Source organism: Salinicola salarius, assembly GCF_003206135.1.
Classification (GTDB): Bacteria; Pseudomonadota; Gammaproteobacteria; order Pseudomonadales; family Halomonadaceae; genus Salinicola; species Salinicola salarius.
Window position 1 is genome coordinate 216,088 of record NZ_PZJT01000001.1, and the last position, 53,531, is coordinate 269,618.

46 protein-coding genes (1 of these 46 running past the window's edge) are annotated in these 53,531 nt (G+C 62.9%); 20 read left to right on the top strand and 26 right to left on the bottom strand.

The window, feature by feature from the left end:
- Positions 1-459 carry the beginning of an MFS transporter gene (locus DOM32_RS00945; protein ID WP_208625270.1) on the bottom strand. Its footprint begins 714 nt before the window's first position, so 459 of the gene's 1,173 nt are visible here — the first part of the coding sequence; it begins with the start codon at positions 457-459; its stop codon lies beyond the left edge, outside the window.
- Positions 460-1,038: 579 nt separating this feature from the next.
- Between DOM32_RS00945 and fucP the strand changes: the two genes are divergently transcribed.
- A complete protein-coding gene (gene fucP / locus DOM32_RS00950) occupies positions 1,039-2,337 on the top strand; it encodes an L-fucose:H+ symporter permease (protein WP_110630375.1) in 1,299 nt (432 codons plus the stop codon).
- Positions 2,338-2,397: 60 nt separating this feature from the next.
- Here fucP and DOM32_RS00955 read toward each other — a convergent pair whose 3' ends face one another.
- Positions 2,398-2,745 (bottom strand): RidA family protein, encoded by a 348-nt coding sequence (locus DOM32_RS00955; protein ID WP_110630376.1) that lies wholly within the window; start codon positions 2,743-2,745, stop codon positions 2,398-2,400.
- An 88-nt stretch (positions 2,746-2,833) separates the two neighbouring features.
- Entirely contained in the window at positions 2,834-3,748 is a 915-nt protein-coding gene (locus DOM32_RS00960) for a LysR family transcriptional regulator (RefSeq protein ID WP_110630378.1), read from the bottom strand.
- Between the two features lie 92 nt (positions 3,749-3,840).
- On the opposite strand from DOM32_RS00960, the gene DOM32_RS00965 reads away from it, so the two are divergent.
- Genes DOM32_RS00965 through DOM32_RS00980 form a run of 4 tightly spaced genes read left to right on the top strand, consistent with a single transcriptional unit; the run spans position 3,841 to position 7,487 of the window.
- Positions 3,841-4,959, top strand: a complete 1,119-nt coding sequence (locus tag DOM32_RS00965) for an NAD(P)/FAD-dependent oxidoreductase (RefSeq protein WP_157956995.1) — start codon at positions 3,841-3,843, stop codon at positions 4,957-4,959.
- Positions 4,940-5,257 (top strand): (2Fe-2S)-binding protein, encoded by a 318-nt coding sequence (locus DOM32_RS00970; RefSeq protein WP_110630382.1) that lies wholly within the window; start codon positions 4,940-4,942, stop codon positions 5,255-5,257. Before DOM32_RS00965 ends, DOM32_RS00970 begins: the two co-directional genes overlap by 20 nt.
- The gene (locus DOM32_RS00975) at positions 5,254-6,669 is read left to right on the top strand and encodes an NAD(P)/FAD-dependent oxidoreductase (RefSeq protein ID WP_110630384.1); all 1,416 of its coding nucleotides are present in this window, start codon (positions 5,254-5,256) and stop codon (positions 6,667-6,669) included. The genes DOM32_RS00970 and DOM32_RS00975 overlap by 4 nt, the downstream gene beginning before the upstream one ends.
- A 53-nt stretch (positions 6,670-6,722) precedes the next feature.
- Entirely contained in the window at positions 6,723-7,487 is a 765-nt protein-coding gene (locus tag DOM32_RS00980; protein WP_208625271.1) for a transporter substrate-binding domain-containing protein, read from the top strand.
- Between the two features lie 125 nt (positions 7,488-7,612).
- Here DOM32_RS00980 and DOM32_RS00985 read toward each other — a convergent pair whose 3' ends face one another.
- The gene (locus DOM32_RS00985; RefSeq protein WP_208625272.1) at positions 7,613-8,464 is read right to left on the bottom strand and encodes an oxidoreductase; all 852 of its coding nucleotides are present in this window, start codon (positions 8,462-8,464) and stop codon (positions 7,613-7,615) included.
- A 434-nt stretch (positions 8,465-8,898) separates the two neighbouring features.
- Between DOM32_RS00985 and DOM32_RS00990 the strand changes: the two genes are divergently transcribed.
- Positions 8,899-10,452 (top strand): DHA2 family efflux MFS transporter permease subunit, encoded by a 1,554-nt coding sequence (locus DOM32_RS00990; protein WP_110630386.1) that lies wholly within the window; start codon positions 8,899-8,901, stop codon positions 10,450-10,452.
- A gap of 37 nt (positions 10,453-10,489) precedes the next feature.
- On the top strand, positions 10,490-11,677 hold the full coding sequence (locus DOM32_RS00995) for an HlyD family secretion protein (protein WP_110630388.1): 1,188 nt from the start codon (positions 10,490-10,492) through the stop codon (positions 11,675-11,677).
- Here DOM32_RS00995 and DOM32_RS01000 read toward each other — a convergent pair whose 3' ends face one another.
- The 6 genes from DOM32_RS01000 to DOM32_RS01025 all read right to left on the bottom strand — a co-directional run bounded on the left by DOM32_RS01000 (position 11,678) and on the right by DOM32_RS01025 (position 19,232).
- Positions 11,678-12,493 (bottom strand): MBL fold metallo-hydrolase, encoded by an 816-nt coding sequence (locus DOM32_RS01000; RefSeq protein WP_110630390.1) that lies wholly within the window; start codon positions 12,491-12,493, stop codon positions 11,678-11,680.
- An 84-nt stretch (positions 12,494-12,577) separates the two neighbouring features.
- Complete coding sequence (locus DOM32_RS01005) at positions 12,578-13,513, bottom strand: DNA/RNA non-specific endonuclease (protein WP_208625273.1); 936 nt, start codon at positions 13,511-13,513, stop codon at positions 12,578-12,580.
- Between the two features lie 93 nt (positions 13,514-13,606).
- A complete protein-coding gene (locus DOM32_RS01010) occupies positions 13,607-15,319 on the bottom strand; it encodes a thiamine pyrophosphate-dependent enzyme (protein WP_110630395.1) in 1,713 nt (570 codons plus the stop codon).
- 824 nt (positions 15,320-16,143) lie between these two features.
- Positions 16,144-17,271, bottom strand: coding sequence for a lactonase family protein (locus tag DOM32_RS01015; protein ID WP_110630397.1), 1,128 nt, complete (start codon positions 17,269-17,271; stop codon positions 16,144-16,146).
- A 116-nt stretch (positions 17,272-17,387) separates the two neighbouring features.
- Entirely contained in the window at positions 17,388-18,803 is a 1,416-nt protein-coding gene (locus tag DOM32_RS01020) for an amidase (protein WP_110630399.1), read from the bottom strand.
- A 105-nt stretch (positions 18,804-18,908) separates the two neighbouring features.
- Positions 18,909-19,232: a YrhK family protein gene (locus DOM32_RS01025; RefSeq protein WP_110630401.1), complete on the bottom strand. Its 324-nt coding sequence runs from the start codon at positions 19,230-19,232 to the stop codon at positions 18,909-18,911.
- Between the two features lie 173 nt (positions 19,233-19,405).
- Here DOM32_RS01025 and zwf point away from each other — a divergent pair, with 173 nt between their 5' ends.
- Positions 19,406-20,992 carry a glucose-6-phosphate dehydrogenase gene (zwf, locus tag DOM32_RS01030; RefSeq protein WP_208625274.1) on the top strand — a complete coding sequence of 529 codons (1,587 nt, stop codon included), beginning with the start codon at positions 19,406-19,408 and terminating at the stop codon, positions 20,990-20,992.
- A 51-nt stretch (positions 20,993-21,043) separates the two neighbouring features.
- Here zwf and DOM32_RS01035 read toward each other — a convergent pair whose 3' ends face one another.
- The 7 genes from DOM32_RS01035 to doeA all read right to left on the bottom strand — a co-directional run bounded on the left by DOM32_RS01035 (position 21,044) and on the right by doeA (position 29,586).
- Positions 21,044-21,991, bottom strand: a complete 948-nt coding sequence (locus tag DOM32_RS01035; RefSeq protein WP_110630405.1) for a cyclodeaminase — start codon at positions 21,989-21,991, stop codon at positions 21,044-21,046.
- 50 nt (positions 21,992-22,041) lie between these two features.
- On the bottom strand, positions 22,042-23,028 hold the full coding sequence (gene eutB / locus DOM32_RS01040) for a hydroxyectoine utilization dehydratase EutB (protein WP_110630407.1): 987 nt from the start codon (positions 23,026-23,028) through the stop codon (positions 22,042-22,044).
- Between the two features lie 140 nt (positions 23,029-23,168).
- Complete coding sequence (locus tag DOM32_RS01045; RefSeq protein ID WP_110630409.1) at positions 23,169-24,569, bottom strand: aminotransferase; 1,401 nt, start codon at positions 24,567-24,569, stop codon at positions 23,169-23,171.
- A 278-nt stretch (positions 24,570-24,847) separates the two neighbouring features.
- Positions 24,848-26,311 (bottom strand): NAD-dependent succinate-semialdehyde dehydrogenase, encoded by a 1,464-nt coding sequence (locus DOM32_RS01050; RefSeq protein WP_110630411.1) that lies wholly within the window; start codon positions 26,309-26,311, stop codon positions 24,848-24,850.
- A gap of 232 nt (positions 26,312-26,543) precedes the next feature.
- On the bottom strand, positions 26,544-27,026 hold the full coding sequence (locus DOM32_RS01055; protein ID WP_110630413.1) for an Lrp/AsnC family transcriptional regulator: 483 nt from the start codon (positions 27,024-27,026) through the stop codon (positions 26,544-26,546).
- A gap of 120 nt (positions 27,027-27,146) precedes the next feature.
- Entirely contained in the window at positions 27,147-28,199 is a 1,053-nt protein-coding gene (gene doeB, locus DOM32_RS01060) for a N(2)-acetyl-L-2,4-diaminobutanoate deacetylase DoeB (RefSeq protein WP_110630415.1), read from the bottom strand.
- Between the two features lie 187 nt (positions 28,200-28,386).
- Positions 28,387-29,586: an ectoine hydrolase DoeA gene (doeA, locus tag DOM32_RS01065; RefSeq protein WP_071231394.1), complete on the bottom strand. Its 1,200-nt coding sequence runs from the start codon at positions 29,584-29,586 to the stop codon at positions 28,387-28,389.
- 196 nt (positions 29,587-29,782) lie between these two features.
- On the opposite strand from doeA, the gene ehuR reads away from it, so the two are divergent.
- From ehuR to DOM32_RS01095, 6 genes are all read left to right on the top strand, one after another.
- Positions 29,783-31,189, top strand: coding sequence for a MocR-like ectoine utilization transcription factor EhuR (ehuR, locus tag DOM32_RS01070; protein WP_110630417.1), 1,407 nt, complete (start codon positions 29,783-29,785; stop codon positions 31,187-31,189).
- Between the two features lie 80 nt (positions 31,190-31,269).
- Positions 31,270-32,211, top strand: a complete 942-nt coding sequence (locus tag DOM32_RS01075; protein WP_110630419.1) for a 2-hydroxyacid dehydrogenase — start codon at positions 31,270-31,272, stop codon at positions 32,209-32,211.
- A gap of 100 nt (positions 32,212-32,311) precedes the next feature.
- Positions 32,312-34,741: a membrane-bound PQQ-dependent dehydrogenase, glucose/quinate/shikimate family gene (locus DOM32_RS01080; RefSeq protein WP_110630421.1), complete on the top strand. Its 2,430-nt coding sequence runs from the start codon at positions 32,312-32,314 to the stop codon at positions 34,739-34,741.
- 119 nt (positions 34,742-34,860) lie between these two features.
- Positions 34,861-35,619 (top strand): hypothetical protein, encoded by a 759-nt coding sequence (locus DOM32_RS01085; RefSeq protein ID WP_110630423.1) that lies wholly within the window; start codon positions 34,861-34,863, stop codon positions 35,617-35,619.
- Positions 35,620-35,752: 133 nt separating this feature from the next.
- The gene (locus tag DOM32_RS01090; protein WP_110630425.1) at positions 35,753-36,682 is read left to right on the top strand and encodes a LysO family transporter; all 930 of its coding nucleotides are present in this window, start codon (positions 35,753-35,755) and stop codon (positions 36,680-36,682) included.
- A gap of 119 nt (positions 36,683-36,801) precedes the next feature.
- Positions 36,802-37,809: a LacI family DNA-binding transcriptional regulator gene (locus DOM32_RS01095; RefSeq protein WP_208625275.1), complete on the top strand. Its 1,008-nt coding sequence runs from the start codon at positions 36,802-36,804 to the stop codon at positions 37,807-37,809.
- 21 nt (positions 37,810-37,830) lie between these two features.
- Here DOM32_RS01095 and DOM32_RS01100 read toward each other — a convergent pair whose 3' ends face one another.
- Positions 37,831-38,388, bottom strand: a complete 558-nt coding sequence (locus tag DOM32_RS01100) for a gluconokinase (protein ID WP_244179751.1) — start codon at positions 38,386-38,388, stop codon at positions 37,831-37,833.
- 208 nt (positions 38,389-38,596) lie between these two features.
- Between DOM32_RS01100 and DOM32_RS01105 the strand changes: the two genes are divergently transcribed.
- A complete protein-coding gene (locus DOM32_RS01105; protein WP_071231388.1) occupies positions 38,597-39,943 on the top strand; it encodes a GntT/GntP/DsdX family permease in 1,347 nt (448 codons plus the stop codon).
- A gap of 107 nt (positions 39,944-40,050) precedes the next feature.
- Here the strand turns inward: DOM32_RS01105 and DOM32_RS01110 are convergent, their stop codons facing one another.
- The 8 genes from DOM32_RS01110 to DOM32_RS01145 form a co-directional block, all read right to left on the bottom strand.
- Positions 40,051-41,232 carry a tRNA nucleotidyltransferase/poly(A) polymerase-related protein gene (locus DOM32_RS01110; RefSeq protein ID WP_110630430.1) on the bottom strand — a complete coding sequence of 394 codons (1,182 nt, stop codon included), beginning with the start codon at positions 41,230-41,232 and terminating at the stop codon, positions 40,051-40,053.
- A gap of 33 nt (positions 41,233-41,265) precedes the next feature.
- Complete coding sequence (gene glpE, locus DOM32_RS01115) at positions 41,266-41,595, bottom strand: thiosulfate sulfurtransferase GlpE (protein WP_071231386.1); 330 nt, start codon at positions 41,593-41,595, stop codon at positions 41,266-41,268.
- Positions 41,596-41,764: 169 nt separating this feature from the next.
- Positions 41,765-42,613 (bottom strand): symmetrical bis(5'-nucleosyl)-tetraphosphatase, encoded by an 849-nt coding sequence (locus tag DOM32_RS01120; RefSeq protein ID WP_110630432.1) that lies wholly within the window; start codon positions 42,611-42,613, stop codon positions 41,765-41,767.
- 105 nt (positions 42,614-42,718) lie between these two features.
- The gene (apaG, locus tag DOM32_RS01125) at positions 42,719-43,102 is read right to left on the bottom strand and encodes a Co2+/Mg2+ efflux protein ApaG (RefSeq protein ID WP_071231384.1); all 384 of its coding nucleotides are present in this window, start codon (positions 43,100-43,102) and stop codon (positions 42,719-42,721) included.
- Positions 43,099-43,944, bottom strand: a complete 846-nt coding sequence (rsmA, locus tag DOM32_RS01130; RefSeq protein ID WP_110630434.1) for a 16S rRNA (adenine(1518)-N(6)/adenine(1519)-N(6))-dimethyltransferase RsmA — start codon at positions 43,942-43,944, stop codon at positions 43,099-43,101. The genes apaG and rsmA overlap by 4 nt, the downstream gene beginning before the upstream one ends.
- Before the next feature lie 15 nt (positions 43,945-43,959).
- The gene (gene pdxA, locus DOM32_RS01135) at positions 43,960-44,967 is read right to left on the bottom strand and encodes a 4-hydroxythreonine-4-phosphate dehydrogenase PdxA (RefSeq protein WP_110630436.1); all 1,008 of its coding nucleotides are present in this window, start codon (positions 44,965-44,967) and stop codon (positions 43,960-43,962) included.
- Positions 44,967-45,926 (bottom strand): peptidylprolyl isomerase, encoded by a 960-nt coding sequence (locus DOM32_RS01140; RefSeq protein WP_110630438.1) that lies wholly within the window; start codon positions 45,924-45,926, stop codon positions 44,967-44,969. Before DOM32_RS01140 ends, pdxA begins: the two co-directional genes overlap by 1 nt.
- A gap of 89 nt (positions 45,927-46,015) precedes the next feature.
- Entirely contained in the window at positions 46,016-48,481 is a 2,466-nt protein-coding gene (locus DOM32_RS01145) for an LPS-assembly protein LptD (RefSeq protein ID WP_110630440.1), read from the bottom strand.
- Positions 48,482-48,837: 356 nt separating this feature from the next.
- Here DOM32_RS01145 and DOM32_RS01150 point away from each other — a divergent pair, with 356 nt between their 5' ends.
- The 5 genes from DOM32_RS01150 to DOM32_RS01175 form a co-directional block, all read left to right on the top strand.
- Positions 48,838-49,869 carry an aminoglycoside phosphotransferase family protein gene (locus tag DOM32_RS01150; protein ID WP_110630442.1) on the top strand — a complete coding sequence of 344 codons (1,032 nt, stop codon included), beginning with the start codon at positions 48,838-48,840 and terminating at the stop codon, positions 49,867-49,869.
- Entirely contained in the window at positions 49,866-50,531 is a 666-nt protein-coding gene (gene murU / locus DOM32_RS01155; RefSeq protein ID WP_110630444.1) for an N-acetylmuramate alpha-1-phosphate uridylyltransferase MurU, read from the top strand. Before DOM32_RS01150 ends, murU begins: the two co-directional genes overlap by 4 nt.
- Positions 50,532-50,627: 96 nt before the next feature.
- Positions 50,628-51,047, top strand: coding sequence for an OsmC family protein (locus tag DOM32_RS01160; RefSeq protein ID WP_110630446.1), 420 nt, complete (start codon positions 50,628-50,630; stop codon positions 51,045-51,047).
- A gap of 291 nt (positions 51,048-51,338) precedes the next feature.
- Positions 51,339-52,364: a helix-turn-helix transcriptional regulator gene (locus DOM32_RS01165; RefSeq protein ID WP_110630448.1), complete on the top strand. Its 1,026-nt coding sequence runs from the start codon at positions 51,339-51,341 to the stop codon at positions 52,362-52,364.
- A partial coding sequence (locus DOM32_RS01175; RefSeq protein WP_157956996.1) for a dynamin family protein occupies positions 52,361-53,531 on the top strand: 1,171 nt, incomplete at its 3' end. The genes DOM32_RS01165 and DOM32_RS01175, both read left to right, overlap by 4 nt.

Consider the following 53,531-nt stretch of genomic DNA (forward strand, 5'->3'; position numbering starts at 1 on the left):
GCTCCCCCCGGCCAGCGCCAGCACGACGGGCCGCGTGCCCCCGGCGCCGATCAGCTCGCCGACCGTCATGCCGTTGAGATAGACCGAACTGCCCAGGGCCAGATGGGCCGGTGTCCAGTCCCGCAGCAGCGCCGGTATCGTCACCTGCATGACCGCCAGCCCGAGCCCCATGACCACCGAGGCGCCGAACAGCAAGGGCGCGGAAAGCGTGATCCCGCGCGCGCCGGAGCCAATTGCCACGACCGCCAGCGCCAACGCCAGGGCGCGCAGCATGCCGATACGCCGGGCGAATCGCACCGCCAGCATCATGCTCAACGCCAGTACCACGTACGGCACTGTCGTCAGGGCGCCGACGGCGGCACTGCCCAACGACAGCGATTCGGCAATCTCCCCGGCCAGCGGCGGCGCGATCAAAATCGGCAACCGCATGTAGAGACCGACCAGCCACAGTAGCGTCAAGGCGCCCCAAGGCAGGTTCGAAGAAAAAATCGATGAGAGAAAAGAAGATTGCACATGCGAGCGCTGGGCCATGACGCCACCTGATGAACGAGCGCCACCGAGAGACTGGCGCCGTGAAATGAGCGCCACGACTAGCGCAATGAACAAGCGCTTGAAAATAACAGAACCGCGCCCTCCGTTCAGTCTTTCAGCCCGCTTCCGGCGACAGCCAGGCCGAGCGTCTCTCATGAGCGACGCACGGCACAAAGATCGCGCAAACGCGCCCGTCTAAAAAGCCCATATTGCAACGAAACGATGTGGTTAATTTACGACAAGAATCACGCCATCCGCGATTTTTGGCCAACGGACGCCAGTAGAAGAAAAAACAATACGAAACTCGACCTCTCGATGCCGTTATTGGCATTCGTCATCGCCGATAAGTCACCGACTGGCGTTCTCCATATTAACGTCCTAATAGTGAACGCATGCTTTATAAGCTGGCTTCCTTAATGCATCATTTCGCTCCAGCACGCGTGCTGACACGATCAACCTCAGGTCGACAGCCCGTTCTCTGGACGCCTCATCAACAGGATTTCGATCATGCCCGAAACGCAACGGCCGAACTATCGCAGTGCGCTGGTCGTCGTCACGACGATCTTTTTCATGTGGGGTTTCATCACCTGTCTCAACGATATTCTGATTCCTCACCTGAAAGCGGTCTTCTCGCTGAACTACACCCAGACCATGCTGATCCAGTTCACCTTCTTCGGTGCCTATTTCATCATGTCGCTGCCGATGGGCAAGGTGCTGGCCAAGGTCGGTTACAAGAACGCCATCAGTCTCGGACTTCTGATCGCCGCCATCGGCGCGGTGATGTTCTACCCTGCCGCCAGAGCGCCTTCCTATCCGCTGTTTCTGACCGCACTGTTCGTGCTGGCCAGCGGCGTCACCATGCTGCAGGTCGCCGCCAACCCCTACGTCAGCCTGCTGGGGCCGGAGGGCTCCGCTTCCAGCCGGCTCAATCTGGCGCAGGCGTTCAATTCGCTGGGCACGACGCTGGCCCCCTATTTCGGCGGGATGCTGATTTTGGGTGCGACGGTACTGGGCGCCAGCGAGCTGGCCGACATGTCCGCCGCTGACCGGATGGCCTACAAGGTCGAGCAGGCACAAAGCGTGCAGCTTCCTTATCTGCTGCTGGCTGCCGTGCTCGCGATCCTCGCGGTGGTGGTCTATCTGTGGAAGCTGCCCAACTTCAAGGAGCAGGCCAGCGACGACAGCCCGACCGAGAACGTCACCGCCGCCCAGGCCTTGCGTCATCCTCACGTGCTATTCGGCGTTATCGGCATCTTTGCCTATGTCGGCGCCGAGGTCTCCATCGGCAGCTTCATGATCAACTATCTGTCGCTGCCGGAAATCGGCAACATGAGTGAAAGCAGCGCGGCCAGCTATGTCGCCTACTACTGGGGCGGCGCCATGATCGGCCGTTTCATCGGCTCGGCGTTGATGCAGAGATTCCACCCCAGCCTGCTGCTGGGCCTGTTTGCGATCGTCGCGGCGCTGCTGGTGCTGACCACCATGCTGACCTCCGGCCACATCGCGATGTGGAGCATCGTCGCCATCGGGTTGTTCAACTCGATCATGTTCCCGACCATCTTCACGCTGGGGATCGCCAAGCTCGGCCCGCTGACCAGCAAGGCATCGAGCCTTTTGATCATGGCCATCGTCGGCGGCGCCATTCTCCCTGTCGCCCAGGGCGCGATCGCCGACACGGTCGGCATCCATCACGCCTTCGTGCTGCCGCTGATCTGCTACCTGTTCATCGCCTTCTATGGCTTCCGCGGCTCCCGGGTCATCAACCCGCACCCGTCGGTCCAGGCTGAAGCCAAGATCGCTTCGTAATGCTCCAACCGGAACAAGGAACGCCCCTCCATGGAGGGGCGTTTGTGGTTTACTGCTTGGCTATCTTTCCCTGACGGCAGTGACCACGATCTCGATCAGGGTGCCCGCGCCGAGATCGCCGGCGCCAATCGTCGCGCGAGCCGGTAACGCATCGCCGAACCAGTCTGTCCACACCGCATTCATCTCCTGCTTCAATGCGAGGTCGGATACGAAGACATTGGCCGACACGACCTGCGAGCGGTCGATACCGACCTCGTCCAGATAAGTGCCGAGCTTTTCCAGCACCTGACGTGTCTGCCCTGCCATATCCAGCGACATGTCGTCGGCGGCAATACCACCGAAGAACAGGATTCCGTTGGCCTCCACGATGCGATGCATGATGGGTGTCTTGAGGTGACGCATGATCATCAACAGCTCTCCTGTGAGAAAGCGCCAACGCTATCAGTCGCTTTCTATCACGGATAATGCCAATCGCCGCGCATGCTATAGCGCGTTGTTATGACCACGACGGAAGATTGAGCGTTTCCAGCTTGCGCAGGAAAGCAGCACGGAATGCCTGGGCCAGTTGCGACAACGGCTGATCGCGCGGCGTCAACAGGGAGAAATCCTCTCCCAGCTCGACTGCCAGCGGCTTGAGTGTCACCCCGCCTTGCCCCCATGAAGCTGCACTGATCGGATCGAGAATGGCTATCCCCAGGCCATGGGAGACCAAGCGAGTCGCCTGTAGCGCCAACGACACCTCGATACGGCGGCGGGGCCTGGCGCCCGCACTTTCCAGGCGGCGATCGAGTTCTATCCGTAGCGGGTCGTGGCGTTCGAAGCAGATCAATGCCTGATCGTCCAGGTCGCTGATGGCGATGGCGTCTCGCCGGGCCAGCGGGTGATCCAAGGACATGGCGCAAAGGCTCGGCAGCCGGTAACGAGTCTGATCCACGCGATCCTCGTTTTCCGCCACGATGGCAAACCCCAGATCGCAGCGTTGCGTCATGACTTCGTCGATCACCTGCTCGGAGCGGAAGGTGGTCAACTCGACATCGGCGTCCGGATGCTCGGGAACGAAATCGGCCAGGACATCTGGCAGGAACGTCATGCCCAGCAGGGGCATGGTGCTGATTCTCAATCCGCCGACTTCCCGTTCACGAATGCGAGTCGCGGTATCACGCAGATGATCGATGCCGCGCCACACACTCACGACTTCGCGATGGAATAGCCGCGCTTCCGGCGTCGGAGTCAGCCGGCCGCGTACCCGCTCGAACAACGCAAAACCAACGTCATGTTCGAGCTGCTTGAGCAAGCGCGTCACCCCGGGCTGAGCGGTACGCATTCGTTGAGCGGCGGCGGTAACGGTGCCGCACTCCATCATCCATTTGAAGGCAAGGATCTGCCGATCGCGCAGTTGAGGTGTACGCATAACATTAGGCTATAGAGCGACCATTGATTGGTATTGGATAGTATACCGACTCTGTCGCTATCGTCAGCCAAATGCCTTGGTTGGACGACAGTATGCGTCAGGACTTCTTTATCGTCGGTGGTGGCGTGGTCGGGATGGCGATCGCCTATGGCCTCGCCCGTGCCGGTCAGGGCGTGACGGTCCTGGACGCCGACGATACGGCCTTTCGGGCGTCACGCGGCAATGCCGGATTGACATGGGTCCAGGGCAAGGGCGTAGGCATGCCGAGCTATGCGGAAATAAGCCTGGATTCGGTCCAGGCCTGGCCGTCCTTCGCTCTCGAGCTGCAGCAGCGTACCGGCCTCGAGCTCGAGTATGAGCAACGCGGTGGCGTCGATTTATGTCTGGACGAAGAGGAAGCCCACGCCAGACGAACGGAATACCGCGAGCTTCAGGCACAGTCCGAACGTCTGCGTCGGGATTTTCATTGGGAATATCTGGATCGGGAGCAATTACTCCCTTTTCTGCCCGGCCTGGGCGAACGCGTCGCTGGCGGTACCTGGTCGCCCCATGACGGGCATTGCAATCCGCTGTACCTGCTCCGAGCGCTTCATGCTGCCTGCCGGCGTCTTGGCGTCGACATTCGTCAAGCGACCCCGGTCGAAAATCTGGCGCGAACCGAATCGGGCTTTCGGGCGACGTTACGCGAGAGTCATGTCGAGGCCGAACGTTGCATCGTCGCTGCCGGGCTCGGCGCCAAAAGGCTTGCACCGCAGCTCGGGCTTTCGGGTGATGTCTTTCCGTTACGAGGGCAGATGCTGATCACCGAGCGCATGCCTCGTGTCGAGCAGTTACCGACGCCCCAGATTCGCCAGACAGCGACCGGCGGCTACCTGATCGGTGACACCCATGAACGAGTCGGTCACGACAAGGGCGTTACGCTTCCGATGTTGCAAACGCTGGCCGACAAGGCAGTCCGTATCTTCCCGTTTCTGCGCTCGACCCGCCTGGTTCGTGCCTGGGCCGCTCTCAGAGTCATGACGCCGGATGGCTATCCGCTCTACGAACGCTCACTGACTCATCCCGGCGCCTATAACGTCAATTGCCACAGCGGCATCACCCTGGCTGCCTTTCATGCCGATGGCCTTGCCCAGGCAATCCTGGACGACCGGATTCACACACATTTTTCGCAATTTTCGGGAGCACGCTTCCATGTTCCGTCGACTCCCTGAAACGGCGAGCGACTCGGCCGAAGTCACCCTGTGGGTGGATGGTGAACCACAGCAGGTGGGCGCCACGCTGAGCGTCGCTGCGGCACTCCTGCAACAGCGCGGCTGGGCCGAATACCGCCTTCACCATGACGGTACGCCCCGTGCGCCGTTGTGCATGATGGGAGTTTGCCACGACTGCCTAATCACGATCGACGGCGAGCCCAATCGTCAAGGCTGCCTTGTCATCGTCAAAGATGGCATGCGTATCGAAACGCAAATGCCCGCAGCCCAGCCAACACCCGGAGCGTCGACAGGATGAGCGAGAATCCCACATCGTCCCAGGTCGCCGAAGTTGCCATCATCGGTGCGGGCCCCTCAGGCCTCACTGCCGCCACGCGCCTGACCAAGGCGGGTCTGAAGCCGGTGGTATTCGATCTCAATGCCGCCCCCGGCGGACAAGTCTACCGGCAAGTCGAATCTCCGCAGGCCGATCTTCGAGTGACAGGCATCGACTACCGCCTCGGCCAACGAGTGGTGGAAGCCTTTCGCCGCGCCCGGGTCGATTATCGACCCGACAGCCGGGTGTGGTGGGTACAGCGCGTCGATGCCGGTTTCGAGCTGGGCGTGTTACATGAAGGGCGCTCCGCTGTCTGGCGGGCCCGGCGTCTGATTCTCTGCCATGGTGCGATGGAACGTCCGTTTCCTTTTCCCGGCTGGCAACTACCAGGCGTGATGACCGCCGGTGCCGCCCAGATCCTGCTCAAACAAGGCGGCCTGCTCCCCGAGGACGCGCCGATACTCGTAGGCAGTGGGCCGCTGATCTATCTGCTCGGCTGGCAATATCTTCAGGCTGGACATCCCCCGACCTGCATACTCGATCTCACGCCGCGCCTCCAGTGGCGCCTGCCGCTTCGCCAGCCGGGGAAGGCCTGGCATGCACGCGGCTACCTGTTCAAGGGCCTGAAAATGATGCTGGCCCTGAAGCGGGCCGGCGTTGCCATCGAGCGTGATATCGAAGCCCTCGAGGCGATCGGCGACAAGGTCCTGGAGCAGATTCGCTATCGTCAGCGTGGACATTGGAAGCAGCGCCCGGCGAGTCTGTTGCTGAGCCATGTCGGCGTCATGCCAGAAACCCACCTCACGCGCTCGCTCGGCCTGACGCATCGTTGGCACGCCGAACAACAGAGCTTCTTGCCGGTACGCGACGACACCCTGAGCGCTGACGAGAATCTGTGGGTCGTGGGCGATGGTGCTGCGATAGGCGGCGCGGTGAATGCCATGCGGGAGGGAACGTTGAGCGCGCTGGAGGTCATTGCGTCCTATCACGGGCTCACGAAGAAGGAACGGCACGAACGTGATGGCTTACGCCGCGAGCGCGCCCGGGATCTCTGCGCGCGCCAGTTGCTGGACGCCATGTTTCTCCCGTCGCTGAACATCGATGCCATGCCCGAAGAAACTATCATCTGCCGTTGCGAAGCGCTGACCCGCGGCGATCTCGATCAAGCGATCTCGGATGGTGCCGAGGGCCCCAATCAACTCAAGGCCTTCACCCGCTGCGGCATGGGGCCGTGCCAGGGACGTCAGTGCAGCCTCAACGCCACGCTGCTGCTTTCCCGACGCCTGGCGCAAACACCCGATCAGATCGGGCAATGGCAGATACGCCCCCCGGTCCAGACGATCACGCTCGGCGAACTGGCCACATCGAGCATGGTCGAGAACCGCGTAACCTAGTCATAACGATGCTGAGCAAAATCCACGCACAACAACAGCAAGAGGAAATGGCAATGCAACGCAAGACTTTCATTGGCACCGTGGCGCCGACGCTGCTACTGACACTGATGCTGGGCAACAGCGCCCAGGCCGAGAACGACACTCTCAGGATCGGGGTCGACGTGCCCTACATGCCGTTCCAGTTCAAGCAGCCCGATGGCACCATTGCCGGCTTCGAGGTGGACCTGGTCAATGCGGCCTGCGAACGCATGCAGCGGCAATGCGAGTGGGTCGAACAGCCCTGGAACGGCATCATCCCGGCCCTGCAGGCGCGCAAGTTCGACCTCATCGCCTCGTCGATGAACATTACCGAAGATCGCGCCAAGACGGTGTTGTTTTCCGATCCCTACTTCCAGGTGCCGTCGGCTTGGGTAGCCCGGACCGGCAGCGACTGGCAGCCCGATGACGGCGACCTCGCGGGAGCGATGATCGGTGTCCAACAGGGCACGATCCAGGATGAATACGTGACTCAGTATTACCCCAATGCCGAGATAAATCGGTATAGCGATTCTGCCGCCATGGTCAATGACATGCTGGCCCAGCGCCTGGATCTCGCCTTCACCGCGTTTCCGCTCGCTCAGGAAACTCTGCTCGGCGACTCGCATTTCGAACGCATCGGCGAATTGGTCACTGGCCCGGAATCGATCTATGGCCCGGGTATCGGCGCGGCTTTCCGCAAGCGAGATCGCGAACTCGTCGAGGAGTTCAACCAAGCGATGCACGAGGTCAAGCAGGACGGCACCTACGATCATCTGCATCAACAGTACTTCGGCGACTGAGTTCGATTCGCTTGAACGGCGGACGGCGCCGCTCTGGCGCCGTCTTCGATCTCTCATCCGGTTTCGTCACGAGATATCGTCGATGACGTGGCCCTATATAGCCTCGTCATAGCTTCGCCGCGCCATCATTCACCTTGCGGATAATCGGTCGCTTCGCCTACCGCGCGCCACTCGCGAATTTCCGCCAGTGTCTCCTCGAGGTTTTCGATCACCTTGTCGACGCCCCAGGCGCCCAGCACCAGGTGGCGTGGCGGCTGGGGATGCGCCACCAGATCGATCATCGCCTGGGCGGCGCGCACCGGATCACCCGGCTGCTTGCCGCTATTGCCGCTGGTACCTTCCATACGCGCCTTGACCGTATCGGCGTAGTCGTCGATCCGGCTCGGCGTCTGCTGCAGGGAGCGGCCGGCCCAGTCGGTGCGAAACGGCCCCGGCTCGACACAGGTGACACGAATACCCAGCGGCTCGACCTCTGTCTTGAGCGAGTCGGACCATCCTTCCACCGCATGTTTGCTGGCGGCGTAATAGCCCGAACCCGGAAAGCCGATGAAGCCCGCCACCGAACTGATGTTGATGACGTGACCAGCGCGGCGTTCGCGCATGCCGGGCAATACCGCTCGCGTCATCGCGAACAGGCCAAAGACGTTGGCCTCGAACTGATCGCGAATGGCCGAATCCTCGCCCTCCTCGCAGGAAGCCTGATAACCGTAGCCGGCATTGTTGACCAGTACATCAATCCGCCCGAACTTGGCCTCGGCGGCATCGACGGCCTTGCGAATCTGCGCGTCGTCGGTGACATCCAATGCCTGCGCAAGTGCGCGATCTTCGACGCCTTCGACCAGATCGGCCACGCGCTCCCGGGAACGCGCCGTCACGATGACTTTTCCGCCCTGTTCGATAATCAGTTTCGCCAATTCGCGGCCGAAGCCGGTGGAACACCCGGTGATAAGCCACACGGGAGAATTGGGCATGGACATGAAACACCTCCTTTAGACACGACGCCGAAGAATGAAAACGCCACTGACAGAACGGCGTCGTCGATGAACGTGAATTCCCAGCGTAGACGATACCGCAGCGATTGGCGCCTGCGCGCTGCCATCCGCGCCGATGTCGAAGCATCAGCACGTTCCGCGACCTTAGTCGCAAGTACCTTGAAAGTCAGACAACTGAATCGGGATAATCGCTTAGCGAGCAAAAAATAGACGCGTTATCGATTCGCCTGCTTTCTTAGACGCCGGACTCCACGCCCTGTCAGGGGCTTCCGGCTCGATTTTCCTGCCCAGGTTGGATGTTCACTGCCTCGTCTACCCGCGTGGCCTTGGACGGTATCGCGTCAACGAAACGAACAAGGACAACCATTGCCTTTCACCCGCCGGACGGCCTCCACCATCGATAGCCGGGATGACGACGCATGACGCAGGTCGAGCAGTTCTTCGAGCGCTACGGCCCGCGCTACAAGCTCTGGGTCACGCTCACCGTCATGCTGGGCCTGGTAGCTCTGGGCATGTCGATCACCATCGTCAACGTGGCCATCCCTTACATCAAGGGGGCGTTCGGCATGAGCGACTCCCAGGTCCAGTGGCTTTCCACCGGATTTCTGGCGTCGACGACCGTATCGCTGCTGGTGGCGCCATGGCTGGTTGCCGCCGTCGGCCAACGAGCGACTTTCATCGGGTTGCTGCTGGCCTTCATCGCCGCCTCGATCCTGGGGGGATTGGGTCAGGGCATGGCCGCGCTGGTCGCCGCCAGGATCGTTCAAGGCGGCATGACCGGGCTGATCCGGCCGGTGGCGATGCAGGCACTGTTCGCGGCCTATCCGCCCGGAGGTCGCGGCATGGCGACCGCCATGTACGGCATGTGTCTGGGTTTGCCATTGACGCTGGCCACCGTGATCGGCGGCTGGCTGGTGGAGCATTTCACTTGGCGCTACGTCTTCTTCGTGACCCTGCCGATCTGCGCGGCGGCCATCGTGATGGGCTTCTTCTTCCTGCCATCGCGGGAACACAAAGGACCGCGCCCACCGTTCGACTGGGCCGGCGTGGTGCTGCTGTTCGTCGCCGTCTTCTCGCTGCTGGCGGCACTCTCCAACGGTCAACGCTGGGGCTGGTACGACCCGCGCGTGTCGGAACTGGTTCTGCTGGCCACGCTCTGCGGCGCCGGCTTCGTCGCCTGGCAGAAACGGATCTCTCATCCGCTTCTGGATCTCGAGATCTTCGGCCACCGCACCTTCGTCGTCGGCACGCTGGCGATGGGCCTGTTCGGCGGCACCTTCTACGGCATCATGTACCTGCTGCCCCAGTTCGTGCAGGCGGTGCTGCACTACAGTCCGATTACCGCAGGCAAGATATTCCTGCCCTCGACGCTGGTTCTCGCCGTGCTAGTGCCCCTGGTCGGCTGGTTGAGCGACCGTTATCCACCGCACTGGATCACCCTGCCGGGGCTGGCCTGCGCGCTGCTCTCGGTGTGGTTGATGGCGCAGATGGACTGGAACACCTCGTTTTTCTATCTCGCCATGGCCATGGCCGTGCTATCGGTCGGCATGGCCGCGTTCCCGCCGCCGACGTTGTCCAACGCCATCGCGGGCTTGCCCGGCCATCTCACCGGCCATGGCTCGGGTGCGATCAACTTCGCTCTGCAACTGGGCGGCGCTCTGGGCACGGCAGGCCTGGTCATTCTTCTGGATCGACAGACCGCCTTTCACGGCCAATACCTGAACGCCGGCGTCAATGCCGACAACGCCATCGCTCGGCAGCAGTTGGGCCAGTTATCCGAACTGGTCGGCCGCCTGGGAGTACCCGATACCCAGCAGCAGGCGATGGCCGGTTATCTGATGGGTCGCATCGAGTCGATCTGGGCCTCGATCCTCGCCTATCAGGATGGCTTCTGGATTCTGATCGGTAGCCTGTTTCTCGTCGTCGTGCCCTCGCTGTTGCTCAGCCGTTGGCGGGGCCTGCCTCGCACCTGATTCCGTTCACTCGATCATCGAAGGACCCGTTTGCGCCATGACCGCTGACTCAGCTCGACCCGCCAAGCGCCGCCTGCCACGCAGCGGCAAACTGTTGATACTCGCCATCGTCGTGGTGCTGTGTCTGATCTGGATCGGCCTGGCCATCGCCCATCGCCTGTCGCACGTCAGCGCCCAGGATGCGCGCGTGATGGCCGATCAGGTGACCGTCAGCAGCCGGTTGGGCGGCTGGGTAACGACGTTCGAGTTGACCGAGGGCGATACGCTGCATCGCGGTGATGCCGTGGCGACCCTCTACGACAAGCCGGATCAGCGCAAGCTCGAGGCGTTGACGGCCAACGTGGCCACGCAACAGGCGCGGCTGGATTACGAGAAAGCGCGGCTGTCGATGGCCGAGAAGCAGCTCAAAGGTGGCATGAACCTGACGCACCGCCAGCTCGAGGCCAGCAAGGCCGCCGAGAAGGCCTCTCAAGCACGGCTGACCCAGGCCGAGCGGGACTTCCGGCGTTCCGATACGCTGTATAAGAAGCACTCCGTTTCCGAACAGCGCCGTGATCAGGACTACTACGCTTACCAGGCAGCGCTCGCCGAACATGCCCAGGCCCAGCAGGAGGTTCAGGTCAGCCAGGCACTAGCCGACAATGCTCAGGTCGGCTTCATCAATGGCTCGCAGATGCCGCTGCCCAATCCGGACGTACTGCGCCAGCAGGTGCAGATTGCCCGCCAGGAGCTGGCCGAAGCCGAGGCGAAACTGGAGCAGGAGCAGCTTCGCATCGCCGATCTGCAGATCGACAGCCCGATCGACGGCGTGATCAACAAGACGCTGATCGATCAGGGCGAGTACGTCAGTGCCGGCCAGCCGATCCTGATGATGCACGACCCCTCGAAGCTGTGGGTGGAGGCCAACATCAAGGAAACCGACATCGGCGCGCTACGCGTCGGCCAGCCCGTCGCTATCACCGTCGACGCCTTTCCCGATCAGACCTTCACCGGTCATGTCGCCGTCATCGGTCGTGCCGCCACCAGCCAGTTCGCGCTGTTACCGGACCCCAACCCCTCAGGCAACTTCACCAAGATCACCCAGCGAATTCCCGTGCGCATCCGTTTCGACGATGGCCCCATCGATCTCATTGGCCCCGGCATGATGGTCGAGGTAGACATCGATATCAGCGGTGACGGCGAATCCCGGCCGACTTCTCGACCCGATACCGCTTCGGCGAGCTGATCACGTCGAGACGTTGGGTTGGCCCCGCAGCGCCCGACAGTGGCGCTGCGCCGATTCCTCGATGACATGCTTGGCATCGATCAGAATTTCGCGACCCCAGAAAGCGGAGTAAGCGCTGTCGAACGCTAGCGGCCTGAGGCGCTGTGCAATGCTCTCGACCGTTCCCGCGTCCAGCGGAATGTTGTTGGGATAGGACCACATGAACGATGCCATGCGGTCCGGCGTGATCAGTAGCGTATCGCCGGTCAGTAGTATTTCGTGCTCGGGCCAGTGCAGCACGCTGGCACCGGGGAAATGACCGCCCAGTCGATATACGTCGATACCGGGCAATATCTCGCGTGACTCCCCTTCCCAGAACTCGATGCGCGCATCCGGCACGGTGACCCAGTCTCGATCCGCCGCGTGAACGTAAACCGGGCAGTCGAACGCCTGCCCCCACTCTGCCATGGTGCTGAAATAGTGCGGGTGCGACAGCACGATGGCATCCAGCCCGCCGAGCCCTTCGATGATTTCGATGGTGGCCTCGTCGAGCAGCGTCAGGCAGTCCCACAGCACATTGCCGGCCGGTGTGCGCAACAAAAAGGCGCGCTGGCCGATGGCGAAATGGGGAACCGTGCCGATGGCGGTCAAGCCCGGCGCCATATGACGGAACAGGTTGCTGTGACCGGCCGCCAGCTCGCTCGGCGTCGTCCACTGCTGCCCCTCGATAGGCACGTACTGGCGTTCGTCCTCGCAGATCGCGCAGTGCTCCGGCGGTGACTCGCTAGAAGGATATTGCACACCGCAGGTGGCGCAGATAAAACCGTGATTACGCATTTCGACCTCCTTGATGAAAGACGCTCCCTCGTCCCTGTACAACGTGGCTGGAAGTGAACGGCACCCGCCGCTCGCCTCCGCGAATCAGATTCGGATGTCCGAAGGTCCGCGGATCTCGGCTTCGATACGCGTGCCGGTCTCTCGCTCTTCGTTGGAAAAGCCGTCGAAATTCGCCAGCTCGCCGAAATCGAGCTGCGTCAGCGTCTCGATACGTGCCACGCTGCGCTGGTAGGTCTTGTACTGCCCGAACATGAAGCCTAGCTGGTCCAGGTCATCGGCCTGTTCGATCATGTAGGCCGTGGCCGAGGGCCGCTCGTCCTCACCCATGAACGCCACCACTTTCCAGTAGGCTTCGGGGATCTGGACGCCGCGATATCGGCGGTCGCCTTCTCTAAACACCGGCCCGGTGAAGACGCTGATGCGCTGACGGTCCGCTCTGGCGTGCTCGAGCAGATAATCCTCCAGTCCCAGCCAGGTCTGCTGATTGAAGCCGGCCATCTGCGGCGTGCAGTTGGTGAAGTGGAAGGTATCGGCATTGGCCTGCTCGGCGTCGCTGCCCCAGTTGGCCGAGGTCCGGCGCACCAGATGCCCGCGATCCAGTGGATTGCGGGCATAAAGCGATTCGCCAACTTGCCGATCTTCCGCCAGCCGCGGATCGAACCGCCAGTCGTCATTCTCTCGCGGCACGTCGACCAGCTCACGTCCGTCGAGATTGAGCGCAGTGAAAATCGCCAGCCTTCGCGAGCGAGACATCACGATGGAGAAGTGGGTGTAATCGAGGCTGCCTTCCTCGCTACCGGCCACTGGCGTTACATCCTCGAAGAGATCGCCCAGGGGCGCTGGCAGAGGAACGACGATCTTGCTCAGAAAGTTTTTGTCGTAGCCCTGACGATTAGCCAATTCCTCAAGGGATGCCGCCTGCGCTCGCGGGTGGTCAAATGCCGCCGTCGGCGTGAAAGGTCGCTTATCGACCAGCCGACGCATGTCGCGCAACCGGGGACGATCATTGACTTGGCTCATTCGGGTTCTCCTGGCCAACCACAATTCATCGGGCATTGCCGTCAGCCTGTCAGCGGATCGTTACCACACGCTGACAGGCCCAGGGAACATGATCTACTTCCAGAAATTGCTCTTCATCAGATCGACCACATCGCTCATGCGACCGTTGAGCACCGCCTTGCCCGAGTAGAGCGCGGTGGAGGTCACCTGCCCCGGCTCGACCTTGGGCGGCATCACCAGCTCCATGCGATTGACCTTGACATCGAGAATGGCCGGCCCCGGATGGGCCAGCCATTCGGCAATGGCGTGCTTGAGTTCGTGCTCCTGCTCGACCCGCCGACCCCACAGACCGATGGACTGAGCCAGCAGCCCGAAGTCCGGATTCTCCAGATCGGTGTAGCTGTCGAGCAGGCCGTCGACCTTCTGCTCCAGCTCGACGAAGCCCAGCGAGCTGTTATTGAAGACGACGATCTTGAGCGGAATCTTCTCCTGCTTCAGGGTCAAAAGGTCGCCCATCAGCATGGTCATGCCGCCATCGCCGCACATGGCGATGATCTGGCGGCCGGGGAACGCTTTCTGAATGCCGATCCCCTGCGGGTAGGCATTGGCCATGGTGCCGTGGACGAGGCTCGACAGCGTGCGGCGCTTCCCGTTGGTACGAATGTGCCGAAGCATCCAAACCATCGGGCTGCCGGCATCGGCGGTGAAGATGGCATCGTCGTGGGCGGCTTCGTCGAGCGCCAGCGTCAGTTCCTGCGGATGGATCAGCCCGTCGTCGCTGGACTCGTGCGCATCGCGCTCCAGTGCCTTGTGATAGGTCTTGCGGCACCGCTCCAGCCATTTCGTGTCGCTATGCTCGTCGACGATCTGGGCGAGCGCAGCACAGGTATCGCGCACGCTGCCGAGCAGGCCGACGTCGACGGGATGTCGCTTGCCGATCTGCTGCGGATCGATATCGACCTGAATGATCGTCGCTTTCTCCGGGTAGAACTGGGTCCAGGCGAAGCTGCAGCCCAGCAGCAGCAAGGTGTCGCACTCGGCAACGGCGTGGTAACCGCCGGCCAGCCCGAAGACGCCGGTCATGCCGACCTCGAACGGGTTGTCTGGCTCGATGAAATCCTTGGCCCTCGAGGTCCACGCCACCGGCGCCTTCAGCTTGGCCGCCAGCGCCATCACCTCATTGCGCGCGTGCTGACAGCCGGAGCCCGCGAAAATGGATATCTTGCCGCCGGCGTTGAGCGCCTTGATGGCCGGCACCAGTTCCTCGGCGCTCGGACGAGCGATCGGATCGAAACGATGCACCCGATAGGGCAGATCCTGGCTCGGTTTCTGCGTGAACAGGTCCCCATGCACGATCAGCACCGCCACGCCGTTCTTCGACAACGCCGCCTGTGCTGCCAACGCTGTCATCCTACGCGCCTGGTCGGGGTTGATGATCGTCTCGCAGAAGACGCTGTACTGCTCGTAGATCGGCTTGGGGTCGACATCTTGCGGGAAGCCGATGCCGGTATCGGCGGTGCCGACCTGAGAAGCGATCAACACTACCGGCGAACCGCTGCGATGGGCTTCGAACAGCCCGTTGACGAAGTGCAGCGTGCCCGGACCGCAGGTGCCGGCGCACAGCGCCAGCTCCCGGGTCATGTAGGCTTCGCCACCGGCGGCGAAACCGCCGACCTCCTCGTGGCGGACATGCACCCATTCGAGATCGCTGCGCCGGATCGCGTCGGTAAAATGATTGATGGTGTCGCCAACCACGCCATAGCAGCGCTTGGCGCCGGCTTCGGCCAGGGTTTCGACGATGATCTCGGCAACATTCTGATGGCTCATGATGCGACTCCTTTCGCGGCAACGAAAGCCAGCAGCGCCATACTCACGGTTCGGTGCATGGTCTCCGGCAGTCGATGCCATAGCGGCCCGATGAACTGGGGATGAAAGACAACTGAACGGCGACTCACTCTCGCGGCGCTCTCCTCAAGCGTAGCTGGCCGCTCGGATTTTACCGTCCGATCGAATTGACAGGCGGATCGAGTTTGCCAATCGAGTGCGTCCGTCGCTCAAAGAGCCATCGAAGGCCTCCAGCGGTTTCTCGTCACCAGAGTCGTAGCGGACCCAGCGTCGTAGCGGACCCAGAGTCGTAGCGGACCCAGAGTCGTAGCGGACCCAGAGTCGTAGCGGACATTGCCACGCGCCTGGTCTGATCACGCACTACGTACAGAGCTCCATCGTTCCCGCGCTTGAAGGCAGGCACGATGCCTATCGAGCCATGAGGGAACAGGCGACGGCGACCTTGCGACATCCTCGCATGGCCGGACGGGGCACAGGGCTCAATGAATACAGAGCGAAGAGCGCGTCGATATGCAGATCGACACGACACAGACCGCCATGACCTTCGATGGCAAACGCAGGATATGCCCGGATTCATCCCGCTTCGAGATATTCGTCAGTGACGGAGCGCCTTTTGCCCTGTGCTATCAGTGGCACCTGACGACCAGGGCAACAAACGCAAAATCCCCGATCGAATCATTCGACCGGGGATTCCTTGGCACGAACTCTCTACTCGAGGTGGCGATGCCTGTTCGGGTCAGTAGTGTGACTTCGCCACGGGATGGCGCGGCTTCACGGAATACCGGCGTTTACGCCACAGCCTGTGCTCAGTCAAAGGTGACGATCTCGACCCAGTTGGCGTTTTTGCCGGTTGGCGCTTCGTCGACCCGGGTCAGCTCTCCTGTCTGCGGTGCAATTCGGTAGAGGCCCACCTCATCGTCGAGCTGTCCCGAGACGACCATGAAGCGTCCGCTCGGGTCGATGTTGAAACCGCGCGGCTGTTTCTCTACCTCGGTGGTGCGCAGGAACGTCAATTTGCCGCTATCCGGATCAGCCTCGAAGGCACTGATGCGGCTGCGCGTACGCTCGCTGATATAGACGAAGCGGCCGTCCGGCGTCGTGTGGATGTCCGCCGCCCAGATACGTGGCGTGTCGTCACCGGCGGGAATGTCCTCGCGGGCCATGCCGCGAATCAGCTTCGAGGACGCTGGAACGCCCGTTGCCGTGCCCAGTGCGGTGAGCTGACCGCTCTGCTCGTCGTAGGCGTAAGTCGTGACTGCACCGGAAAATTCCCCCAATACATAGACGAAGCGTCCATCGGGCGAGAACACGAAGTGACGCGGCCCGGTCTGAGACGGGGTCGACACCGCGGCCGGCGACAACGGGGACAGCTTTCCGCTTGCGCCATCGAAGCGGTACTGCACGAGCTGGTCCTCGCCCAGGTTGGTGGCGTAGGCGAAACGACCGTCAGGCGAGGCGTGCATGGCGTGCGCGCGCTGGCCCGTCGGCAGCGTCGCCTGAGCATCACCGACCACGCCTCGTGCATCGACAGGACTGACGCTGAGCAGATCATCGCTATAGGAGGCGGCAAACAGGTAGCGACCACTGGGGTCGACGTCCACGTTCGCCATGCTGGCCGGCAGAGAACCCGCGCCCTGACGGCTCAACTCGCCGTTGGTGGGGTCGAGACGAAAGCTCACTACCTGGGGAGGTTCATTGCGCAGCGTCGCATAGAGATGAAGATGATCGGGACTCAACGCCAACGGCATGACCTCGCCACCTGTCGGTGTCTTCGCCAGCGGCTCCAGCGCTCCCCGGTCGCGATCCAGGGAGTAGCTGGAGATGACGCCATCGCCCGCGTTCGAGACATAGACGTAAGTCGCCGCCTGAGCGGCAACCCCATGCAGCGTCAAACAAAATCCGGCAGTTAGTGCAGCGAGCGTCGTCCGAGTCATTGGGTTTCATCCGTTCGGGTTGAATGTTTCGTCTATTCATTCAAGCTCAATTGTCATACAAACCCTATGCACCTTTGGTCGAGACAAGCGAGTCGAGCCAACTTGCAATCGTGTCGCTACAACTTCTGCGCGGGATCGGGCACGCGCGGAAACCGCGGCGGATGGGCTTTCATGTAGGCGTGACAGGCTCGCAGGACGCGGACATCATCGTGCTTGCCACCGGCGAGCTGGAACCCCACCGGCAGGCCGGATTCGGTGAAACCGCAGGGAACGGACGCCGCCGGCTGCTGGCTCAGGTTGAACGGATAGGAGAATGGCGCCCACTCTTCCCAGTCGCGCATGCCGCTGCCGGGCGGGACTTCGTGACCCGCCTCGAACGGCTCGATCGGTACGGTCGGCGTCATCAACAGATGATAATCCTGATTGAAGCGCTCCAGGCCCTCGGTGAAATTGGCTCGGCGACCCAGCGCCTGGAACAGGTCGAGCGCGCTCCACTGCTGCGCGGTACGCGCATTGGCAACGAGGCCCGGATCGAGCTGTTCGCGCTGCCGGTCGCTGCATTTCGACCAGAAATCCAGCGACGCGGTAAACCAGAGCTTCTGGAAGATATCGATCGGCGACTCGAACCCCGGGTGAATCTCCTCGACCTCGGCGCCAAGCTGCTCGAGATTGCGAGCCGCTTCGCGCACGCGAGCGGCGACTTGGTCATCGACCTCGGCATAGCCCAAGGTCGGCGAGTAGGCGATGCGCAGCCCGCGCAGATCCTTGCCGAGATCGGCCCCCCAATCCTCCGGCTGGCCCCGCGTGGCGTAAGGGTCACGATAGTCGTAGCGCCCGATCACGTTGAGCATGCGCACCGCGTCGTCGACGCTGCGGGTCAACGGGCCGATATGAGAGAGCGAAGGTTCTGTCGCCGGCGGCCATTGTGGTGTCCAGCCGTAGGTGGGCTTGAAGCCGAAGACGCCGGTGAACGCGGCGGGAATGCGGATCGAGCCGCCGGAGTCGCCCCCCTGATGCAGCACGCCCATGTTGAGCGCGGCAGCGGCAGCGGCCCCGCCGGAAGACCCGCCCGGCGTCAGGCGCGTGTCCCATGGGTTGTAGCTCGCGCCAAATACCCGGTTGTCGGTCACCGCTTTCCAGCCGAATTCCGGCGTGTTGGTCTTGCCGAGAATCACCGCCCCGGCTTCGCGGAGCATGCGGGCCGGTGGGCAATCTTCCTTGCACGGCGCTTCCGATGTGGTCAGCGAGCCGCCGCGCGCCGGCATGCCGGCCACCTCGGCCAGATCCTTCATCGATACGGGAATGCCATCAATGGCGCTCAGGGGCTTGCCCTGCCCCCAGCGCCTGGCGGATGCCTTGGCGGCCTTTTCGGCCCCCTCGCGGTCGACATGAACGTAGGCGTTCACGGCGTCGTTGAAGCGGTCGATGCGATCGAGCGCCGCCCGAGTCGCCTCCAGCGGCGAGGCCTCGCCGGATCGATAGAGTTGCTCGAGCTTTCCCGCGTCCAGATTGCCAAGGTCAGTGTCGCTCACGATTCCTCCACGTCCTGTGGTACGAGTTTCATGCCACCAAGGTTAGTCTGCGTCCTGAAAAGCGCGCAACGTCGCTACCGGAAGGATGTAGTGACTTTCAGCACGTCAGAAATCATGCTCGGCCTCGGACGGAGAGGGCGATGCGGCGTTCATGCGCTGCAGGTGCAGGCGCCGAAGCAGGCGAATGACCGGACGAATCAACATCTCGATACTGCCGATCACGAACAGCCAGGTACCGGCATACGTCAGGGAGTCGTAGAAGAAGAAAATGCTGCCGATCACGAACCAGATACCGATCAGAATATCGTTGACGATGCTCACGACTTCATAGCGCTGGCGAATGACCAGCTCATCCCGGCCGAAGTGAAGAGTCAGTGGTTCATTGGCGCTGTTTGAATGGGCGTCACGCTGTCGTGTCCTCTCGTTCATGTCACTTTCGCTCCCTTCGAGATTGATCACGACATTCTGGTTCAGCCCACCGTGCTCCGCAAAGGCAGCGCCCGGCTCGAAGCGGATTCACTGGCTCCCGTGCGGATTGTCTTCCATGATGAAGTCGAACGAGACGACCTGCTCCGGCAACCGACATGAAGAGGTGAAAGTCCGTGTCCCATTCGATGCAAGCGCAGTACGAGCAGACGCCAGCGGCCGACAACACCACGATGTTCGTCTTCGGTGCCGGCGGCGATCTGGTGAAACGGCTGCTGATTCCTTCGCTCTACAATCTGGACCGGGATCAGCTGATCGATCCCGACATGCGGATCGTCGGCGTCGATCTCGCCGAGCATGACGACGCGGGATTTCGCGCCCATCTCAAGCAGTTCATTGCCGACAAGGCCGCCGATCACCACTCGGAAGGCCGCGGCAGCGCACTGGACGAATCGCGCTGGAGCGAATTCGAGCAGCGGCTCCATTATCTGCAGGGCGACTTCACCGACGAGGCGATTTACCGCCAGATCGAGGACGCGATTGCGTCATCCGACAGCGGCAATGCGATCTTCTATTGCGCGACCGCGTCCCGCTTCTTTGGCGAGATCGCCAGGCAACTGGGCCAGGCCGGATTACTGACGGAGCAAGGCGGAAACTACCGCCGGGTCATCGTCGAAAAGCCGTTCGGCCACGATCTCGAATCGGCCCAGGCATTGAATGCCGAGCTGCTCGACGTGATGCGGGAAGACCAGATCTACCGGATCGATCATTTTCTCGGCAAGGAGACGGTTCAGAACATCCTCGTCGCCCGCTTCGCCAACGTGCTGTTCGAACCATTCTGGAACAATCACTACATCGACCATATCCAGATCACCGCCGCGGAAACGGTCGGCGTCGAAGAGCGGGCCGCTTTCTACGACAAGGCCGGGGCCATGCGCGACATGGTGCCCAATCACCTGTTCCAGTTGCTTGCCATGGTCGCCATCGAACCCCCGGCCGCGTTCGGCGCCGATGCCCTGCGCAGCGAGAAGTCGAAGGTGCTGGGCGCCATTCGCCCCTGGACGATGGAAGAGGCCGCTCACAACTCGGCGCGCGGACGCTACGAGGCCGGCAAGCTGGGCGATCGTGAGGTGCCCGGCTACCTCGAGGAGCCAGGCGTCGACGCCGACAGCCGGACCGAAACCTTCGTCGCCATGAAAGTGATGGTCGACAACTGGCGCTGGATCGGCGTGCCGTTCTATCTGCGGACCGGCAAGCGCATGAGCGCGCGGGATACCGAGATCGCGATCTGCTTCAAGCCGGCGCCCTACGCGCAGTTTCGCAATACCGACGTGGAGCGGATGGCCTCCAACTGGCTGATCATCCAGATCCAGCCCAACGAAGGCATGTGGTTCGACTTCCAGGCCAAAAGACCGGGGCCGGAACTCGCCATGGATACGGTCAAGATGGGCTTCGCCTACAAGGATTTCTTCGACCTGCCGGCGGTCACCGGCTACGAGACCTTGATCTACGACTGCCTGACCGGCGATCAGATGCTGTTCCAGCGCGCCGACACCATCGAGAACGGCTGGCGCGCCGTGCAGCCGTTTCTGGAGGCCTGGTCCCGTGAGCCCGGGATCGAAGGCTACCCCGCCGGCACCGACGGTCCCAGCGGTGCCCACGAACTGATCCAGCGCGACGGCCGCCTATGGCACAAGGTCGGCGAACCCACCGGTCCCGGCGTGGCGCCAGTGCCGAAGCGTAGCGAAAAGCCGGCGTCATGAACTGCGGCGCTCGGCGAAGCCGCCGAGCGCTTCACACGCCTTTCGAACGTCTCAGGACACCAGCCGTCCCAGCGCAAACCCGGCGATGGCGGTGTCCTGCACGCCGGTACCGGTGAGATCGCAGACGGTAATCTGCGAGTCCGTCGTGCGCAGGCTCTTGCCGGACGCGATCACCTTGCCCAGCTCGTTGACAGTGAACGGCGGCTGGTGGCCGGCGTAGGCCTTGAGCTCACCGTTGCTCTCGCTCTGGGTGCGGGTATCGGCGACGAAATGATCGGCCCGCTCCAGCACCGAACTATCGAGTTCGCGCTTCTCCGGGCTATCGGAGCCCATGGCGGTGACATGGACGCCCGCGCGCAGATGCTCGCCGCTCAACAGCGGCTCCCGCGACGGCGTGGTAGTGACGACGATGTCCGCTTCGCGGCAGGCGTCGGCGATATCGGTATGCACCGCCACGGTCAGCCCGTACGTTTGCTGCATCCGCGCCGCGTAGGCTTCGGTCTTCTTCACGTCCCGCGCCCAGACATCCAGCGTGTCGATGTCTCGTACCAGCTTGAGCGCGGCGACCTGCAGTTCCGCCTGCAACCCGGCCCCCAGCACGGTGACGCGCTTGCTGTCGGCGCGGGAAAGATGCTTCGCGGCGATGGCCCCGGCCAGCGCGGTGCGAATATCGGTGAGATAGCCTTCGTCGAACAGCACCGCCTCGACCAGCCCGGTCTTCGCCGAGAACACAATCATCAGGCCGTTGAGGCTCGGCAGCCCCAGTTTCGGATTGTCGAAGAAGCCCGGGCTGACCTTGATCGCGAAGCGCGAGTTGCCCTTGATATGTGCAGTCTTGACGTCGACCTCGCCGTTGGCCTCCTCGATTGCCATCGACAGAATTGGCGGCTGGACGACATTGCCCTCGCCCAGCGCGCGAAAGCCGGCTTCGACGGCTTCAAGAGCGGCATGATCGAGCGTGACGACGTTCTGAATCTGTTCGCGGTTGTAGAGTTCCATCGCAGTGGCTCCTGATTCCATTCGTTCGAATTCGTTTGTTGTCCGGACCTTCAGCGTTCCGGATAGTCGATCAGTGTCCTCGCCCGCATCAACGTCTCGGCATCCACACCATTGCCCGAGACGATTAGCGCCACCTTTTCGCCACGGATATCGATGGTGTGCTCTTCGATGGCGGCGAGCCCGACCACCGCAGCGCCTTCGACCAGCATCTTCTCCTGCTCGAAGAAATGAAGCATGGCGCGGGCAATGGCCGCTTCCGAGACCTGGTGGTGATCGTCCATCACCTCGCGGACCAGCTCGAAGGTGCAGCGGTTGTCGAGACCGATCCCGCCGCCCAGCGAATCCGCCAGCGATGCCTCCTCCTCGACCTCGACGGGCTTGCCGGCGGCCAGGCTCTCGATCATCGCCGCGCCCACGAGCATGCTCACGCCGGTGACTCGTACCTTCGGATTGATGCCCTTCACCGCGCGACCGATGCCGCCCAGCAGGCCGCCGCCAGAGAGCCCGATCAGCACCCGGTCCAATTCGGGAAGATCTTCCATCAGTTCGAGGCCGATGGTGCCCTGGCCGGCCGCGATCAACGGATCGTCGAAGGGCTCGATCAGCGCCATGCCCTCCTCGCTCACCAGCCGTCGTGCCTCGACGAAAGCATCGTCCTGGGAACGGCCGATCACGCGGGCTTCGGCGCCCAGCGCCTCGATGGCGGCCACCTTGTTGGCCGGCACCAGTTCGGAGACGCAGATGATCGCGCGGGCACCGAGACGCTTCGCGGCCCACGCCACCGCGCGACCGTGATTGCCGGTGGAGGCCGTGGTCACGCCGCGCTCGAGCTGCGCGGGCGACAGCGACGCGATCTTGTTGAGCGCGCCCCTGAGCTTGAACGCCCCGCTCGGCTGCAGCGTCTCGAGTTTCAGATAGACTTCGGCATCGAATCTCGCCGACAGGCTCTGGGAGAGAATCAGCGGCGTGCGCATTGCCTGGCCGGCGATACGGCTTCGGGCCAGGTAGATGTCATGAAGCGTGACGGGGTCGGACATCGTTGGGGAATCCCGGTTGGTAAGACAAGTGCGGCAGAGTGGATCTCTCCACCCTGCCGCAGGCTTGTCGTGTCATCAAGATGATATGGCTATGGCAAGACGATGTGGCTATGGCAAGACGATGTGGCGATGGCTTCGACTTAGCCCTTGAGATCACCGCTACGCGTCAGCTCGTCGGTCACCTTGTCGATGGCACGCTTGGCGCGGGCGATCACTTCGTCAACCTGGCCGCGGTCGATCACCAGCGGCGGCGCGAAGCCGAGGATGTCGCCGTTGGGCATGGCGCGAGCGATCAGGTTCTCTTCCAGCGCTGCGGCGGCAACGCGCGCGCCGACCTTGAGCGACGGCTCGAACGGCGTGTATTCGCCCTTGGTGGGCGCGAATTCCAGCGCGGCCATCAGCCCTTCGCCGCGGACATCACCGACCAGCGGATGCTCGCCGAAGGTCTTCTTGAGCTGGGCGTTGAAGTAGGCGCCGGTTTCGGTGGCGTTGCCCACCAGGTTCTCGCGTTCGATGATGTCCAGGTTGGCCATCGCGGCGGCGGCGCCCAGCGGGTGGCCGGAGTAGGTCCAGCCGTGGCCGATCGGGCCATATTCGCCGGTGCCGTCTTCCAGCACTTTCCATACCCGTTCGCCGACGATCACGCCGGAAAGCGGCTGGTAGGCGCTGGTCAGCCCCTTGGCGATGGTCACCAGATCCGGCTGGATGCCGTAGTGCTGGAAGCCGAATTCGCTGCCCAGACGGCCGAAGCCACTGACCACTTCATCGCAGATCAGCAGGATGTCGTGGCGCTTGAGCACGGCCTGAATCTCGTCCCAGTAGCCTTCCGGCGGCGGAATGATGCCACCGGTTCCCAGCACCGGCTCGCCGATGAAGGCGCCGATGGTGTCCGGCCCTTCGCGCTGGATCATCGCTTCGAGCTGCTGGGCGCAGTAGGCGGAGAATTCGCGCTCGCTCATGTCGCCGCGCTCGCGCCGATAGTAATAAGGCGCCTTGGTATGCAGCACGCCGTCGATCGGCAGATCGAAATGCTGGTGGAACGCCGGCAGGCCGGTGAGCGAACCGGCAGCGATGCTGGAGCCGTGATAGCCACGCTGGCGCGCGATGATCTTTTTCTTCTTCGGCTGGCCGATGACGTTGTGGTAGTAGCGAACCAGCTTGATCTGGGTCTCGTTGGCGTCGCTGCCGGAGAGGCCGTAGTAGACCTTGTTCAAGCCGTTGCCGGCGAGCTTGGCGATTCGCTCTGAGAGCGCGATCAGCGGCTCGTTGGAGTGGCCGACATAGGTGTGGTAGTACGCCAGTTCCTTGGCCTGGGCGTAGATCGCCTCGGCGATCTCGGTGCGCCCGTAGCCGATGTTGACGCAATAGAGCCCGGCGAAGGCATCGATCATCTCGCGGCCATCGCGATCGACGATGGAGATTCCCTTGCCACCGGTGATGACGCGCCCCGGCGCATCGCCCTGAGCGTAATCGCGCAGATGGGTGGACGCATGGAAAACGTGGCGGCGATCGTTGTCGATCAGGGTACAAGTATCGGTCATACGATTTCCTTACCGAAAAAGGGATGCTGCCGTGCTCGCACTATCGAGCGTTGTCGGGAACGGCAACAATCCGGGCGGGCGCAGCGATCGGAGCGATCCTTGTGTCATACCCGCGTCTAACACTTTATTTCGAAGCTAGTTGATTGCACGTTGGCTGAGGAGACGAGCGAGCTAGCCTCTGACCAGGAGCGACCACCGGAGCCAGCGCAGTTGGCTTTAGCCAATGAGCATGGCGAGGGTGGTCGCGACACCGTCAGAGCGACGCGCAGCCGTCTCCCCTAGGAAGAGCTGGCCGACGGCATATTACCCAGACAGTAGTACTTCGTGTCGAGATACTCGTCGAGCCCCGCCGCACCGCCCTCACGGCCGAGGCCGGACTGCTTGACGCCGCCGAACGGGATTGGCGCGCCGGTCATCTTGACGCTGTTGACGCTGACCATGCCGTACTCGAGTCCGCGCATCAGCTTCCAGATCCGGCGCACGTCGTGGGTATAGACATAGGCGGCCAGCCCGTACTCGGTATCGTTGGCGAGCCGGAGGACCTCGTCGTCATCGTCGAACGCACAGACGCCTGCGACCGGCGAGAAGGTCTCCTCGCGGAACACGCGCATCTCCGGCGTGATGTCGGCCAGCAGCGTCGGCATGAAGAAGTTCTCGCCGGGCGCCTGGCCCTCTCCGCCCAGTTGGCGCGCCCCTTTGCTGATACCGTCCTCGACGATACCCTTGGCCATGTCCACCGCCCGCTTGTGAATCAGCGGCCCGATGTCGTTCTCCTCGAGGCCGTTGCCGACCTTCAGCGCCTGCATGTGCGCCACGAAGCGATCGACGAAGGCGTCGTAGATCTTGCGGTGAACGAAGATGCGGTTGGCGGCGAGGCAGTCCTGGCCGGCGGTCTGGAACTTGGCGGCGACCGCTTCCTTCGCCGCGGCTTCCGGGTCCATGTCGTCGCAGACGATGAACGGCGCATTGCCGCCCAGCTCCAGCGACATGCGCTTGACGCTGGACGAGCTCTGGCGCATCAGCAACTTGCCAACGCGGGTCGAGCCGGTGAACGAGATGTTGCGGATGCGATTGTCGTTGCACAGCACTTCGGACACGGTCGCCGGATCGCCGGTGACGACGTTGAACACGCCCGCCGGAATCCCGGCCCGTTCGGCCAGCTCCGCCAGTGCCAGCGCGGAGTATGGCGTCTCGTTGGCCGGCTTGACGATGACCGGGCAGCCCGCCGCCAGCGCGGCACCGGCCTTGCGGGTGATCATCGCCAGCGGGAAGTTCCACGGCGTGAACATCGCGGAGACCCCGACGGGTTCCTTGATCGTGCCCAGCGCCGCGTTGGGAATATGGCTGGGAATGGTCACGCCGTAGGCGCGCTTGGCCTCCTCGGCGAACCACTGAATGAAGCTGGCGCCGTAATCCACTTCACCGCGGGCATCGGCGAGCGGCTTGCCCTGTTCGCGGGTCATCAGCAGCGCCAGGTCCTCCTTGTGTTCGTGCAGCAGGCGATACCAGGCGTTGAGCTTCTCGGCCCGCTCGTGGACGTTGATCGCCCGCCATTCGGCGAAGGCGTTCTCGGCCGCCGTCACCGTGTCGGTGATCTGTGCCGCTTCGAGCAGGGCGCAATGGCCCAGGGTTTCTCCGGTGGCGGGATCGACGACCGCTTCCTCGCGGCCCTCGCTACCGTGGGTCCATTTGCCATCGACGTAGGCATACTGGCGGAAAAGCCGGGGATCGTTGAGTTTCATATCGCCTCCTGCTGGCTCTGGACAAAAAAGGCTATCGGCGGTGGGGCAGAACAAGTGGCCTATCCTGCGAGTACGATCATGGTATCGATTCGGCGACGCGGAATTTTTTTGTCTCGACCGATCAGCGGCACGCTTTCTTTCGAAAGCCCGGCCAGGAGTTGCGGTTTTTTTGGCGGGATATAGGGCAAGAACCAATGAGCCCGGCCAAGGCCGGGCTCATTGTCATCCGATTTCAGATAAGCGATTCATTCGATCCGGATAATGCCGGCGGCCCTTCGCGCTTGACCGTCTTGGTGACGATATAGGTGAAGTAGCGCTCGATACCCAGATCGGAGACGAGCCAGGCATCGATCAGGCGCTGATAGGCGTCGATGCTATCGGCGGCGATCTTGACCAGGTAGTCGACGCCGCCACCCACCGCGACGCACTCGGCCACGGCGTCGGTCTCCGCCACCATGCGCTCGAAGCGGGCGAAGCTCTCGGCGTTATGCTGCTTGAGCTCGATCTGCACCCACACCGGCGTACGCTTGACGATGGCGTCGGGATTGATACGAGCGCTGTAGCCCTCGATGATCCCGGCTTTCTCCAGCCGCTTGACCCGCTCCCAGCACGGGCTGACGGAGAGGCTGATCGCCTCCGCCAGCCGCGACTTGGTGATGCGGCCGTCGCGACTGAGGATCTCGAGGATTTTGAAATCGTAGCGATCAAGCTTCATACCAGACACCATCCAAACTGATTACGCTCGGCCATACATCGTTGAGCGCTGTTTCAAAATGCTCATTTACCCCTCGTAAACTCCGCTCTTTCAACAGCGCTCGCCTCGTCTGACCGTCGCTCATTGGCGTTTGGTCTGGGTCTGGTTTTGAGCACGTTCCAGTGATTCGACCACTTCCGCCACCACGGCGATGGTATCGCCCATCCCGACCTTGGCCGGGAATCGCCGGGCGATGAGAATGCCGTCGCGCTGGGCGCGGTATTCGACCGGCGCGGCGCCGGTGCGCGTCATGTCATAGACCCGGGCGATCACTTCGCCCTTCTCGACACGATCGCCCAGCGACAGCGTCAATTCCAGCAGGCCGGAGTGCTCGCTCTGGACGTAACAGCTGGCGTCCGGCATATCGACGTAGATCATCGGCTCCGTCGGCTTCTCGATCTCGCCGGCGATCAAACCGTAATGAGTCAAAAAGTTGCGCACCCCGCGCTCGGTCACGGCCAGGCTTTCCGGCGTCGAGGTGCCGCCACCGCCCAGCTCGGTGGTGACGAAGGTCTTGCCCTGGGACTCCACCGCGGTGTCATAGAGTTTGGTGGCGTCGAGTTCGAACATCATCATCGCGTAGGGCGCGCCGAAGGCGACCGCGCCGGCCAGGCTCGCGTTCTCCTGGGTGAGATCGTCGAGCCGGTGCGCGGCGGCGAACGGCACGATATCCAGCGTGCGGCCGCCGGAGTGCAGATCCAGCGCCACGTCGCACATCGGCACCAGCACCCGGTTGAAATAGTCGGCGATCTGCGAGGTGACGCCGCCGTTGGGATCGCCGGGGAAGCTGCGATTGAGGTTGCCGCCATCCAGCGGCGAGGTCCGCTTGCCCGCCTCCGCCGCCGGCGTGTTCATCATCGGCACGATGATCACGCGACCGCGCACGTCCTTCGCCTCCAGCGTGCTGGCGAGTTTGAGCAGCGAGGTGATGCCCTCGTACTCGTCGCCGTGGTTGCCGCCGGTCAGCAGCGCCGTCGGGCCTTCGCCGTTGGCGACTACGGTGATCGGGATCATTACCGCGCCCCAGGCCGACTCGTCGACCGAGATCGGCAGCTTGAGAAAACCGTGCTGAACGCCCTGGGCATCGAAGTCGACGGTGGCGCTGATCGGGCTGGGACGCAAGGTTGCGGACATGCGAAATCTCCTCAATGAAGCGGATGACGCGCCCTGGCGGATCGCTGCAGGCGCGTCATTGAAAGGTAGCAAAATAGCCGGGCGGGCCGGATTCGTGGCGGGCTCCAGACCCGCTGTTTGGCCTTGTTCCACGATCGACTTTCACGAACGCCCGGCACGTTCTTGTTTGACTAACAGCTGACGCGGCTTACTTGACGAACAGCTGGCGCGGAAAATTGCACAGCGGCTCGGCACCGTTTTCGGTGATCAGGATACTTTCGGTGATCTCGAGCCCCCAGTCGTCCATCCACATGCCGGGCATGAAGTGGAAGGTCATGCCGGGTTCGAGGATCGTCTCGTCGGAGGGACGCAGACTCATGGTGCGCTCGCCCCAGTCCGGTGGATAGCTGATCCCGATCGGATAGCCGCAGCGCGCGCCGCCCCGGTCGAAGCCGTACTTGTCCATCGCCGCGCCCAGCGCCAGCGCGATATCGGCGCAGCGGTTGCCAGGCTTGGCCACCGCCAGCCCGTTGTCGATCCCCTCGAGCAGGGCCGATTCGCCGCGTATGAAGTCCTGCGGCGGCTTGCCGAGGAAGACGGTCCGCGACAGCGGCGCGTGGTAGCGTTTGTAGCAGCCAGCGATCTCGAAGAACGTCCCTTCGCCCTTGCGGAACGGGGTATCGTCCCAGGTCAGGTGCGGCGCGGCGGCATCGCTGCCGGTCGGCAGCAACGGCACGATCGCCGGATAATCGCCGCCGTGGACCGTGCCGTGCTCGTCGGTCCAGCCCTCGGTGCCGACCCGGTAGATCTCGGAGACCAGCTTGCTCTTGGCAAGGCCGGGCTCGATCATCTCGAGGATGCGCGTATGCATGCACTCGACGATTCGCGCCGCCGTGCGCATGTAGGCGATTTCCTGCGGCGACTTGATCGCACGGCACCAGTTGACCAGCGCCGTGGCGTCGACCAGTTGGGCATGCGGCAACTCCTTGAGCAGGCTTACGTAGGCCTTGCCCGAGAAGTAGTAGTTGTCCATCTCCAGCCCGACATTGCCGGTATGCCAGCCATATTCCGGCAGCACCGACTGGGCCAGATATTCCATCGGATGCATGTCCGGGTTCTGGACGTAGTAATCCGGGTAGTAGCGCACGCGTTCGGCGTCCATCCAGCAGGTGCGCCAGGCGCCGTTGGCATCCTGACGCCGGCCGTACCAGACCGGCTCGCCTTCCAGACCCACCAGCACACACTGATGCACATAGAACGACCAACCGTCGTAACCCGTCAGCCATCCCATGTTGGAGGGATCGCTGACGACGAGAACATCGATTCCGCGGCTCGCCATGGAAACGCGCACTTTGTGCAAACGACTGGCGTACTCTTCACGCGAGAAAGGTAAAGAAACCTGAAACATGGAGCCACTCGACTAACGGGACCAAATTGTAGGGACATCGGCGGTCGAGGGGATCGTGCCGGGTGTCCTGCCGCTTGCCAACCGGGTGTGAAATTGTCATGATTTAACTATCAACATTCATGACAATTATCGGTCAATGCATCGAGGACGATAGTAGCATCGTCGCTCAGCGTGCCGTCAAAGGCTTTATTGCATCATGACAATCGATCTGACGCCCTTCCTCGGCGGCCACGGCCCCAAATATCTTTCCATCGCCCGCGCCCTCGCCGAAGCGGTCCGCCACGGCGTGCTGTCTCCCGGTATGCGCCTGCCCACGCACCGCGAGCTCGCCGAGACGCTGGGCGTCAGCGTGCAGACGGTTTCCCGCGCCTACGAGCAGGCCGAGAAGAGCGGCCTGGTGCAGGCCCGGGTCGGCAGCGGCACCTGGATTCGCGATGCCGAAGGCGATTCCGAGAACGAATACCTGCGCGCCCCGGCGGCGGTCACCGATGCGGCGCCCATCGACCTGTCGATCGCGCATCCGGTCTGCCCGCCTTCCCACCATCGGCGCTTTCGCGATGCGCTGGCGGAGCTCGCCGAGACCGCCCACGCCGACGTGATCGGCGCCTGCCGCCCGATCGCCGGCCTGCAGCATCAGCGAGAGCGCGCCAACGCCTGGCTCAAGGAGCGCCTCGGCGTGCCCGGCGAGGCCGACGATCGGCTACTCTGCAACGGCGCCGCCCACGGCCTGATGCTGGCGATCGCCACGGTCGTCCAGCACGGCGATGTCGTGCTGACGGAGACGCTGACCGACCACGGCCTGATCGCGCTCGCGCGCACGCTGGGCTTCCAGCTTCACGGCGTGGCGATCGACGAGCAGGGCGTCATCCCCGAAGCGCTGGAGGCAGCCATCGTGAAATTCCGACCGCGTGCCGTCTGCCTGACGCCGACCCAGCTCAATCCCACCGGCGCGACCATGGAGAACGCCCGTCGCGACGCCGTGGCCGAGATCCTGCTGCGTCACGACATCTGGCTGATCGAGGACGACGTTCACGCGCTGCTGGAACCGCCGGGCCTCAAGTCCCTGACCTCCCGCCTGCCCCAGCAGAGTTTCCATGTCACCAGCCTGACCAAGTCGACCGTGCCCGGGCTGCGCGCCGGTTATCTCACCGTGCCGCGCGGCCAGATGCATCACACCCTGCCGCGCCTTCGCGCCACCAGTTGGATGGCGACCCCGCTGATCTTCGAGCTGGCGGATTACTGGCTGGCCAACGGCATGGTCGACACGCTCGCCCACGAACAGCGCCAGTTGCTGGCGGAACGACAGGCGCTGGCCGCGCGCAAGCTGGCGGGCCATGCCATCGAATCGCGCCCCAGCAGCCTGCATGTGTGGCTGACGCTGCCGGAGCCGTGGCGCGCCGAGGAACTGCAGCAGCAGGCCCGCCAGGAAGGCGTCGCCATCACCACAGCCCAGCCGTTTCTGGTCGAGCAGTCCGCCATGCCGCGTCGCGTGCGCATCAGCCTGGGAGCGGAGCCGGATCTGGCCCGGCTTTCCAGCGGGTTGGACGTACTGAGCCAGTTGCTGGGCGAAGCGCCGCCGCCGATGCTGGAGATCGCGTACTGAGCTGCGAGCGGCGATTTCTTTCGCCGCCCATAACCTGCGATGATGACCGGCTCCAACAAGACAACGGCGACGGAGCCCAGATGCGAGTCCTGATCTACCACAACGACGCCGAGCAATGGCGCGACATCCTGCTCGAACGCCTGCCGAATGCCGAGTTCCACGTCGCGGCGGACAGCGGCAACCCACAGGTGGATTACCTGGTCGCCTGGAAACCGCCGGCCTCGGTGTTCGATGAACAGACGGCGCTCAAGGGCATCGTCAACCTGGGCGCCGGGGTGGACGCCTTGCTGCAGAACCCGTCGCTGCCCCGCGAGATCCCCATAGTCAAGCTGCGCGACGCCGGCATGGGCGAACTGATCGGCGACTATACTCGCTATGGCGTGCTGCATTTCCAGCGCGATTTCGATCGCTACCGGCGTCAGCAGGCGACGAGCGAATGGCGCGAGGTTCCGGTCGTCGGCAAGCCCGACTGGCCTATCGGCGTGCTGGGCCTCGGCGCGATCGGCACCCGTGTCGCGCAGATGCTCGCCGCCGATGGCTACCCCGTCCACGGCTGGAGCCGCTCACCCAAGCGGATCGACGGTATCAGCTGCCATCACGGCGACGACGGGCTCGACACCCTGCTGCGCCAGGTCAAGACGCTGGTCACCCTGCTGCCGGATACGCCGGCCACGCACCACATCGTCAACCGCGACAATCTCGCCAAGCTCCCCGCCGGCGCCAGCCTGATCAACCCGGGGCGCGGCACCCTGATCGACGAATCTGCCCTGCTCGAAGCACTGGGCTGCAAAGAGGGCTACGATGAAGTCGAAGGTCATCTACGGGGCGCACTGCTGGACGCCTTCCCCAGTGAACCGCTGGCGGCGGACAGCCCACTATGGCGACATCCTCGGATCCTGATCACCCCGCACATGGCCGGGCCGACGCCGATCGGCGCCGCCGCCGACCAGGTCGCCGACGCACTGGACGCGATGGCGAAGGGCAAGGCGGTCGAAACCATCGATCCTGAAGCGGGGTATTAGCTTAAGATCGGAAAACAATAAAAATAGCGTGCTAACAATGTGGATTGAGACTTTAGTCTTAGGTAAAATCTCCGATGCTTATTACAGAGGGGTTCGAGGGATGAGTCGAAAAAATGGGGTATCTCGGCCAGTCAGCGCTTTGCTGATACTGATCGGCGCCATTATCACCCTATTAGGGCTAGGGCTCGCGATCGGCGGCGCCATGCTGATCGGGCGAGGAGGCAGTTGGTATTACTTGTTGATGGGCCTGGCGCTGGCCGCCACGGGCATCGAAATCGTCCGCGGTGGCACCAAGGCCTTGGCCATCTATCTGCTGGCCTTCATCGCCACGGTCATCTGGGCGTTCTGGGAAGCAGGGTTGGATTTCTGGGCGCTTCACGCGCGTATATTTACCTTCCTCTGCGCGCTGTTCGTGCTGCTGCTGATTCAGCCACTGATCCTGAAGCGGGCCGGTCGTCAGACCAACAAAGGCATCAGCCTTGGTGCCGCCGGCGTCGCGCTGGTCGCTATCGTCGGCATGACATGGGGCATGTTCCAGCCCCATGGCATCCACAATAGCGTTGCCGCTACCGGCAAGACGCCGGTCACCGATGCCACGCGCCAGCAGAACTGGGATCAATATGGCAGCAACGGCGACCAGAACCGCTTCGCCGCACTGGACCAGATCAACCGAGACAACGTCGACGAGCTGGAAGTCGCCTGGACGTTCCACACCGGCGAAGTGCCGAAAAGCTCCGGCGATTCGAGCCTGGAAGACCAGAACACGCCGCTGCAGGTGGGTAATTCCCTGTACCTCTGCACCGCGTCCAATACGGTCATTTCGGTCAACGCCACCACGGGCGAGGAACAGTGGCGCCACGAATTTCCGACCGACACGAAGACTTGGGTACGTTGCCGCGGTCTGGCCTACTTCGACGCCGATCAGGCGCTGAAGCAGCCGCAAGCACCGAACTCCACACAGGTCACGTCAGTTACCGTTGCGGCCGGCGAAGCCTGCCCGCGTCGTATCTTCATGAATACCATCGACGCACAGCTGGTAGCACTGAATGCCGACACCGGCGAATTCTGCTCGAACTTCGGCGACAACGGTACCATCGATCTGAAACAGAACCTGGGTGCAGCGCAATCGCCGCTGTACTCGATGACGTCCCCGCCGCTGGTGGCAGGCAGTACCGTCGTCGTGGGCGGTCGCGTCGCCGACAACGTAGCGCTGGACATGCCCGGCGGCGTGATTCGCGGCTTCGATGTGATGACGGGTGACCTGAAATGGGCCTTCGACCCGGGCAATCCTTCAGATCGTGACGCCCCGTCCGATGGTTCGATCTATACCCGGGCGACGCCGAACGTGTGGGCGCCGATGACCTATGACGCCTGGTCCAACACCGTTTTCCTGCCGGTCGGCAACGCCGCCATTGACCTGTGGGGCGTGAAGCGAACGCCGGAAGACGAAAAGTATGGCGCATCGATCCTGGCGCTCGACGCGACTACGGGCAATGAAAAGTGGGTCTACCAGACCGTTCATCACGATCTGTGGGACTTCGACGTGCCGATGCAGCCGACGCTGATCGACTTCCCCAATGAAGATGGCTCGACCACACCGGCGCTGACCTTTGGCACCAAAGCGGGTCAGATCTTCGTGCTGGACCGCCTGACCGGCAAGCCGCTGACCAAGGTGATCGAGAAGGACGTCAAGCCCGCGACCATTCCCGGCGAGAACTATGCCCTGAAGCAGCCGCTTTCCGTGGGCATGCCGCAGATCGGCGCGCAGACACTGAAAGAAGCTGACATGTGGGGTGCGACGCCGTTCGACCAGCTGATGTGCCGCTACATCTTCAAGGGCTATCGCTACAACGGGCTCTACACGGCACCGGATACCGACTACTCGCTCTCCTTCCCGGGCTCGCTCGGCGGCATGAATTGGGGTGGCGTTTCCTACGATCCGACTTCCGACACGTTATACATCAACGACATGCGTCTCGGCCTCTACGTTCACATGCAGAAGCAGGATCCGAACGCGGCGGCATCCGACGGTAACGAATCGGTCAATGCCGGCATGGGTGCGGTACCGCTGAAAGGCACGCCCTATTCGGTGACCAAGGACCGCTTCCTGTCCCCGCTTGGCATTCCCTGCCAGGAGCCGCCGTTCGGCACGCTGACCGCTGTCGACATGAAAACGCGCAGCGTCAACTGGGAGGTGCCGCTGGGTACGGTCCAGGACACAGTGCTCTTCGGCCAAAAGATGCATCTACCGATTCCCATCGGGATGCCGACGATCGGCGGTTCGATGACCACTCAGAGTGGCCTGGTATTCTTCGCTGCGACTCAGGATAACTGGCTGCGTGCCTTCGACTCCGCGACCGGCGAACTGGTCTGGAAGGCCCGGCTACCCGTGGGGAGTCAGGGGACGCCGATGTCCTACGTCTCGCCGGAAACGGGCAAGCAGTACATCGTCATCTCAGCCGGCGGCGCTCGCCAGTCACCGGACCGCGGCGACTATGTCATCGCCTATGCGTTGCCGGATAACGATTGAGCCGCTTTATACACTCGAAGGAATGACGGATTTGCGGGAGCCTGATGGCTCCCGTTTTTTGTGGAACCTTCTCCGGCGTTACGCGTCTTGTAAGCTGAATGATTTTTCAGGAGAGACTCATGCCCGGATTGGTACGGCGTACGGTATTCCCGCACCTGCCGATACTGTTGTTTGCGCTGCTGTCAGGATGGCTCGGTAGCAACGGCGCTTTCGCTCAGACCGCGCCGACCCCGTTCACGGCGCACTACCGGCTCGATATCAGCGGCTGGCCGGATGCGACGATCACTCATACCCTGTCGCGCCAGGGCGATGTCTCCTCCCCCGGCGAGGTATGGGAGAGCGACATGCGCGCCAGCATCAAGGTCGCCAGCGGCGAGGAACGCGGCCAGTTCCAACTGGATGGCGACCGGGTGCAGGCGCTGGACTACACCAGCGCCTATTCGCTGGTCGGCATCGGTGATGACTACCATCTGGACAAGAACCAGTTGCAGGCCTTGCCGGATCGCCAGACTGCCCTGTTCGAGCTGTCGAGCGAGGCGCCCGCCGCCCGCTGTGCCAATCCTCAGGTGTCGCCCTGCGAGCTCGACTACCAGAACCACAAGGGCAAGACGGAGCGGCTTTTCTATCGCGTGACCGATCGCAGCGATATCGAGACGCCGGCCGGCACGTTTCCGGGCGTTACCGTGGACACCTGGGACCCGGAGAAGCGCGACCGCCATCTCTACTTCACCTTCCACCGCGAGATCCCGGGCCTGCTGCTGAAGATGCGCTACATCAAGAAGGATGAAGCGCGCAGCCACCTGACGTTGACCGATCTGACACTGGATCGGCCGAGCGACGCCGTGGATGATGTCGCAAGAAGCACTGCCGAGCGATAACCGTTCAGCTCTTCTTCCCTCTTCATCCCACATCCTCTAGAGTCTTTAGCCAATCACGGACGCCGATTCATCGGCGTCCGTTTTTTCGTGGCGCGTCATTGCCGATGCGCTGCAGGTTCGCTCGGGGGAAATCATGCTGCTGGGGCTGTTATGGATATTGCTGCCGTTGATCGTGGGCTATCTCATTCCCGTGCGGCAGACGGGAATTCGTCAGGCCATCGATCGCGGCGTCAGTGCCTCGGTCTACGTGATCCTGCTGCTGATGGGCATCAGCCTCGGCGGGCTCGAGGATCTGCTCGGCCAGCTGTCGCGCATCGGGACGACCGCGCTGACGCTGTTTCTGGTGATCTCGCCGATCAACCTGCTGGCGCTGGCCTGGCTTTCCCGCCGGCGGCTGGCCCGTCGAAAATCGCTGACGGACGGCGAAGGCAGCGCTGCCCCCGCCGGCAAGCTGCAGGCGATGCTGGGCTCGTTGCAGCTGGCGGGCGTGGTGCTTCTCGGCGTCTGTCTCGGCGCGGGCGCCCAGTTTCTGGACTGGCACCTGGCCTCGCTGGCGGAAACGCTGGCGACCTGGGCGCTCTACGCCCTGCTCTTCCTGATCGGCTGCCAGCTGCGCAATTCCGGGCTGGGGCTGCGCCAGATCCTGCTCAACCGGCTGGGGCTGGCCATTGCGGTGACGGTGTTCCTGAGCTCGATGCTGGCGGGGCTGATCGCGGCGCCGCTGCTGCAATTGCCGTGGAATCAGGGCATGGCGATGGCGGCCGGTTTCGGCTGGTATTCGCTGTCGGGGATTCTGATCGGCGACCAGCTCGGGCCGGTGCTCGGCGGCGCGGCCTTCTTCAATGATCTGGCCCGCGAGCTGCTTGCCTTCCTGCTGGTGCCGCTGTTCATTCGGCGCGCCGTGCCGCTGGCGATCGGCTATAGCGGGGCAACTTCGATGGATGTGAGCCTGCCGGTGATCCAGCAATATGGCGGCATCACCTGCGTACCGCTGGCGATCGTCAGCGGCTTTCTGCTGTCGCTGCTGTCGCCGCCGCTGATTCTGTTGCTGCTGTCGTTCTGACCCGCGCTGACGCCGTTCTCTACGACCATGGGCTTAGGGTACTCGCCAACTCCGGCATGATAATCTCCCCCGAAAGTTACCGGTAACACCGGAAGAATAATCGATTTGCGGGGATCGCCATGCCACGTCGTTCTTCAGGACGCGTGACGCTTCAACACATTGCCGACCGTGTCGGCGTCACCAAGATCACGGTATCGCGCGCTCTGCGCGAACCGCATCTCGTCTCCGCGGCGCTGCGACTGCGCATCGAATCCGCCATCGACGAACTCGGCTATATCCCCAATCATTCCGCTGGCGCCCTGGCCAGCGGGCGGTCGCACAGTGTGGCGCTGTTGATCCCCTCGCTCTCCAACGCCGTGTTCTCGGAAATCCAGCGCGGGATCGAGGAGGGGCTGGGCCAGGCCGGCTATCAGGTATTGATCGGCCATACCGGCTACTCGATCCTCGAGGAAGAACGGCTGATCGACACCTACTTGAGCTACGGCGTCGAGGCGCTGATTCTTCCCGGCACCCGCCATACCGACCACGCCTGCCGCCTGCTGACCCGCGCTCGCGTACCGGTGGTCGAGACGCTGGAGCTGACCGAGACGCCGCTGGATATCAATGTCGGGCTCGATCAGCACGAAGCTGGCAAGGCGATGACGCAGGCCTTCCTCGACCGGGGCCACCGGAAGATCGGCTTCCTGGGGGCGCGCATGGATTATCGGGCGCAATTGCGCATGGCAGGGTGGGAGGCGGCCATACGCCAGGCGGGGCTATCGGCCGAGCGCTGCCTGACGACGCCGCATCCGTCTTCCTATCGGCTGGGCGGAGAGATGCTGGCTTCCATGCTGGAGCGCTGGCCGGATCTGGAGGGCATCTTCTGCGGCAACGACGACCTGGCCGCGGGGGCGCTGTTCGAATGCCAGCGACGCCGCCTGAACGTGCCGGATCAGCTGGCCCTGGCCGGCTTCAACGGGCTGGACATCACCGAGGCGACCGCGCCGCCGCTGGCGACGGTCGTCACACCCCGGCGCTGCATTGGGGATACCATCGCCAGGCGCCTGCTGGCACGCCTTCAGGGCGCGCCGCTGCAACCCTCCAGCGAGAACCTGGGGTTCCGGATTCGGCGTGGCGGTAGTCTGTGACCGACGTCACGCCTCCAGACTTCAGCTCTCGGCGGCGAGAAAGCGCTTCTCGAGCCTCAATACCGCTTCGTTGACTACCTGATCGAGGGTGCCGGCGATATCGACGGTGACGGCTTCGTCATCGCCCGGGGCCTCGAGCGTCGCCAGCTGGCTGTCGAGCATCGCTTCGCCCTTGAAGAAGTGATCCTGACGCGACTGAATGCGCTGCAGCAGCAGCTCGCGGCTGCCGGCGAGGTGGACGAACGTCAACGCCTCGTCGCCCTTGCGCAGGGTATCGCGGTAGCGCTTCTTGAGCGCCGAGCAGCCGATGACCAGCGTTTCGCCCTGCGCCCTGGCTTCGGCCAGAAATTCTGCCAATCGCTGCAACCAGCCTGCACGATCACTGTCATCGAGAGGTTCGCCGCGAGACATCTTGGCGACGCTTTCCGGCGAATGATAATCGTCCCCGTCCAGGAACCGCCCGCCCAGTGCGGTCGCCAGCCGCTGCCCGACTTCGGTCTTGCCGCAGCTCGATACGCCCATCACGACGATGCGCTGACTCATCTTTGCGTCCATGACGTTGCCTTCCGATTGATGCATGTATGATTCGTGCCGTTTCGTTTTGCTGACTCGCCTACCGGCCTAAACCGATTCGGCTGCGGTTGTCTCTACACCTTTAGGCGCATTGTTGAGATCCAGCTGTTACCGGTAACATCCATTTTCGCCAACTCCACCGCGAAGCACAACGCCACCAAGGGCGTATATCCCGCCTTGGCGCCGTGTGCTCTGACCAAGGAATTCGTTTGACATGGATAGCCCAACATCCCTGATCCTTGCCGCGCTGGGCAGCATCATCGTGCTGCTCTATCTGGTCATGAAGCTGCGCCTGCATGCCTTCGTCGCCCTGCTCGTCGTCAGTGGCCTGGTCGGGCTGGCCACCGGCATGAATGTCGAGGAACTGCTGGATACCGTCGAGAAAGGCATGGGCGGCACGCTGGGGTTCGTCGCGACCGTCGTCGGCCTGGGTGCCATGTTCGGCAAGATGCTGGAGGTTTCCGGCGGCGTCGATCGGCTGGCCAATACGCTGCTCGACAAGTTCGGCGAGAACCGTTCGCAGTGGGCGATGGGCGTCACCGGCTTTCTGGTGGCGATTCCCGTGTTTCTGGATGTCGCCTTCATCATCCTGGTGCCGCTGATCTACGCCCTGACGCGCCGCACCGGCCGCTCGCTACTCTACTACGGCATTCCGCTGCTGGCGGGTCTCGCCGTGACCCACTCGTTCATTCCCCCGACGCCGGGCCCCATCGCCGTCGCCAAGCTGATCGGTGCCGATCTCGGCTACGTGATCCTGTTCGGCGCCATCGCCGGCCTGCCGGCCATGATCATCGCCGGGCCGCTGTTCGGACGCTGGATCGGCAAGCGCATCGATGCGCAGATCCCCGACTACATGGAGCTGCCGAAGAACGATGTCGATACCACCGGTCTGCCCAGCTTCAAGCTGATCCTGTCGATCATCCTGCTGCCGCTGGCGCTGATCGTGCTCAATACCGTTTCCGGCGTGATCCTGGCGGAAGATAGCCCGGTCCTGGCCGCCCTGACCTTCCTCGGCCACCCGTTCGTGGCGCTGACGCTGGCCACGCTGCTTGCCTTCACGCTGCTGGGCACCCGCCGCGGCATGAAGCGGGAGCAGGTCATGGAAGTCGCCACCAAGGCGCTGGAGCCGGCCGGCATCATCATTCTGGTCACCGGTGCCGGCGGCGTCTTCAAGCAGGTACTGATCGATTCCGGCGTGGGCGAAGTGATGGGCAACATCATGGCCGAAAGCGCCCTGCCCCCGATCCTGCTGGCGTTCCTGATCTCCACGGCGGTGCGCGTGATCCAGGGTTCGGCCACGGTCGCGATGATCACCGCTGCAGGCCTGATGGCACCGGTCATCACCACGCTCAACCTCGATGGCCCGATACTCGGCCTGCTGGTGATCTCGATCGCCTCCGGCGCCACGGTGCTGAGCCACGTCAACGACTCCGGGTTCTGGCTGGTCAACCGCTACTTCGGCCTCACCGAAGCGCAGACCCTGAGAAGCTGGACGGTGATGGAGACCATCATCGGGCTGGTCGGGCTGGTCATGTCGCTGATCATCGGGCTGTTCATCTGACTCGACCCGCCATGCAATACAAGACGCCCGCTGTGGAGAATTTTCCAGCGGGCGTTTTTCATGGCTCGGACGTTTTCATGGACCGAACCGACCTTGGGCCAATGATCTTATGACGTTCCCAGCGCTTCCCGCACCGTTTCCTTCCGCCGTCTGGATAGCTCTTCGCCCAGCGCCGGCCCGCGAAAGCCTTCGTCGAGCAGCGCCTTCGGCACGATCTGCGAGGCGAGTCGCCAGGCCAGCGCCAGATCGTCCGCCAGGCTGCCGTCGTCGTGGGCGACCAGGGCCAGCAAGGGTGCGACCCGTTCGGGGCGGCGCCAGGCGTCGATGGCGTCGAGCCAGGCCATGATCGTGTCGGCACGGTCCGTGTCGACACCGGGCCGCTGCCCGCCGATCTGCTGGCGCAACCGGTAGGATAGCGCCGCCAGCCGCATGGCATCACGGAACGCATTGGGCGCCTTGACGGCGTCGTTGAGCCGGGACTGCTCGTCGTCCTGCAGGTGCTCGCCGAGCCGCGCCCAGCGCCAGAGCGTCAGCGGGTAGGCAGCCGATTCGTCGGGGACGTGCTCGAGTCGCGCCAGCACGTGATCCAACGCTGGCGTCGACAGGGGCGGCATCAGCTCCGCCAGGGCGCCGCAGGATTCCAGCGTCTGGAAATAGGCCGCAGGATCGGCTTCCCCCAGCGCCTTGTGCGTCTCGGTCCAGACGCGCTCGGCAACCAGGTACGACATCTCGCCGCTGTCGGTGAGCTGGCGCATCAGGGTCATCGTTTCCGCGGCGATGGTGAAGCCCAGCTTGCGGTAGCGGGCCAGAAACCGGGCCGCTCGCAGCACCCGCAGCGGGTCCTCGACGAAGGCGGCCGATACATGCCGGAGCTGTCTGGCCTCGAGATCCGCAGCGCCGCCGTAGGGGTCGACCAGTTCACCGGCGGGCGTCTCGGCCATCGCGTTGATGGTGAAATCGCGCCGCGCCAGATCGGCCTCCAGCGTCACGTCGGGGCTGGCGTGGACCTCGAATCCGGTATAGCCACGTCCCTGCTTGCGCTCGGTTCGGGCCAGCGCGTATTCCTCGTGGGTGGCGGGATGCAGAAAGACCGGAAAGTCCCGGCCGACCGACTTGAACCCGCGCTGGCGCATCGCTTCCGGCGTCGCGCCGACCACGACCCAGTCCCGGTCGCCGATCGGCCAGCCCAGGCGGGCATCGCGGACGGCGCCGCCCACGAGATAGACCTCCAGCCCGTCGAGCCTCGGATCGGTTTGAGGGTCGAGACGGGAATCGGATTGCGAGCTCATCGTCCGGCTCCGGGTTGGGTTCGATAAGACAGTCTAGCGCTCGACGCTTTCGGGTCGACGATGCGCCCAGTCCACGAAGCCGCCATCCAGGCTGTAGACCTCGTCGAAGCCCTGGCCCGCCAGCCAGCTCGCGGCCTGCTGGCTGGAGTGACCGTGATAGCAGACCACCACCAGCGGCGTTTCGCTGGGCGTGTTGTCCACCAGTTCCGCCACCGTGGTGTTGTCGAGGTGGCGGCTGCCGGGAATGTGCCCCTGCGAGAAGCTCAGCGGATCGCGGATGTCGACCAGTTGCAATGAGCGCCCCTCGCTCAGCCACTGCGCCAGCGTCGCCGGGTCGAGATGTTGGAAAGACGGGGTTGTCATGGATCGCTCCTTGGGAATCGCTGCGTTGCGCGGTGCTGGAGCGCCAGCCCGGTCGGAATCCTCACCTATACCCCATAGGCTCCGGCTCCTGCGCTCCGTACGTCTTGCGCTTCATCCTGCTCGCCGATTTATTCAGCGTTTCCCTAACATTCAGTGTCGGGATTGGTCTTTAGGGCTGACGCGACGGTTCACTAATGCGCTCGCCACTGTCGAGATCGAGTGCGGTCAATGATCCGCCCCATACGCAACCGGTGTCCAACGCTTGCGCGTTGATTCGCGCTCCCGGCGTCTGCCCTTCCAGCGCCGCCCAGTGGCCGAACAGCAGCGTGAGCCTGCCACCGCCGGCAAGTTCATCGTGACGCGGATAAGTGAACCAGGGCGCGAACCCGGCCGGGGCGCTGTCCAGCCCCTCCTTGGCAGCGAAGTCCAGCGTGCCGTCGTCGGCGATGAAGCGCATGCGGGTAAAGACGTTGACGATGGCTCGAATCCGATCCTCGCCGGTCAGCTCGGGCGTGAACCGGGCAGGACGATTGCCGTACATCACGCTCAGGAACGCATCCACGTCGTCGCCGCGCAGGACCGCTTCCGCTTCGGCGGCGAGTTCGATGGCTTCGGCAAGCGACCACTGCGGCAGCAGGCCGGCGTGGGTCATCACATAGCCATTTTTGACAGGGCTACGCTCGCGATCGGCGACCAGCAGCGGCTGGCCGCGCAGCCATTCGAGCATCTCCGAGCGGTCCGGGGCTTCGAGAATGTCCGTCAGGGTGTCGTTGCGCTTGAGCTTGCCGTGACCACGTCCCACCGCCAGCAGGTGAAGATCGTGATTGCCCAATACCACGCTGGCGGCGCCATCCAGGGCGACGCTCCTGCGCAGGCAGCCGAGCGAGTCCGGGCCGCGGTTGACCAGGTCGCCCGCCAGCCACAGATGATCCCGTGAGGGCGAAAAGTCGAGACGTTCGAGCAGGGTCTCGAATTCGGCGTAACAGCCCTGCAGATCGCCAATTGCGTAGGTCGCCATGCGCTTCCTCGTGTTGATGATGCGATCTCGTATTGATGGCGCGATCGGATTGGCGATTCGATGCCGTTCCAGACGCGGCCGCGAGGGTCGATTCGCCCGCGTCGATCAGTGGATCTGGTTGGGGCCGGCCAGCCGAAACGGCGCGATGGCGACGTCGAAGGAAGCCTGGGTGGACAGATCGATGCAGGTATAGCTGCCCTGCATGACGCCAACGGGGCACTCGATGACCGCGCGACTTGTGTAGCGGAAACTGTGCCCGGCGGTGATCGTCGGCTGCTTGCCGACCACGCCGTTGCCACGCACTTCCTGCACCTTGCCGTGGCCCTGGGTGATCTTCCAGTAGCGCGACAGCAACTGCACGCTGCGGTCGGAATGGTTGTGAACGGTCACCGTGTAGCTGAACACGAAGCGCTTGTCGTTGGGCGACGATTCGTCCTCGCGAAACGCCGGCTCGACGTCGACCGTGATGTCTGGTGTCGCCTCGCTCATGAGGTCTTCTCCGTCACTGGGTGGCTCGTCGCGCTGCCCGTCAGGTGATTGCTGATGGCGACCAGTTCCTCGACGCGCAGCGTCTGTGGGCGTCGGCCGGGGTCGATGCCCAGCGACTCCAGCGCCTCGGCGTCGATCACCCCCTTGAGATTGTTGCGCAGCGTCTTGCGACGCTGGCCGAAGGCCACCCGCACCACGTCGGCGAAATGGGCCTCGTCGTGAGCGGGCGACGGCAGCTCGGCATAGGGCGTCAATCGCACGATCGCCGAGTCCACCTTGGGCTGGGGCACGAAGGCGCCGGGCGGCACGACGAACAGCGATTCGACCGCGCAGTGATACTGGGTCATCACCGACAACCGCCCCCAGTCCGGCCCGCCGGGTTCGGCGGCGAGGCGCTCGACGACCTCCTTCTGCAGCATGAAGTGCATGTCCTGAATGGCGCCGCGCGCAGCCAGCAGGTGGAAGATCAGCGGCGTGGAGATGTTGTAGGGCAGATTGCCCACCACCCGCAACGGTCTGCCATCCTGCTGCGACAGCTCGTGGAAATCGAACTTGAGCGCGTCGCCTTCGTGGATCCTGAAATCGGGGTAGTCGTAGAACTGTACCCGCAGCCCGGGAATCAGGTCGCGGTCGAGCTCGATCACTTCCAGCGCGCCGGCCGCTTCGAGGATCGGGCCGGTCAACGCGCCCTGGCCGGGGCCGATTTCGATCAGGCGATCGCCGCCACGCGGACCAATGGCACGCACGATGCGGGAGATCACCCCCGCATCGCGGAGAAAGTTCTGACCGAAACGCTTCCGGGCACGCGGCATCGGAGAACGGTCGGAGGAGCGTGTAGACATGAAAAGCGAATTCCTTCAGTGAACGCGGGCCGTCATCTGGCGGGCCACCTGCAATGCCACCCGGAGGCTACCCGCGTCGGCCAGGCCGGTGCCGGCAAGGTCGAGCGCAGTGCCGTGATCGACGGAGGTCCGTACCATGCCCAGCCCCAGCGTGATATTGGCGGCCTGTCCGAACCCGGCATACTTGAGCACCGGCAGGCCCTGGTCGTGATACATCGCCAGCACCGCATCGGCGTGATCGAGATGGCGCGGCGTGAACAGCGTATCCGCCGGCAACGGCCCGATCAGGTCGAGCCCTTCTTCGCGCAGCCGGTTCAGTGCGGGCGTGATGACCTCGATCTCCTCGCGGCCCAGATGGCCATCCTCGCCGGCGTGGGGGTTGAGCCCGCAGACCAGGATTCGCGGCGACGCAATGCCGAAGCGCTGTACCAGCTCAGCCGCCAGGATCCGGACGACACGCATCAGGCCGGGGCCGGTGATCGCGCTCGCGACCCGGGAGAGCGGCAGATGCGTGGTGGCCAGGGCGACCCGCAGCGGCCTGGCGGTGCGTTCGGTGGCCAGCATCATCACCACCTCCTCGACACCGCAGGCGTCACGCAGATACTCGGTATGCCCGGTGAAGCCGACATGACCGCCTTCGATGATCGCGCCCTTGTGCAGCGGCGCCGTCACCATGGCATCGGCGATGCCCCGCTGGCAGGCCTCGATGGCGACATCCAGCGTCTTCAGCACGTAGCCGGCGTTGGCGGGATCGAGCTGCCCTGGCGTCGAGGGCGTTGCCAGCGACACCGGCCAGACCGGCAGCCGGCCATTGATCGACGCCGGCAATGCATCGCCGGGGGCGAGAATATCGAGCTCCACCGACCAGCCCAAAAGCCTTGCCCGCTCGGCCAGCAGATCCGGATCACCGACGGCGACCACTGTCGCGTCCAGCTGCTGCCAGTCCCGCGCCGCCGCCAGGGCGAGCTCGGGGCCGATACCGGCCGGTTCGCCGGTGGTCAATGCCAGTACCGGCAACGTCATCAGTTCCGGTCGAGACGGTTGTCTATGTAGGCGCTGGCACGGATTTCCTGCGTCCACGCCTCGAGCTCGTCATTCACCTTGCGCTGGAAGATCGCCTGGCTGGCCTGCTCCCGGCTCATCTGGCCGCTGTCGCCGCCACGGGTCTCGATCAGCTTGACCAGATGGAAACCGCTGGGGCTGCGGATCGGCTCGCTGACCTCTCCCGGAGAGAGATCGGGAATGACGTCGGAGAAAATGGTGGGGATCTGCGCCGACTGACGCCAGCCGAGATCGCCACCCTGCAACGCCTGGGCGTCGTCGGACTCGGCCACGGCGAGCTGCTGGAAGTCGGCGCCATCCTGCAGTTGCTGATAAAGCTTCTGCGCCTCGGCCTGCGCCTGGGTGACCTGATCCGGCGTCGGCGACTGGGGCACGGCGACCAGGATCTGGGCCAGATGATAGGCGATGTTGCTGTTCTCGCTGCGCTGGCTCAGGAACCGATCGACTTCACGGTCCGACACCGTGACCCTGCTCGCGACCCGGCTCTGCTGTACCTGGCGGATCAGCAGCTCGCGCCGAACCTGCTCGCGCACTTCGGCCAAGCTCTGCCCCTGCTGTTCCAGCGTATTGGCGAACTCGTCGAGGCTCATGCCGTTGTTTTCGGCAATGCCGCGCATGGTGCTGTTGAGCTGGGTTTCATCGATGCTCAGGTTGGCATCTTCGGCCATCTGCAGCTCGATCTGCTCGACGATCATGCGATCCAGCACCTGACGCTCAAGCGCCTGCTCCGGCGGCATCGGGATATTGTTGGACTGCAACTGGTCGCGCGTCTGGACGACACGCCTTTCGAGCTGACTGTGCATGATGGCATCGTCGTTGACCACGGCAACGATACGATCCAGCGGCACCACCTCCGCCATCGCGGACAACGGCGACAGCAGCATTACCAGCGCCAGGGGGATCCATACTCTAGGACGCATGCCTACCTCTCTTGCTTTGATGGAGCGGCGAGCCGCCTGGGCTCGCCGTAAACATTGATTGACTGCGATCTCTCGCCGGCCCGGTTTCGTCAGAACTGCGTCGCTTCGTAACCCGGCACGGCCTGCGCGAAGTAGCTGTCGGCTTCCTGACCGACGCCGCCCAGCCCCTTGAACACGAAGCGCAGGAACAGGCCGCGGTCGGTGTAGTCGTCTTCGATAGTGTTGGCAGTGTCATTGTCCTCGACCCACTCGCGCCAGACCACCTGCACCGCGCTGCAGCAGCTGTTGAACTGGACACCGGCCAGGGTTTCCAGATCGCGGCTGTTGGTATTGTCGTAGAGGTAGCGGCCGATCAGATCCAGGGACGACGTCGCCTTGTAGGCGAACGACACGTCGAAATCCTCCCGGTCGTAGCCCAGACGATCCTCCGCATCACCCGAGGGATCGAACCCTTGGAGTTGCCAACGGTAGCCCAGGTTCACTACATGTCCGACCGGACTCAGATACTGGAGGTAAGCCGAGGTTCGTTCGGTGGTGGAACGATCGGGATCGTAGAACCACTCGTAACGCGAGCGCCACTGATCGTTGATGCGCCAATCGAGCTGGGTAATGACCGGCGAACGATCACGGGTGGCGCGATACCAGTCCTCGTAGTTGGTTTCCTTGTCCGGCAAGGTATCCGGATCGCCCTCGATATCGATGTTGCGATCGGAGAAATAGGCACTCTGCCCCACGGAGAGCGACAGCCGCTCACGACCGGTATCGTCCTCGAGGAACCGGGTCGACGCGCCGTAGGAGAGCTTGTTGACGTCGCCCACGCGATCGGCGCCCGTGAACCGGTAAGGCGACCACAGCTGACTCCAGGAGATCGCCCGCTCATCGGTATCGAATTCCGGGAACTCCGACTGGTCGCGCTCGGGCACGTAGGCGTAGTAGAGACGCGGCTCGAAGGTCTGTTTCCAGTCGCTATCGAACAGCGACACGTCGCGCTGGAAGATCAGACCGGAGTCGATCGAGTAGACCGGCACGGTGCGCGACAGGCTCTCGTCGCGGTCGGTATCCCGGTTGCCGTAGTCGAGCTCGTAATTGGTCTGCCAGAGCTGGAAGCGCGGCTCGAGGAAGCCCCAACTGGGCTGGGCACGCCAGCCGATGGCCGGTGTCAGGTTGACGCGCGTACCGTTGGCCGCTTCGCGCAGCAGTATGCGACGCGTGTTGCCGGTTTCCTCGTCTTCCCAGAAGCCGTCGCTGTCGACGCCGTGCAGATCGCGCCAGAAGTAGGTCGCGTTGGAATTCCACTCCTGATAGAAGCCGTTGTCCTGATCCCAGCGCGCATTCGCGGTCAGGCTCGGCAACTGGTAATAGGGCCGGTCATCCTCGTCCAGCGGGTAATCCATCCGCTGGTAGCCCTGCGCCCGCGCATCGAGGTTCCAGGTCGTGCCCTGGTAACTCAGCCGCGCCAGGCGTTCGAGATACTCGGTATCCTGCTCGCCGAAGTCGCGCCCGAAGTCATCGAAGTAGCGCCCGTCGCTCGCGGCGCCGTAGCGCATGGCGTAATCCAGCCGCTCGGTGAACTGCCCGTAGTGGCTGTAATCGACATACCAGCGATCCTCTCCCTCGAATGCATCGTGGGGGTCGTTGGGATTGTCGCTCTCGCCACCGTTGTCGTTGGGCAGGTAGGAACCTTCGATCGAGCCCTGATCGCTGCCGAACAGGTAGCGGAATTCGCCGCCCAGCATGAAGCCGTGATCGGAGATGACCCGCGGCGTGATCGTGGCGTCGTAATTGGGTGCCAGGTTGAGATAGTAGGGCTGGCTGTAATCGAGACCGTCGCTGGAGATCCCCATCGTCGGCCACAGAAAACCGCTTTGACGCCGATCGTCGATGGGAAAACGCACCCACGGCCAGTAGAAGACGGGGACGTCTCCCATTTCCAGCCGCGCGTTGGACGCCGTGCCGAAACCCTGCTCGCGATCGATGGTGACGTCGCTGCCTACCAGGCGCCATAGCCGGCTATCCGGTGCGCAGGTGGTGAAGCTGGCTTCGGTCATGCGATAGCGGCCATCGGCGAGACGCTGCATCGACTGCGCGTCGCCTCGAACCCGTTGATCGTGAACCACGTAGTGCGCGTCATCGATACGCGCGGCATCGCTATCGAGCGATACCTGGCCTTCTTCGCCACGTACCAGCATGCCCGGATAGCGAATGGCCAGCGGCCCGTCGGCGAATGCCGTGTCGCGCGCGGCATTGACGCGAACCCGCGGCGATTCCAGCTGGCTCTCGCCGCGCCGCAGCACGACGTTCCCGCCCAGGATGGTTTCACCGTCGTTGCCGTACAGAGCCGATCCCGAGTCGGACAGCACCTCTTCGGGGGTCTTGCCTTCGGGCAGCAAATAGCCCGGTTCGATATAGCGGCCACCACACAGGGCGCCGGCCGGCGCTTGATCGCCCCATGGCGCCCAATCCAGTTGATCCGCGGGTAACGGTGCGGGGGGCGCCGCCTGGGCCGTCGATGAAATCAGGCCAGTCAGGGCAGTCCAGACCAGTCGCTTGCCCATGTCCTCTGTGTCCTTGCCGAGTGGAGTCGGTATTATACAGACCTCGACGGGAGTTGCCGCGAAGCCATTCCTTGTTGAACCGTCCGAGTGTCTACCGCGTCCATTACATCGAATTCGACGGCACCTTTCGATTTGGCGATGCGGGCCAAACGCGGCACACTGCTCGCCAGCCGTTCGATGTCTCGCCGTCGCGCTCGAAAACGTATCGCCCTGCACCCGATCGATGCATCGACGACTCGCACGGCGCACCCAGATTAGGGCCCAGCATGCGGTGCCATCTCCGGCCCGTCAACTCGCCACGCGAGCTGGCCGCGGCGACGCATCGACACGCCCTATCATCACGACCGGAAGCCTGCATGACCTTGCGCCTCGACTCCCTTCGTCACTGGATCGCCACCCAGCACCATCTTTCACCCGATGAATGCCGATGGGAAGCGGTCGCCGGCGATGCCAGCCTGCGCGGCTACTGCCGTGTCACCTTTCCCGACGCCACCACCCGGATCGTCATGGATGCGCCGCCGGCATTGGAAGATAGCGGCCCCTTCGTGGCCATCGGCCGGGAATGGCACGCCGCAGGGCTGCCGGTGCCAACGATCCATGCCGTCGACCTCGAACAGGGATTCATCGAGCTCGACGATCTCGGCAATGATAGCCTGCATCACCATTTTGATACCGATGCCGGCGCGCGGGCGGGCACCGCGCAGGCGCTCGACCTGCTCGACGCCATCGAACAGCGCGCACCGTTCTCCTCGTTGCCGCGCTACGAGCCCGCGTTTCTCGAGGAAGAGATGGACCGCTTCCCCGACTGGGGCCTGACGCGCTGGCTCGGGATCGAAACGCCGCCACAGTGGCCGGAGGTCAAGCGCCATCTGCTCGACAGCATCGCCAGACTCCCCACCGTCGCCGTGCACCGCGACTTCGACGCCATGAACCTGATGATCCGTGAGGACCGGCTGTGGATCATCGATTTCCAGGGCGCGCTGGCCGGGCCGCTCGGCTACGATCTGATTTCGCTGCTGCGGGGGCGCTACCATCGCTGGTCGCGCCAGCAGATGGACGACTGGATCGAAGGCTTCCGCCAGCGCTGCCTCGCCGCGGGGCGCATCGCACCTGACATCGACGCCCGAGCGTTCCGCACGAGCGTCGAGGCGATCGGCGCCCAGCGCCAGTTCAAGATCCTCGGCCAGTTCTGCCGGCTCTGCCTGCGCGACGGCAAGCCGCGCTATCTCGAATGGCTGCCCCACTTCTACGCGCATCTCGACGACGGACTGGAAGCACTGCCCGCCCTCGGCGACTTCCACGCCTGGCTACGTGAAAGCTATCGCCCGGCCATGGAAGCGCGCCTGGCCGAGCACCGCGCGGCCAACGGCGGCGGAGGCGACTCATGAAGGCGATGATTCTCGCCGCCGGCCTCGGCACCCGCATGCGCCCGCTCACCGACCACTGCCCCAAGCCGCTGCTGCCGGTCGCCGGCAAGCCACTGATCGTCCATCATCTCGAACGCCTGGCAGCGGCGGGGATTCACGACATCGTGATCAACGTCAGCTACCGAGCGCAGCAGATCATCGATGCGCTCGGCGACGGCGACCGTTATGGGGTCTCGCTCACCTTCAGCGTCGAAGAGACCCCGCTGGAAACCGCCGGCGGCCTGCGCAAGGCGCTGCCCGCGCTCGGCGAAGCGCCTTTCGCACTGGTCAACGGCGACGTCTGGACGGACTTCCCCCTCGAGCGGCTGGCATTGGCCGAAGGCGACCTGGCCTCGCTGGTGATGGTGGACACCACCGATTTCCACCGTCGCGGCGACTTTCACCTCGATACCGACGGCCGCCTGCATGCCGAAGGCGAACCGCGCCTGATCTACGCCGGCCTGGGCGTCATCCGCCCTCAACTGGTTGCCGATCTGCCGATCGGCACGGTCGCCAAGCTGGCGCCGCTGCTGACCGAGGCCATGCAGGCGGGCCGTGTCGGCGGCTGGCACCATCGCGGCGACTGGGTCGATGTCGGCACTCCGGAACGGCTGGCCGAACTGGAAGCCAGGCTGCGGTCATGACGGCGCGGACATCACCAGCAAGCGCCGGGAATGTTATCCTGCCCTCATCGATCAACACGTGATTCGACAACGAATCCCCAGCAAGGAATTCTCCTCATGAAAGCCACAGTCAAATGGACCGACGGCCGCCAGTTCGTCACCGAATCCGGCAGCGGCCATAGTGTCGTGATCGACGGCAACCCGGACCACGGCGGCCGCAACACCGGCCCACGTCCGATGGAAATGGTGCTGATGGGTCTCGGGGGCTGCACGTCGTTCGACGTCATCCAGATTCTCGAAAAGGCCCGCGCCAACGTCACCGACTGCGTCGCCACCCTGGAAGCCGAGCGCTTCGACGGCACCCCCAGCGTGTTCACCAAGATCCACGTCCACTTCGTCGTCACCGGCAAAGGGCTGAAGGATGCCGTGGTGAAGCGCGCCGTCGACCTCTCCGCCGAGAAATACTGCAGCGCCTCGCTGATGCTCGCCAAGGGCGGCGTGGAAATCACCCACTCCTACGAGATCGTCGAGGCGTAAGACGCGAGACGCGAGACGCGAGACGCGAGACGCGAAGAGCAGGCTCCTGCCGCAAACGCAAAATGCCAGCGATGCTTATCGCTGGCATTTTCGTTATATGCCCCATCTCCACCTCATTCTCCCCTCCCCATCCTGCCCACCAATTTCTCCTCGATTTTCCCGTTTACCCTCCAGTTACAATATCGCCGGCCGATATTCGAAAGAAGCCATTTACGCCATAGCGCGACAAGATTTGTCGCCCTTTCTTGCTAGCGTGAGATGACTTTCATTTACGAATCGAAAGGTCTGTGAGTGTCACAAGCTAAAGATACCATCGCCCGTCTGCTGACGTTGTTACGTCACATTCCCCGCGCACCCGGCTATATCGCCACGACTACCTTGCTGGAAAAATTGCGCGACCGCGGGTTTTCAGTCGACATGCGTACCGTGCAGCGTGATCTTAATCGACTCTCGAGCATGTTCTCCTTGATGTGTGACGAGCGCGTAACGCCCTATCGCTGGAGCTTCACCAAGGACGCCTCACTGGATCTCAGGGACATTGACCCATCCGCTGCCCTGGCCCTCTACCTGGCGGAAGGCCACCTGACATCTCTACTGCCTCAAAGCGTGCTCGATCTACTGGCACCGCAATTTCGTCGCGCGCGCGATTATCTCGATGGTCTTGAAGAAAATGGTCTAGCCGACTGGGCGCGTCGGGTGCGCACCAAACCCAATGGCAAGGCCCTGCAACCGGCACAGGTGGATAGTGCCGTATGGCAGGCCGTGTCGATGGCGCTGCTGGAACGCCAATGCCTGAAAGTCAGTTACCTCAGCCGCAGCAAGGAAACGCTCAAGGAACTGATGATTCATCCGGCAGGGTTCGTCTCCCGCCACTCCATCAGCTACCTGCTTGCCACCGTCGAAGGCTACGACGACCCGCGCCAATTCGCCCTGCACCGTATTCAATACGCGGAATGCCTCGACACACCGGCAAAAGAACATGCCACGTTCGATATCGACGAATTCCTGAGCAACGGATTCAACAATCCGACTCCTGTAACGGAAGTCGAACTGGTTGCCGATGTTTCCCCATCGATCGCCTGGCTTTTGAGCGAAACCCCATTGAGTGCCGAACAACGGCTGGAAGCCCTGCCAGACAGCGACTGGTATCGGCTGCACGCCAAGGTGCCGGACGATCAGGAAACCCTGTGGTGGGTGTTTGGGTTGAACAGCAATATTCGGGTGCATGAGCCGGAAGCGTGGATGGAGGAGATTAAGCAACAAGTCGCCCAGATGGGCAATTTCTATTCCTGCCCACATGATGGGAAACCACATTGACTACAAATAAAGCGAATCCTTCAGTGGCTTATCGCCCATTCAACATACTCGTTCTCGCGACCATGAGCGCCGGAAAAACCTCATTTATCAATGCGCTGATTGGTGAAGAACTGCTGCACTCTGCCAATGAGGCCACCACCGCATGTATCACCACGCTTGAGCACGATAGCGAGAGGGATTCCACCAGCGCTTGCTGCTATGCCGATAACGGCGACTTGCTGGAGACAATAGAAAATATACAGGCTGACCAGACAAAAGTATGGAACAGTGATCATCAGGTTAAAAACATCGTTATACGTGGAAACTTCAATATCCATTGCCGCCCTGCGCAAGGCTTGGTAGTCCATGATACGCCGGGGCCGAATAATAGCCAGGATGAACGTCACGGCCAACTGATGCTGGAGTCCATTCGGAACATCCCATTCGATATGGTATTTTACATTCTGAATGCCACCCAACTCGGCACCCATGATGACAGCCAGCTTCTATCCATGGTCAAAGAGGAATTTGATCGTTTACAGCGACCATGCAAGGTTGCCTTTATTCTGAATAAAGTCGATCAACTGGACCCTGAAAAAGGCGAATCTATTTACAGTTATGTCGAGCAAGCCAATGACTACCTTGCCAGCGCCGGCTTTGCCGATCCCATAATCATCCCCATGATCGCCAATGCAGCACTTTATGCCAGAAAAGAGCTGTCAGGCGTGCCTCTTTCCAGAAAACAACGTCTCGAACTAGCGAATTTCAAGGAAGCCTGCCAACAAGACCCTTATGCTCTGCTCAAGGCTGCACGTATACCTATCATCACCAGCGAAAACGTTAAAAATCAGATTCAATTAACGACTCAAAATATTTCTGCCAGTTATTTCAGAAATAATGATCTTCACCTATTGATTCCGTATAGCGGATTGACGACAGCAGCTATAGTTATTGACCAGGAGCGGGCTAAAATCGCACGGATTTCTACCAGAAAAACAGCCCAGGAAAAAAGAAATAAAATACAAGGCATTAGGGTTAATAAGATTGAAATTACCCACAACCCTTTTACGATAGATACCCAGTTCACTATTAACGGCCAAGTGCCTGCGCCTAGCTGCAAACTGTCCAGCTATACCGAGTCACGTCTACAGATTTGGGTCGAAGACCTATTCGACGAGTTGAGCGAGC

Bases quoted from the DNA above. Each gene is read 5' to 3' on its own strand.
- doeA (WP_071231394.1), bottom strand. From the start codon at position 29,586: ATGTTTCAGGTTTCTTTACCTTTCTCGCGTGAAGAGTACGCCAGTCGT.
- DOM32_RS01105 (WP_071231388.1), top strand. From the start codon at position 38,597: ATGGATAGCCCAACATCCCTGATCCTTGCCGCGCTGGGCAGCATCATC.
- DOM32_RS01075 (WP_110630419.1), top strand. From the start codon at position 31,270: ATGCGAGTCCTGATCTACCACAACGACGCCGAGCAATGGCGCGACATC.
- DOM32_RS00965 (WP_157956995.1), top strand. From the start codon at position 3,841: ATGCGTCAGGACTTCTTTATCGTCGGTGGTGGCGTGGTCGGGATGGCG.
- DOM32_RS01015 (WP_110630397.1), bottom strand. From the start codon at position 17,271: ATGACTCGGACGACGCTCGCTGCACTAACTGCCGGATTTTGTTTGACG.
- DOM32_RS01100 (WP_244179751.1), bottom strand. From the start codon at position 38,388: ATGCATCAATCGGAAGGCAACGTCATGGACGCAAAGATGAGTCAGCGC.
- DOM32_RS01150 (WP_110630442.1), top strand. From the start codon at position 48,838: ATGACCTTGCGCCTCGACTCCCTTCGTCACTGGATCGCCACCCAGCAC.
- DOM32_RS01095 (WP_208625275.1), top strand. From the start codon at position 36,802: ATGCCACGTCGTTCTTCAGGACGCGTGACGCTTCAACACATTGCCGAC.
- DOM32_RS01050 (WP_110630411.1), bottom strand. From the start codon at position 26,311: ATGAAACTCAACGATCCCCGGCTTTTCCGCCAGTATGCCTACGTCGAT.
- ehuR (WP_110630417.1), top strand. From the start codon at position 29,783: ATGACAATCGATCTGACGCCCTTCCTCGGCGGCCACGGCCCCAAATAT.
- murU (WP_110630444.1), top strand. From the start codon at position 49,866: ATGAAGGCGATGATTCTCGCCGCCGGCCTCGGCACCCGCATGCGCCCG.
- doeB (WP_110630415.1), bottom strand. From the start codon at position 28,199: ATGTCCGCAACCTTGCGTCCCAGCCCGATCAGCGCCACCGTCGACTTC.
- DOM32_RS00985 (WP_208625272.1), bottom strand. From the start codon at position 8,464: ATGTCCATGCCCAATTCTCCCGTGTGGCTTATCACCGGGTGTTCCACC.
- DOM32_RS00970 (WP_110630382.1), top strand. From the start codon at position 4,940: ATGTTCCGTCGACTCCCTGAAACGGCGAGCGACTCGGCCGAAGTCACC.
- DOM32_RS01090 (WP_110630425.1), top strand. From the start codon at position 35,753: ATGCTGCTGGGGCTGTTATGGATATTGCTGCCGTTGATCGTGGGCTAT.
- fucP (WP_110630375.1), top strand. From the start codon at position 1,039: ATGCCCGAAACGCAACGGCCGAACTATCGCAGTGCGCTGGTCGTCGTC.
- DOM32_RS01085 (WP_110630423.1), top strand. From the start codon at position 34,861: ATGCCCGGATTGGTACGGCGTACGGTATTCCCGCACCTGCCGATACTG.
- DOM32_RS00990 (WP_110630386.1), top strand. From the start codon at position 8,899: ATGACGCAGGTCGAGCAGTTCTTCGAGCGCTACGGCCCGCGCTACAAG.
- DOM32_RS01160 (WP_110630446.1), top strand. From the start codon at position 50,628: ATGAAAGCCACAGTCAAATGGACCGACGGCCGCCAGTTCGTCACCGAA.
- DOM32_RS01110 (WP_110630430.1), bottom strand. From the start codon at position 41,232: ATGAGCTCGCAATCCGATTCCCGTCTCGACCCTCAAACCGATCCGAGG.
- DOM32_RS01140 (WP_110630438.1), bottom strand. From the start codon at position 45,926: ATGCGTCCTAGAGTATGGATCCCCCTGGCGCTGGTAATGCTGCTGTCG.
- DOM32_RS01120 (WP_110630432.1), bottom strand. From the start codon at position 42,613: ATGGCGACCTACGCAATTGGCGATCTGCAGGGCTGTTACGCCGAATTC.
- DOM32_RS01000 (WP_110630390.1), bottom strand. From the start codon at position 12,493: ATGCGTAATCACGGTTTTATCTGCGCCACCTGCGGTGTGCAATATCCT.
- DOM32_RS01145 (WP_110630440.1), bottom strand. From the start codon at position 48,481: ATGGGCAAGCGACTGGTCTGGACTGCCCTGACTGGCCTGATTTCATCG.
- rsmA (WP_110630434.1), bottom strand. From the start codon at position 43,944: ATGTCTACACGCTCCTCCGACCGTTCTCCGATGCCGCGTGCCCGGAAG.
- DOM32_RS00995 (WP_110630388.1), top strand. From the start codon at position 10,490: ATGACCGCTGACTCAGCTCGACCCGCCAAGCGCCGCCTGCCACGCAGC.
- pdxA (WP_110630436.1), bottom strand. From the start codon at position 44,967: ATGACGTTGCCGGTACTGGCATTGACCACCGGCGAACCGGCCGGTATC.
- DOM32_RS01045 (WP_110630409.1), bottom strand. From the start codon at position 24,569: ATGACCGATACTTGTACCCTGATCGACAACGATCGCCGCCACGTTTTC.
- DOM32_RS01025 (WP_110630401.1), bottom strand. From the start codon at position 19,232: ATGAACGAGAGGACACGACAGCGTGACGCCCATTCAAACAGCGCCAAT.
- DOM32_RS01035 (WP_110630405.1), bottom strand. From the start codon at position 21,991: ATGGAACTCTACAACCGCGAACAGATTCAGAACGTCGTCACGCTCGAT.
- DOM32_RS01005 (WP_208625273.1), bottom strand. From the start codon at position 13,513: ATGAGCCAAGTCAATGATCGTCCCCGGTTGCGCGACATGCGTCGGCTG.
- DOM32_RS01080 (WP_110630421.1), top strand. From the start codon at position 32,312: ATGAGTCGAAAAAATGGGGTATCTCGGCCAGTCAGCGCTTTGCTGATA.
- DOM32_RS00980 (WP_208625271.1), top strand. From the start codon at position 6,723: ATGCAACGCAAGACTTTCATTGGCACCGTGGCGCCGACGCTGCTACTG.
- apaG (WP_071231384.1), bottom strand. From the start codon at position 43,102: ATGAGCGAGGCGACACCAGACATCACGGTCGACGTCGAGCCGGCGTTT.
- DOM32_RS01055 (WP_110630413.1), bottom strand. From the start codon at position 27,026: ATGAAGCTTGATCGCTACGATTTCAAAATCCTCGAGATCCTCAGTCGC.
- eutB (WP_110630407.1), bottom strand. From the start codon at position 23,028: ATGTCCGACCCCGTCACGCTTCATGACATCTACCTGGCCCGAAGCCGT.
- DOM32_RS00960 (WP_110630378.1), bottom strand. From the start codon at position 3,748: ATGCGTACACCTCAACTGCGCGATCGGCAGATCCTTGCCTTCAAATGG.
- DOM32_RS01010 (WP_110630395.1), bottom strand. From the start codon at position 15,319: ATGAGCCATCAGAATGTTGCCGAGATCATCGTCGAAACCCTGGCCGAA.
- DOM32_RS00955 (WP_110630376.1), bottom strand. From the start codon at position 2,745: ATGATCATGCGTCACCTCAAGACACCCATCATGCATCGCATCGTGGAG.
- glpE (WP_071231386.1), bottom strand. From the start codon at position 41,595: ATGACAACCCCGTCTTTCCAACATCTCGACCCGGCGACGCTGGCGCAG.
- DOM32_RS00975 (WP_110630384.1), top strand. From the start codon at position 5,254: ATGAGCGAGAATCCCACATCGTCCCAGGTCGCCGAAGTTGCCATCATC.